General features: G+C 43.3%; 44 protein-coding genes, 1 tRNA gene and 3 pseudogenes. 23 read left to right on the top strand and 25 right to left on the bottom strand.

Annotation, left to right across the window (positions count from 1 at the left end):
- Positions 1–475: 475 nt before the first annotated feature.
- From H6G32_RS21035 to H6G32_RS21015, 5 genes are all read left to right on the top strand, one after another.
- Positions 476–802: a hypothetical protein gene (locus tag H6G32_RS21035; protein WP_190461770.1), complete on the top strand. Its 327-nt coding sequence runs from the start codon at positions 476–478 to the stop codon at positions 800–802.
- A 988-nt stretch (positions 803–1790) separates the two neighbouring features.
- On the top strand, positions 1791–3323 hold the full coding sequence (gene psbB / locus H6G32_RS21030) for a photosystem II chlorophyll-binding protein CP47 (protein WP_190461768.1): 1533 nt from the start codon (positions 1791–1793) through the stop codon (positions 3321–3323).
- A 141-nt stretch (positions 3324–3464) separates the two neighbouring features.
- Positions 3465–3569 (top strand): photosystem II reaction center protein T, encoded by a 105-nt coding sequence (locus H6G32_RS21025; RefSeq protein WP_071604841.1) that lies wholly within the window; start codon positions 3465–3467, stop codon positions 3567–3569.
- Between the two features lie 303 nt (positions 3570–3872).
- Positions 3873–4949, top strand: coding sequence for a 30S ribosomal protein S1 (locus H6G32_RS21020; RefSeq protein WP_190461766.1), 1077 nt, complete (start codon positions 3873–3875; stop codon positions 4947–4949).
- A gap of 363 nt (positions 4950–5312) precedes the next feature.
- Positions 5313–6047, top strand: coding sequence for an HAD family hydrolase (locus H6G32_RS21015; RefSeq protein ID WP_190461764.1), 735 nt, complete (start codon positions 5313–5315; stop codon positions 6045–6047).
- A 30-nt stretch (positions 6048–6077) separates the two neighbouring features.
- Here H6G32_RS21015 and H6G32_RS21010 read toward each other — a convergent pair whose 3' ends face one another.
- Positions 6078–7757, bottom strand: coding sequence for an ArnT family glycosyltransferase (locus H6G32_RS21010; protein ID WP_190461761.1), 1680 nt, complete (start codon positions 7755–7757; stop codon positions 6078–6080).
- A gap of 445 nt (positions 7758–8202) precedes the next feature.
- On the opposite strand from H6G32_RS21010, the gene cysC reads away from it, so the two are divergent.
- Positions 8203–8769, top strand: coding sequence for an adenylyl-sulfate kinase (cysC, locus tag H6G32_RS21005; protein ID WP_375539812.1), 567 nt, complete (start codon positions 8203–8205; stop codon positions 8767–8769).
- A 42-nt stretch (positions 8770–8811) separates the two neighbouring features.
- A complete protein-coding gene (locus tag H6G32_RS21000) occupies positions 8812–9654 on the top strand; it encodes a linear amide C-N hydrolase (protein WP_190461778.1) in 843 nt (280 codons plus the stop codon).
- Positions 9655–10224: 570 nt separating this feature from the next.
- Here the strand turns inward: H6G32_RS21000 and H6G32_RS20995 are convergent.
- From H6G32_RS20995 to hisF, 3 genes are all read right to left on the bottom strand, one after another.
- Positions 10225–10297, bottom strand: a tRNA-Ala gene (locus tag H6G32_RS20995).
- Between the two features lie 109 nt (positions 10298–10406).
- The gene (locus H6G32_RS20990; RefSeq protein WP_190461758.1) at positions 10407–10598 is read right to left on the bottom strand and encodes a hypothetical protein; all 192 of its coding nucleotides are present in this window, start codon (positions 10596–10598) and stop codon (positions 10407–10409) included.
- A 99-nt stretch (positions 10599–10697) separates the two neighbouring features.
- Positions 10698–11471, bottom strand: coding sequence for an imidazole glycerol phosphate synthase subunit HisF (hisF, locus tag H6G32_RS20985; protein WP_190461756.1), 774 nt, complete (start codon positions 11469–11471; stop codon positions 10698–10700).
- Between the two features lie 196 nt (positions 11472–11667).
- Between hisF and ruvB the strand changes: the two genes are divergently transcribed.
- Entirely contained in the window at positions 11668–12768 is a 1101-nt protein-coding gene (gene ruvB, locus H6G32_RS20980; protein ID WP_190461754.1) for a Holliday junction branch migration DNA helicase RuvB, read from the top strand.
- 215 nt (positions 12769–12983) lie between these two features.
- Positions 12984–13790, top strand: a complete 807-nt coding sequence (locus tag H6G32_RS20975; RefSeq protein WP_190461753.1) for a tetratricopeptide repeat protein — start codon at positions 12984–12986, stop codon at positions 13788–13790.
- A 223-nt stretch (positions 13791–14013) separates the two neighbouring features.
- Here H6G32_RS20975 and H6G32_RS20970 read toward each other — a convergent pair whose 3' ends face one another.
- Positions 14014–14802, bottom strand: a complete 789-nt coding sequence (locus tag H6G32_RS20970) for a TIGR01548 family HAD-type hydrolase (RefSeq protein WP_190461751.1) — start codon at positions 14800–14802, stop codon at positions 14014–14016.
- Positions 14803–15038: 236 nt separating this feature from the next.
- Here H6G32_RS20970 and H6G32_RS20965 point away from each other — a divergent pair, with 236 nt between their 5' ends.
- Positions 15039–15338, top strand: a complete 300-nt coding sequence (locus H6G32_RS20965; protein WP_190461749.1) for a 30S ribosomal protein PSRP-3 — start codon at positions 15039–15041, stop codon at positions 15336–15338.
- Between the two features lie 11 nt (positions 15339–15349).
- Here H6G32_RS20965 and H6G32_RS20960 read toward each other — a convergent pair.
- The 6 genes and pseudogenes from H6G32_RS20960 to H6G32_RS20935 form a co-directional block, all read right to left on the bottom strand.
- Positions 15350–15712: pseudogene (locus H6G32_RS20960) on the bottom strand (WD40 repeat domain-containing protein); the annotation flags it as partial.
- Positions 15713–16020: 308 nt separating this feature from the next.
- Positions 16021–18135, bottom strand: a complete 2115-nt coding sequence (locus H6G32_RS20955; protein ID WP_190461747.1) for an SPFH domain-containing protein — start codon at positions 18133–18135, stop codon at positions 16021–16023.
- A 456-nt stretch (positions 18136–18591) separates the two neighbouring features.
- Positions 18592–19005 (bottom strand): ATP synthase F1 subunit epsilon, encoded by a 414-nt coding sequence (gene atpC, locus H6G32_RS20950; protein ID WP_190461745.1) that lies wholly within the window; start codon positions 19003–19005, stop codon positions 18592–18594.
- A gap of 100 nt (positions 19006–19105) precedes the next feature.
- Positions 19106–20554 carry a F0F1 ATP synthase subunit beta gene (gene atpD / locus H6G32_RS20945; RefSeq protein WP_190461743.1) on the bottom strand — a complete coding sequence of 483 codons (1449 nt, stop codon included), beginning with the start codon at positions 20552–20554 and terminating at the stop codon, positions 19106–19108.
- A gap of 250 nt (positions 20555–20804) precedes the next feature.
- Entirely contained in the window at positions 20805–20921 is a 117-nt protein-coding gene (locus H6G32_RS27470) for a PEP-CTERM sorting domain-containing protein (protein ID WP_375539811.1), read from the bottom strand.
- Between the two features lie 135 nt (positions 20922–21056).
- On the bottom strand, positions 21057–21452 hold the full coding sequence (locus H6G32_RS20935; RefSeq protein WP_190461741.1) for a hypothetical protein: 396 nt from the start codon (positions 21450–21452) through the stop codon (positions 21057–21059).
- A 518-nt stretch (positions 21453–21970) separates the two neighbouring features.
- Between H6G32_RS20935 and H6G32_RS20930 the strand changes: the two genes are divergently transcribed.
- Positions 21971–22795, top strand: a complete 825-nt coding sequence (locus tag H6G32_RS20930; RefSeq protein WP_190461739.1) for a SirB1 family protein — start codon at positions 21971–21973, stop codon at positions 22793–22795.
- Positions 22796–22810: 15 nt separating this feature from the next.
- Here the strand turns inward: H6G32_RS20930 and H6G32_RS20925 are convergent, their stop codons facing one another.
- Both H6G32_RS20925 and H6G32_RS20920 read right to left on the bottom strand, forming a co-directional pair.
- Entirely contained in the window at positions 22811–23257 is a 447-nt protein-coding gene (locus tag H6G32_RS20925; RefSeq protein WP_190461736.1) for an SRPBCC family protein, read from the bottom strand.
- Positions 23258–23359: 102 nt separating this feature from the next.
- On the bottom strand, positions 23360–24856 hold the full coding sequence (locus tag H6G32_RS20920) for a GTP-binding protein (protein ID WP_190461734.1): 1497 nt from the start codon (positions 24854–24856) through the stop codon (positions 23360–23362).
- A 260-nt stretch (positions 24857–25116) separates the two neighbouring features.
- Between H6G32_RS20920 and H6G32_RS20915 the strand changes: the two genes are divergently transcribed.
- From H6G32_RS20915 to H6G32_RS20900, 4 genes are all read left to right on the top strand, one after another.
- Complete coding sequence (locus H6G32_RS20915; protein ID WP_190461732.1) at positions 25117–25380, top strand: hypothetical protein; 264 nt, start codon at positions 25117–25119, stop codon at positions 25378–25380.
- Positions 25381–25606: 226 nt separating this feature from the next.
- Complete coding sequence (locus H6G32_RS20910; protein WP_190461730.1) at positions 25607–26428, top strand: class I SAM-dependent methyltransferase; 822 nt, start codon at positions 25607–25609, stop codon at positions 26426–26428.
- Between the two features lie 250 nt (positions 26429–26678).
- The gene (locus H6G32_RS20905; protein WP_190461728.1) at positions 26679–27803 is read left to right on the top strand and encodes a hypothetical protein; all 1125 of its coding nucleotides are present in this window, start codon (positions 26679–26681) and stop codon (positions 27801–27803) included.
- Positions 27796–29925 (top strand): ATP-binding protein, encoded by a 2130-nt coding sequence (locus H6G32_RS20900; protein WP_190461726.1) that lies wholly within the window; start codon positions 27796–27798, stop codon positions 29923–29925. Before H6G32_RS20905 ends, H6G32_RS20900 begins: the two co-directional genes overlap by 8 nt.
- A gap of 105 nt (positions 29926–30030) precedes the next feature.
- Here the strand turns inward: H6G32_RS20900 and H6G32_RS20895 are convergent, their stop codons facing one another.
- Together H6G32_RS20895 and H6G32_RS20890 are read right to left on the bottom strand one after the other, a co-directional pair.
- Positions 30031–30918, bottom strand: coding sequence for a DNA adenine methylase (locus H6G32_RS20895; RefSeq protein ID WP_190461724.1), 888 nt, complete (start codon positions 30916–30918; stop codon positions 30031–30033).
- Positions 30918–31127 (bottom strand): hypothetical protein, encoded by a 210-nt coding sequence (locus H6G32_RS20890; RefSeq protein WP_190461722.1) that lies wholly within the window; start codon positions 31125–31127, stop codon positions 30918–30920. The genes H6G32_RS20895 and H6G32_RS20890 overlap by 1 nt, the downstream gene beginning before the upstream one ends.
- Positions 31128–31440: 313 nt before the next feature.
- Here H6G32_RS20890 and tpiA point away from each other — a divergent pair, with 313 nt between their 5' ends.
- Entirely contained in the window at positions 31441–32166 is a 726-nt protein-coding gene (gene tpiA / locus H6G32_RS20885; RefSeq protein WP_190461720.1) for a triose-phosphate isomerase, read from the top strand.
- Positions 32167–32285: 119 nt separating this feature from the next.
- Positions 32286–33134, top strand: a complete 849-nt coding sequence (folP, locus tag H6G32_RS20880) for a dihydropteroate synthase (protein ID WP_190461718.1) — start codon at positions 32286–32288, stop codon at positions 33132–33134.
- A gap of 8 nt (positions 33135–33142) precedes the next feature.
- Here folP and H6G32_RS20875 read toward each other — a convergent pair whose 3' ends face one another.
- Positions 33143–33985, bottom strand: coding sequence for an SPFH domain-containing protein (locus H6G32_RS20875; protein ID WP_190461716.1), 843 nt, complete (start codon positions 33983–33985; stop codon positions 33143–33145).
- 287 nt (positions 33986–34272) lie between these two features.
- Here H6G32_RS20875 and H6G32_RS20870 point away from each other — a divergent pair, with 287 nt between their 5' ends.
- Positions 34273–34476: a hypothetical protein gene (locus tag H6G32_RS20870; protein ID WP_190461714.1), complete on the top strand. Its 204-nt coding sequence runs from the start codon at positions 34273–34275 to the stop codon at positions 34474–34476.
- Positions 34477–35352: 876 nt separating this feature from the next.
- Here H6G32_RS20870 and H6G32_RS20865 read toward each other — a convergent pair.
- From H6G32_RS20865 to fabI, 5 genes and pseudogenes are all read right to left on the bottom strand, one after another.
- Positions 35353–36804, bottom strand: a complete 1452-nt coding sequence (locus tag H6G32_RS20865) for a polysaccharide biosynthesis/export family protein (RefSeq protein WP_190461774.1) — start codon at positions 36802–36804, stop codon at positions 35353–35355.
- 675 nt (positions 36805–37479) lie between these two features.
- Positions 37480–38463 (bottom strand): ABC transporter ATP-binding protein, encoded by a 984-nt coding sequence (locus H6G32_RS20860; protein WP_190461712.1) that lies wholly within the window; start codon positions 38461–38463, stop codon positions 37480–37482.
- A 121-nt stretch (positions 38464–38584) separates the two neighbouring features.
- Positions 38585–38779: pseudogene (locus tag H6G32_RS26870) on the bottom strand (RNA-guided endonuclease IscB); the annotation flags it as partial.
- 67 nt (positions 38780–38846) lie between these two features.
- A complete protein-coding gene (gene hisB, locus H6G32_RS20855) occupies positions 38847–39464 on the bottom strand; it encodes an imidazoleglycerol-phosphate dehydratase HisB (protein ID WP_190461772.1) in 618 nt (205 codons plus the stop codon).
- Positions 39465–39593: 129 nt separating this feature from the next.
- The gene (gene fabI, locus H6G32_RS20850) at positions 39594–40370 is read right to left on the bottom strand and encodes an enoyl-ACP reductase FabI (protein ID WP_190461710.1); all 777 of its coding nucleotides are present in this window, start codon (positions 40368–40370) and stop codon (positions 39594–39596) included.
- 379 nt (positions 40371–40749) lie between these two features.
- Between fabI and ntcA the strand changes: the two genes are divergently transcribed.
- The 3 genes from ntcA to ruvX all read left to right on the top strand — a co-directional run bounded on the left by ntcA (position 40750) and on the right by ruvX (position 43986).
- Positions 40750–41421: a global nitrogen regulator NtcA gene (ntcA, locus tag H6G32_RS20845; RefSeq protein WP_010998529.1), complete on the top strand. Its 672-nt coding sequence runs from the start codon at positions 40750–40752 to the stop codon at positions 41419–41421.
- A gap of 576 nt (positions 41422–41997) precedes the next feature.
- Positions 41998–43488 carry a DUF3084 domain-containing protein gene (locus tag H6G32_RS20840; RefSeq protein WP_190461708.1) on the top strand — a complete coding sequence of 497 codons (1491 nt, stop codon included), beginning with the start codon at positions 41998–42000 and terminating at the stop codon, positions 43486–43488.
- 51 nt (positions 43489–43539) lie between these two features.
- Positions 43540–43986, top strand: a complete 447-nt coding sequence (gene ruvX / locus H6G32_RS20835; RefSeq protein ID WP_190461706.1) for a Holliday junction resolvase RuvX — start codon at positions 43540–43542, stop codon at positions 43984–43986.
- Between the two features lies 1 nt (position 43987).
- On the opposite strand, the gene H6G32_RS20830 is transcribed toward ruvX, so the two are convergent.
- From H6G32_RS20830 to H6G32_RS20820, 3 genes are all read right to left on the bottom strand, one after another.
- Complete coding sequence (locus H6G32_RS20830; protein ID WP_190461704.1) at positions 43988–44251, bottom strand: DUF3146 family protein; 264 nt, start codon at positions 44249–44251, stop codon at positions 43988–43990.
- 397 nt (positions 44252–44648) lie between these two features.
- Positions 44649–45290 carry a hypothetical protein gene (locus tag H6G32_RS20825; protein ID WP_190461702.1) on the bottom strand — a complete coding sequence of 214 codons (642 nt, stop codon included), beginning with the start codon at positions 45288–45290 and terminating at the stop codon, positions 44649–44651.
- Positions 45291–45593: 303 nt separating this feature from the next.
- The gene (locus H6G32_RS20820) at positions 45594–46313 is read right to left on the bottom strand and encodes a class I SAM-dependent methyltransferase (RefSeq protein WP_190461700.1); all 720 of its coding nucleotides are present in this window, start codon (positions 46311–46313) and stop codon (positions 45594–45596) included.
- Positions 46314–46641: 328 nt separating this feature from the next.
- On the opposite strand from H6G32_RS20820, the gene modB reads away from it, so the two are divergent.
- Positions 46642–48468: a molybdate ABC transporter permease subunit gene (modB, locus tag H6G32_RS20815; RefSeq protein WP_190461697.1), complete on the top strand. Its 1827-nt coding sequence runs from the start codon at positions 46642–46644 to the stop codon at positions 48466–48468.
- Between the two features lie 67 nt (positions 48469–48535).
- A pseudogene (locus H6G32_RS20810) lies at positions 48536–49135 on the top strand (MFS transporter); the annotation flags it as partial.
- Between the two features lie 33 nt (positions 49136–49168).
- Here the strand turns inward: H6G32_RS20810 and H6G32_RS20805 are convergent.
- The coding region (locus H6G32_RS20805; RefSeq protein ID WP_190453510.1) for a zinc ribbon domain-containing protein at positions 49169–49643 on the bottom strand (475 nt) is incomplete at its 5' end.

Here is a 49643-nt window from a genome sequence, read left to right as displayed (position 1 = left end):
AACATTCTCTCATTTAAAATGGATGTTTGAATGGTTTATCCGACACACTACCTTTGATTTTCCCACCCTTCAGATGTACGGAGCTTTTTCAAAAATCAAATATTAGTCCTATATGATTACGGTTACTAAACTTTACAATTAAGTTTATTTAAGATAGGGGAGTGCAATAAACTGCGGATAATTTAGCCAGCTTGATGACAAAAATATAGAGTTTGGACTAAGTTGATTAAACAAAAGTTTTTATTTAATTAAAATTTACAACATTGGCTAAATTTGTCGTAAATTCATAGTTATCAGGCAATAGGTTTGTCAGCCTTGCATAGTAGCTAAAGAAGTATAAAGCAGGGGTTTTGCCTGCTGCTTGGGTGAGCAACTAAATAGCTTTACTTACGCATCTCGTTTTTATACATCAGCGACTAAGATGACTGCCATGTTCTGAACCGCAAATTGAGAGTCTAAAAGTGAGACCAAGACAGTGAAGTATTTCTTTCTATCTGAGGGATGGGCAATTGGCAGAGTCTGGGCATCTGATGGACTATGGCAAATAACCGCATGGCGACGCCAACCAGATATTCAGCAACTGAATATTTGCCTAATGGAAGACAAAGAATTGCTATGGCTTTATCGAGTTGAAGATGCAATTGTCACCGTAGAAGTCAAGCCAATCACACCAGTAAATACTAGTGACGCCATTGGCCAAGTAGTACTCAAGCGTTTGATGAGTGCCGAGCAGGTAATAGAACGCCTAGGTGCAGCTGAGGCAAAGTGTCAGTTGCAAAATATCCAACTGATGGTTCATTGACATTTTCCCACCCACCAGCTTGGCTAGGGTGGGGATTCCAAACAGCACTCTTTCGGCGACTTAAGGGAGAAGGGGAGAACTAGAATTGATTGATCTGCCCCATACCTCAAACTTATGATTAAAAATAAGAAAATAATCAAAAAATTTAACCTGTGACGGAGATTGGTGGGCAAATTCCGGCGACAGGCTACTTAGTTGCAACTATTTACAGGATTACTCAGTAAGCGTAAAGCTCAGACACGAAGAGTGCTGAAAGATAAGCAACTCATGCGACTTTAGTCGCCTAATTCTCGGTGAATGTGATAATATTAGGGTTAGAATAAGTCTAAAATCTAAGTATAACTAAACAACGTAAAAACTTAACTAAATTGGTTGAGTGCGTAGTCATACCTAACGGTGTAGCAGTTTAGGAAAGCTAAATTTTGACAAGACTTAAAATCTAAAAAAAATAATTGAGTACAGTAGGGATACGGTCATTCACGCTTTAGGAGAATTGACCTCTACTCCGGTTGGAGTAATCCAGCAGGAGCAAGTTAGCTCGTTGATTAAAGAATCGAGGGTGTCTTTAGACCTGAGAGTGTCAAACACTTGCAAACAGTGCCATCAATAGTTACACTTTTTAAAACATTCTCATTTTTGCTTGGTGATTGCGTAGACGCCCAACAGGCGATTTCCTGAAAGTTAGCACCTCCTATAGTCCAAACGTCTTCATTATGAACCCGCTAGGACTAAATATTGGCCATGGGCACTCGGCCCGCCAAAGGCGATCGCCACTTCACAGGGTAAAGCTATGTAAAGCGGATAACCATTGCCAAACTACCCACAGTGTCTGACTTATTAAGAAAGACTAAGCTGTGGTAAAACTCAGGCTCTTGGCAATAACAAAAACTCAGAAAGTTCTCTAAGCGGTGGATTCCGCCCTTGGTGAACCTAGGTAAGAAAATTGCTTTGTAAACATAAATTCATTCATCGAGGAGGAGCGTAGTCAATGGGACTACCCTGGTACCGAGTACATACAGTCGTTCTGAACGATCCAGGTCGGCTGATTTCTGTACACTTGATGCACACTGCTTTGGTGGCAGGCTGGGCCGGTTCGATGGCACTATACGAACTGGCTATCTACAACCCCAGTGATCCAGTTCTCAACCCAATGTGGCGTCAAGGGATGTTCGTTTTGCCCTTCATGTCACGTTTAGGCGTCACCGAATCTTGGGGTGGTTGGAGCGTCACTGGCGCAGCAGCTACTGATCCTGGTTTCTGGTCATTTGAAGGCGTTGCAGCAGCTCACATTGTTCTCTCTGGTCTGTTATTCCTAGCTGCCGTTTGGCACTGGGTTTACTGGGATTTGGAAATCTTTAGAGACCCCCGTACCGGTGAACCTGCCCTAGACTTGCCAAAAATGTTTGGCATTCACCTGTTCTTATCCGGTCTTCTCTGTTTTGGCTTTGGTGCTTTTCACCTAACCGGACTATTTGGTCCGGGAATGTGGGTTTCTGACGCCTATGGTGTAGGTGGCAGCATCCAGCCAGTAGCTCCAGAGTGGGGGCCAGCTGGGTTTAACCCATTTAACCCTGGTGGCGTCGTGGCTCACCACATTGCCGCTGGTGTTGTTGGCATTATCGCTGGTTTATTCCACCTCACAGTTCGTCCCCCCGAACGGCTCTACAAAGCCCTGCGGATGGGGAACATTGAAACAGTACTTTCTAGCAGTATTGCTGCGGTTTTCTTCGCCGCTTTTATCGTAGCTGGTACTATGTGGTACGGTAACGCTACCACCCCAATTGAACTGTTTGGGCCTACCCGTTATCAATGGGATCAGGGCTACTTCCGTCAGGAAATTGAGCGCCGCGTCCAAACTAGCGTTGCTCAAGGTGCTACCCTTGAACAAGCTTGGGCGCAAATCCCCGAAAAACTTGCTTTCTTTGATTATGTAGGTAATAGCCCCGCTAAAGGCGGTCTATTCCGCACAGGTGCTATGGACAAGGGCGATGGCATTGCTCAGTCTTGGCAAGGCCACGCGGTCTTCAAAGATTCTGAAGGAAGGGAGTTGACCGTACGTCGTCTGCCCAACTTCTTTGAAACCTTCCCAGTAATTCTGACCGACAAAGATGGAGTTATCCGCGCTGATATTCCTTTCCGTCGAGCAGAATCCAAGTATAGCTTTGAACAGTCTGGTGTTACTGTCAGCTTCTACGGTGGTAATCTGAATGGCAAGACCTTTACAGAGCCAGCTGACGTCAAGAAATATGCTCGTAAGGCTCAAGGCGGTGAAATCTTTGAATTTGACCGGGAAACCTTGAACTCTGATGGTGTATTCCGCACCAGTCCTAGAGGTTGGTTTACCTTTGGACACGCTGTATTTGCTCTGCTATTCTTCTTTGGTCACCTCTGGCATGGCTCTCGGACAATCTACCGAGATGTGTTTGCTGGTGTTGAGGCGGATCTAGAAGAACAAGTTGAGTGGGGTCTGTTCCAGAAAGTGGGTGACAAGTCAACCCGCCGCCGGAAGGAAGCTCTCTAACTTTTAGGTAATGGGTAATGGGTGATAGGTAATGGGTAATAGTTTTTACCAATTACCAATTACCAATTACCAATTACCAATTACCAATCCCCAAGCTTGGTACACTAAATATAGCTGGCTAGATAAATAGGAACTTATAATATGGAAAGCGTTGCATACATCTTGATTTTGACCTTGGCAATAGGTGTTCTCTTTTTTGCGATCGCATTTCGCGAACCCCCTCGCTTTGAGAAAAAAGATAAGTAGGTCAACACCAGACTGGTAAGGAAAAATAAACCTTCTATCCGTTGTTACTGAGCATGGTAGCAACGGATATTCGCGTTTGTGTATTTTTTAAGATCCTCCAATATTGCCTTTTAGCCATCACCTATTAATAATTTTTTGATTTATGATATAATTTTCTATCTGGAAGTTAATATGTGATAATACTAGCTTTTCTGCGCTACGATAAAAACGGATGTAAGTGTAGACTACTATATGAAGCGCTTGCAAATACATCGAGAGTTGTGGCAAAACCTTTACGGAGACTAGAACCAGGAACGAATCAGCATGGTCAATCAGAACTTAACCGCTACAGAAATTGGATTTACTCACGAAGATTTCGCTGCTCTACTTGACAAATACGATTATCACTTTAGCCCTGGCGATATTGTGCCAGGAACTGTCTTCAGTATAGAGCCGCGCGGCGCTCTGATTGACATTGGTGCTAAAACAGCAGCATATATACCCATACAAGAAATGTCTATTAACCGGGTGGATAGCCCGGAAGAAGTCTTACAATCAAACGAAACACGGGAATTTTTCATTCTCACCGATGAAAACGAAGATGGTCAGCTAACCCTCTCGATTCGTCGGATTGAATATATGCGGGCTTGGGAGCGAGTACGGCAGTTGCAAGCAGAAGATGCTACTGTCCGTTCTGGCGTGTTTGCGACTAATCGTGGTGGAGCTTTGGTGCGAATTGAGGGACTCCGCGGCTTTATCCCCGGTTCTCACATCAGTACTCGCAAACCGAAAGAAGAATTGGTAGGTGAAGAACTACCATTGAAATTCCTAGAAGTAGATGAAGAACGTAACCGCCTAGTTCTCTCCCACCGTCGGGCCCTGGTTGAGCGCAAGATGAACCGCTTGGAAGTTGGCGAGGTAGTGATTGGTACTGTTCGCGGTATCAAGCCTTATGGTGCCTTCATCGATATCGGTGGCGTCAGCGGACTATTACACATCTCGGAAATTTCCCACGAGCATATTGATACACCCCATAGCGTGTTCAATGTCAATGATGAAGTCAAAGTCATGATCATTGACTTGGATGCAGAAAGGGGTCGGATTTCTCTGTCTACTAAACAGCTAGAACCCGAACCCGGTGATATGATTAAGAACCGTGATTTGGTTTATGATAAGGCTGAAGAAATGGCAGCTAAGTATCGGGAACAGCTGCTAGCCAAACAGCAGGGTGCTACTGCTGCGCCGGCTGCACCGGTAGAAGCTGTGGAAGCTTTAGCTGAGGAAGATATCCCCTCAGCAATGGAACTTGAAGAAGAGATTCCAGCAGCAACGGAAACTGAAGAAGAGATTCCAGCAGCAACGGAAACTGAAGAAGAGATTCCAGCAGCTATTGAAGAGTAATAGATTTATAGTTGCAGGTAACTGCAACTAACAGCATTACAGCATTATATCAAGAGGGATTTTCCCTCTTTTTTTATGGAGAATAGTTTTTAGGGATTTTGAATTTTGAATTGATTTATATCACATTGGCATAGGCTGTTTCAAATCGATGAACTAAGTAGGTTGGCGTAAATAATTCAAGGTTGGTAGTGAGGGCTTTAGCCCTACGAAAGATGGCTGAAGCCCTCACGACGAGGAAATTTCAATAGTTTTTACTTTGCTTAACATACTTTAATTTCTTTTCGCCTACTTACTTAGTCTAATCATGAGTATTCCCAATCCAAAATCTAAAATCTAAAATTGATCTTTGTGGGGTGAAATATTTTGGCAACTATTAAATGTAGAAACAGCACGTTTTCTAATATCCAGGCGATTTTGTTTGATAAAAATGGGACTTTAGAAGACTCAGAAGTTTATTTGCGATCGCTTGGACAAAGAGGTGCTAGGATGATCGATGCCCAAATTCCCGGAATTGGGGAACCGTTGTTAATGGCTTTTGGGATAAATAGCGATCGCCTAGATCCAGCCGGTTTAATCTCCGTAGCCAGTCGCAGAGAAACAGAAATAGCAGCAGCGGCATATATAGCCGAAACTGGTAGAGGCTGGTTTGAGTCCTTAAAAATCGCCCGTCAAGCTTTAGCAGAAGCGGAACAATTCATTGGTAAAACTCCCTCACCGCTGTTTGTGGGTAGTTTAGAAGTGTTGAAGTCTCTCTCAGCAGCAGGGTTAAAACTCGGCATTCTTTCAGCAGCCACAACTCAAGAAGTGGAGAAATTTGTTGCCAATCACCAGTTAAGCGATTACATCCAACTAGAAATGGGAGTAGATGAGGGGCCAAGTAAACCAGATCCAATACTCTTTTTACAAGCTTGCCAAGCCTTGGAAGTGGAACCGGGGACTACATTAATGGTAGGTGATTCTGTCGGTGATATGCAAATGGCGCGTCATGCTCAAGCCGCCGGCTGCATTGGTATCACTTGGGTGGGTAAGTCAGATCATGTCCGAGGTGCGGATGTGGTAATTAACCAACTTGATGAAATTCAGATTGTGGAAGATTGATTGATCGCAGCTTTCAATTGAGCATTCTTTTCAAATCCCGTAAGATCGGGGATAAGGCTTGAGGAGTGTCTTAGCTTGATAGACATAAATGTTGTTGATCACTACCCCACCCCGGCGAATCGGGATTGTTTCGATTTCATTTAGGCTACTAAAGTAAGTTCGATAGTTAGCCATCAAGTCTTTTCTCAGATTAAAGGGGGCCGTAGTGATGTACAGCGCATCTTCTCCCAGCCATTGATCAGCTTTTGACCAAAAAGCAAAACCACGTTGATCTTTAACACCCTGATCATTGCCAATATCAAAGCAAGTAATCGGTATCTGCGCTATGGATTTTAGGGACATGGCAATTGGCCCACCTATGTAATAGCGATTGGTGAAGATAAAGCTAGCTTTTTTTAAAGCCGCAGTGAGAACAGGAGATTGAGCAAAGCCGCGCCGCAGTTGTTGAATATCAATTAGTTCTGTAGAGGGGTCGTCTTTGGGAGGTAAAAACCCTCCCATTAGGGCGTATTGTCCAGGCTTTTGGATGATTCCGGTTGTTACTTGCAGCAAGAGAATAAGTAATATGCTGCTAACCATAATTGCCGAACCTAAAAGCCATCGCCGCACCCATCGCCGGGACATCTGCTCCCAAATGATAGCTTGTTGCCCTAATAGCAAAGTTATCCCCCAAAATCCTGGCATTGTCCAAGCTGGCAATATTTGCCGATATCCTCCCATAAGTGTAAACCCTAAAATTAGGGGGAGAGATACCCATAAAATTAATAGCTTGGTAGTGTCTAAATCTCCGCTTTTGGTGAGTGATTTCTGCGAAAAAAGTTGCTTTATTTGAGTTATTAGCGATCGCCAACGGCGGGGCGTAGCCCATCGCATACTCACCCACCAAAGGGGAAAGCCGATGGTTGGGAACATATAAGCTATTCCCAGTAAACAGGTGAGTGCGACACTTAGCAAATTGTAGCCGCTCTTGGGTACTGCTCGCTCTGACTGAAACCGAAATGATACCCAATCGTGTTGTATATTCCAAAACAACATTGGGGAAATAGTGAGGATAAATAAGCCTAGTCCTAGCCATGCCCAAGGGGAGTTAAGAGCAGCACGATGGCGTGGACTCGTTAAACAAAAACCGATTAAACCAAAGCCGAGAATAAACCCGTGATATTTGCTCAAACAGGCTAATCCCACCAAAATACTCAGGATGGCTAATCGGTAAGTGGGTTGGTATAAAAAACTGTGTTTTTGATTCTCTGGTTGTGGTAAAAATTCATCGACGGCACAATATAAACTAGCTGACCAAAAAAGTATCAATGGACTGTCTGGTAAGCTGAGGATGCCAAAGCCAATTTGAAAAATGGGACAAATAGTGGCGATCGCTAATGTCAAAAGCGCAGCTTTAGCAGAAAATAGTCTTAAGCTAGTTAAATACAACAGTATCAAGCTGCCCGTGTGACAAATCAGCGCCCCTAAGCGAATCGTAAATTGGGATACTTCCCCAGTCAACCACGGGCCAAAACCAGTTGTCAGCGCCACTAGCACTGGATGATCAAAATAACTCCAGTCTAGATGCAGGCTGTAAATATAGTAATAAGCTTCATCAAAGGTAGGGTAAAAGCAGAAAGCAATCACGGCTCGAAACAGCAGCCCCCCAACCAGCAATAAAAGCACTGACTGATTAGTTTTCTCAGCCAACCATTTCTGAGCTATTTGCATTTATTCAATTTCCTACCCAATATGTAGCTTCCAGCTTGATTAGACTAGCACCAGACCCTCACCAGTTCCCCTAGTCTTCAAGACCGGAAGTAGAAATCTTACCTCATCTTGCTCCGCAACGCTACCGCGCTGGCGCAGCCTCACCTCTGGCGATACGAGACGCTATAGCTTAGGACTTACTTTCCTTTATAAATTTACCCTCTTTTCCGGCTTTTTCGATGCGTCTGTTTACCCATCCTACACGTAGTGTGCGTTCCCTAACGCACAATCTTTTTCGATGCGTCTGTTTACCCATCCTACACGTAGTGTGCGTTCCCTAACGCACAATTTATAGGACTTTCAATGAATAAAACCAATGAACATATTTACCATTTTTTGTCAATGCGTAAGTCCTAAAATCTTATCTCCAGAGGCTCCAGACACAGAGAGGAAGATTGCAGATAAACTGAGTAAAAAAGAGGGCATAAGGAGATTAAAAAACTTGAATCATTCAGGTGTGACACTGTGGTTTACAGGGTTGAGTGGAGCAGGCAAAACTACCATCGCTTTAGGCGTGATGACTGTTCTCCAAAGCAGAAATTGTCGGGTTGAAATGCTAGATGGTGATATAGTGCGCACCCATTTATCAAAAGGCTTAGGTTTTAGCAAAGAAGACAGAGATACTAATATTCGCAGACTGGGTTTTGTGGCAGGCTTGCTAAGTCGAAATGGTATCATTGCCATAGTAGCTGCTATCAGTCCCTATCGGCAAATTCGCCAAGAAATTCGCCAGAATACAACTAACTTTTTTGAAGTCTATGTTAAATCACCTTTGGCAATCTGCGAAGCTCGTGATGTTAAAGGTTTGTATGCTAAAGCTAGAGCAGGCAAAATTCAAAATTTCACAGGAATTGACGACCCCTATGAAGCACCACTTAATCCTGAAATTGTCTGCTTTACAGACTTAGAAACAGTTACAGAAAGTGTGAGCAAAGTAATTGTCAAGCTAGAACACAAGGGATATATTTGCTAATTGTCCGATACCTGCTATTAGACAACTTATATTTACTAATGCATTAGCGTTATAACTAGCGGGTTTGAACCCGATGCCGGTACGTGCGACGGTATAAACGAGAAAGGTTTGGTAGCTAGCCTTCTGTATCTCGTGGAATCTGAGTACCCGCCGACATCGAAGGTTGAGAAACATCCGCTTCTGTGCGTTTCAGCTTGGGCGCAATACGTGCTCGACAACTATGCAACGGTTGCAGAAGCCGTGAACTCACTCAGCGAGGAGCCGTTTTATGTTGTGGCGGTAACCACGCCAGACGGCCACCCCGGCACCGTGCACCTGGCAGTTTCGTACCCTACAGGTGATTCCGCTATCTTTGAATATATCGGCGGTGAGCTGAAGATTCATCATGATCGCAATTATCAGGTCATGACCAACTCGCCGACCTACGATCAGCAACTCGCCCTCAACGCTTATTGGCAGCAGATTGGTGGTCTCATCATGCTTCCTGGCACTAATCGCGCGGCAGATCGGTTTGTACGAGCCTCGTTCTACATCAATGCCATTCCTGACAATCCAGATAGCACCGAAGAAGCCATAGCCAACGCCTTTTCAGTGATTCGCAACGTATCGGTGCCTCGCGGAATCTCAGTACCAGGCGGCGAACCCAACATCTCATCTACGCTCTGGCGAACTGTGTCTGATCACAAGAACAAGTGCTACTACTTCGAGTCAACGATCAGCCCGAACGTGTTCTGGGTAGATATAGCTGACATCGACTTCGCTGAGGGAAGATCGACGAAGAAACTCACACTAACCAACGGAACAGTCTTCGCCGGGAACGTGGCAGCGCAGTTCGAGCCGGCAGAACCCTTCAAGTTCCTGGAGGCTGATGGGGCGACAACATAGCCTTAAAATCTTATAGGGCAAAGAGTGTAGCGTTTTGTGGTAAAAAAAGATAGGTCTACTTATGTCAACAAGACCTATCCCTCTTTTGACACTTTCCGGATTAAGCAAGTAATAAATAAACCTTTTTATCCTGAACGATAAAAGGGTTTAAATCCATTCAGGGCATCAATAAGAGTATCCGCAAGAGTCTCCGCCGAGGTAGGGGTGAAATAAGCATCCATTGCGAAACTTACGCTAAGGACTTGATGACCTGTTTTCAACATCCTTTCCACCTACCAGAAACCTGTACCAATTGAAGCCTCTGAAATTTAGGAGCCTCAAACCACTGCTGTGCCGTACAAAAAAGCTGTGCCAAATAGCTTTAGAGATTATACCGTTCCCAATGATAAACTGATGCTGCGGGGGCGATGTGCACTCGGACTACCGCAGGTAATCGCACAATCCATACCCTTGAGAATTAGCAGAATACTCTCTGTATCAGGCTTTCATCGCTTCTAGCAGCGTGACTGCGGCTTTTTGTAACGGCAGAGTTAAACTCCCGCTAACAATCCTTAATTGTCATTTTATAAATGGAGCTAAGCGGATTCGAACCGCTGACCCCCTCAATGCCATTGAGGTGCGCTACCAACTGCGCTATAACCCCTTACAGTTCAATAATACTTTAATATTTACTTAATTAGTGCTAGTTTGTCAAGTCATTATTAATTAAATCTGAACTATATTTTTTTTGCTCCTGGGCAGCGAGTACTCACTTAGGAGACTTGCAACAAATAGGTCATACAATGCCCCATGAGGAAATATACTACTAACATCGCCGCAGCTGCCAGAGCAACCAATGTACCAGCCAACATCAAAGAAAATTCTTTATGCTGGTAGGCTTTTTCCATCAGGTGCAACGACCAGGCCACTAGTGCCACATCAAAAACTAAAATAGGAATCAACATATTTCTTAATATTACTTAATACTTGTGAACTTATATTAACACTCTTTTGGAAAACTGTGTCTAACCTGAGATATATGTAGGAGGTTGACACATCTTCGCTCAGAAGGGCAATCTTACTGGTACAGAGCGATCGCGCAAATGGTTTTTAATCTGCGCTACGCTTAATTGCCCATAATGTAACAAGGATGCGAGTAATGCCGCTTCTGCTTTGCCTTCTGTCAAAGCAGCATGAATATGTTCACAATTACCTGCACCACCAGAAGCAATAACAGGAATTTCTACAGATTCTGCGATCGCCTTTGTTAACTCCAGGTCATAACCTGCTTGAGTACCATCAGCATCCATACTTGTAACTAACAGTTCTCCAGCCCCCCGCTTTTCTACTTCCTGCGCCCACAGTAAGGCATCAATGCCAGTATTTTTTCTACCCCCGCGCACATACACATCCCAACCAGGGTTACTAGGATCAACTCTTCGTCTAGCATCAATTGCAATCACTATACACTGATTACCAAAGCGATCGCTTGCCTGATTAATCAAGTCTGGTTCGCGCACTGCCGCAGAATTAATACTAACCTTGTCTGCACCGGCTCGTAACAAACCTTTAACATTTTCTAAGGATTGGATACCACCACCCACAGTTAAGGGAATGAAGACCTGTTCTGCGGTGCGGTACACCACATCAATAATCGTGTCTCGGTCTTCATGAGTCGCCGTAATATCCAGAAACACTAACTCATCAGCACCGGCTTCGTTATAGACCTTAGCCAGTTCTACCGGATCGCCTGCATCTTTCAGGTTGACAAAGTTAACTCCTTTGACAACCCTGCCCGCCTTGACATCCAAGCACGGTAAGATTCTTTTAGATAACATAATAAATTTTGCACTCCCGGTAATTGTCTAGAATTTAAATTCTAAATTGCCTTGCGTGTTTCCAGCCGAAAATTTTCTCATCCTTGCTTATTCTCCTGATTACGGCGTAAATGGGGGACTGGAGACTGGGGAAGAATTTTCCAAACCCCAATCCCTAATCCCCAAAACCCAAAACCCAAACCCCAATAGCTGAGTTATGGCGATCATCTCCTCGAAAAAACAGCCTCCAGATCCCGACAGACAACCAAAACAGCGTCGAGAGTCGGTGACAGCACCCCCCCAGCAAAATATGCTGCAACCCGAAGCCGCTATTGATGAACAAGGTAAGCAGGAAGATAGTATTCGTCCCCAGCGATTTGCTGATTATATTGGCCAAAAAGACTTAAAGGACGTGCTGGATATTGCCATCAAAGCGGCTAAGTCTAGGGGTCAAGTGCTGGATCATTTATTGTTGTATGGCCCACCGGGGTTGGGTAAAACCACAATGGCGATGATTTTAGCCTCGGAGATGGGGGTCAACTATAAAATTACCAGTGCGCCAGCCCTAGAACGTCCACGGGATATAGTCGGGCTATTGGTAAACCTCAAACCTGGAGATATTTTATTTGTTGATGAAATTCATCGCCTCTCGCGCATGACTGAAGAAATTCTCTATCCAGCGATGGAGGATTATCGCTTAGATATTACTGTGGGCAAGGGTTCTAGCGCTCGCATTAGAAGTATACCCTTGGTACAATTTACCCTAGTGGGGGCAACAACTCGTGCAGGTGCCCTGACTTCACCACTACGCGATCGCTTCGGCTTAATTCAAAAACTGCGATTTTATGAAGTTGATGAACTCAGCCAGATTGTACTGCGAACCGCTCAATTTCTCCAAACCCCCGTTAGGGAAGATGGTGCCGCCGAAATTGCCCGACGTGCTAGAGGCACACCACGTATTGCTAATCGCCTACTAAAGCGAGTCCGTGATTATGCAGAGGTAAAAAAATTAGGAGAAATTACAGAAACTGTTGCCGCCGAAGCACTGCATCTATTTCAAGTAGATCCCTGCGGTTTAGATTGGACAGACCGCCGGATGCTAAGTGTGATTATTGAACAATTTAATGGTGGCCCAGTCGGGTTAGAAACAATCGCCGCCGCCACAGGTGAAGATACCCAAACAATTGAAGAAGTATATGAACCTTACCTCATGCAGATTGGCTATTTAAGCCGGACTCACCGTGGTAGGTTGGCAACAACCGCTGCATATAAGCATTTGGGATTCAAGCCGCCTAATCAACAGTTGTCTTTGCTGTGAAGGACTGGGTAATCGGTAATCGGTAATCGGTAATCGGTAATCGGTAATCGGTAATCGGTAATCGGTAATCGGTAATCGGTAATTGGTAATCGGTAATCGGTAATCGGTAATCGGTAATTGGTAATCGGTAATCGGTAATCGGTTTTTTCTAATCACCAATCACCAATCACCAATGCCCTATGATTAATTTTGGATTGCACACCACAAAGAGCTAAATGATTAAATTAATTGGTATTTTTCTCAGTCTGTTACTTGTGTTTGGCTGGGGTACACCAGTTATGGCACAATCCCAACCACCAAATATTACTCAAGAGCAGTTACAACAAGGGGATGAGTTGGCAACTCGAGCTTTTGTAGCCACGAATAAAGGTGATTTTGCGACGGCCGAACGCTATTGGACAGAGATTATAGATTCGTTTCCCACTAATGCCGGGGCGTGGAGTAATCGGGGAAATTCCCGCGTTAGTCAGAATAAATTGCAAGCAGCACTGACAGATTACAACAAAGCTATAGAACTAGCCCCCAATGTAACAGACCCTTATTTAAACCGTGGTACGGCGTTAGAGGGTTTAGGAAAATGGGTTGATGCGATCGCCGATTATAATCGTGTTTTAGAACTAGATCCCAATGATGCAATGGCTTATAATAATCGCGGCAATGCCAAAGCAGGTTTAGGGAAATGGCTTGATGCGATCGCCGACTACAAAAAAGCAACGGAAATCGCCCCAAATTTTGCTTTTGCCCGTGCCAACTATGCCCTTGCCTTGTATGAAACTAGTCAAATAGACCAAGCTATCCGCGAGATGCGGAATATCGTCCGCAGATATCCCAAGTTTGCCGATATGCGTGCCGCCTTGACAGCAGCCTACTGGGTAGCTGGACAAAAAGGCGAAGCCGAAAGCAACTGGGTAGCCGCCTATGGACTTGATAGCCGCTATAAAGATATGGACTGGGTGACAAATATCCGCCGTTGGCCTCCCAGCATGGTGGCAGCTTTGGATAAGTTCTTGAAACTCCAGTAGAGGCATTTATATTCCTAATATGGCGCTGTGCGCCTGTTTCTCCGGGGCTTTCAAACTCCCGTCTGTTTCTTGTAAAAAGGCGGGAGTTTTTGGTCCATCAAATACTTTCATAGTTATTTGCTATTTGTAGAACTGAGGCCTTAACCGAAACAGGAGAGTCTAAGTAATAATTTTTAGTAACAACTATTACAAGTTATTGCCCAGAAAATATTAATGGGGCGTTTCAGCTTTCCAGTGCCTGAATTTGTCGAGGAGTCAATTCCTGGACGTTGCTAAAAACCACCGCTGCTCCAGCTGCGATTAGTGACGATTCATAGGCATCACGACGGGCCGCTGTTTCCTGGACGTGGGGTGGTAAAATTCCTATTCCAATCCAAGTACGAGAATCATCCAAAGCCCGCGCTTTTTCTACGGTGTACATATCTGCTACCGTATCCCCCACATACAATATAGTTCGTCTGTTGTCAAGTCCATTTTCTAACTGGCGAATGGTGGTGAAAAGTCCAGTGGGGTCAGGTTTACCCGGTGCATCTTCCATTGCAATCAATAATGGAGACTGCAAGCCCAGGCGTTTTTCTAAAACATAAGTAGCAGAAGCACGAGTAGCACCACTAAAAAATCCCCAGGAAATCCCAGCTTGGGTAAGTTGATCTAAATAGCTAGGCTGTAGCAGTAAAGGTTCATTACAGATATACCCTGTCCAATTTTCAGGGTCTGTGCCTCGGTAACGGGATTGAAAAAAAGCCACAATTGTTTTGTAGTCCAGTTGTAGTTGTTCGCGGGTCTGCCCTTGAGTTTGAAAGTAGCGGTAAATGAATTCTTGGGAGGCTTCCCAATCGTTATTCCAGATGCCTTCAGATTTCAACTGGTCAATATCTAGTGATGTTGGGCGATAGGCTTGGGCGGTAAAATGCTCTACAGTATCAGCGAGCGCTCGGCGATAGGAGCCACCGACATCGCGCACAACCCCGTCAATATCGAAAACAACGATAGCTCTTGTTGGTTGAGTCATGGATTAGTTAAATTTAAGATTGTTTATTTTTGTTTTTTTGGCTGTAGACTGTCAACTATTGACCAATTCCCAATGACTATCTCGTCATCTCGTGAGGTATTGGGTTAAAATAGGCGTTGGCATAGCCCAACCCAGGCATCGCCAAGCGTGTATGGAAAAGGCGAATTTGTCGTCATCCCCGCTGGTGCCGATCGCAAAATTAGTAAGTAAAACCCGGATATTTCCCGGAGGTGTAATTGACCAAGTTCATTTTAAAAATTCTTTGGTTAGACGAAAACGTCGCCCTAGCAGTCGATCAAGTTGTCGGCAAAGGCACCAGTCCTTTGACTAAGTACTTTTTCTGGCCCAGAAATGATGCCTGGGAAGAGCTAAAAAAAGAGCTAGAGTCAAAACACTGGATTACTGACCTTGATCGCGTCGAGTTGCTCAACAAAGCAACAGAAGTGATTAACTACTGGCAAGAGGAAGGCAGAAACCGTCCCATGGTAGAAGCACAATCCAAATTCCCAGAAGTTGCCTTTACAGGTAGCGCTTGATTCTTGTCTAATTAACTCCCCTGCTGTTCCACAAGTTGCCATAGTTTCATGGTCTTGTCCCTGCTGCCACTTGCAATCAATTGTGCAACAGGGCTAACAGCAACGGCAGTAGTAATTTCTTCGGCTCTGCTGACCCTCCAGAGTTTAACTGTCTTATCCCAACTTGCACTGATCAGCGTTTCACCATCAGCAGTCAAAGCCAACGCCACAACCGACGAAGAATGGACTAAAAGTGTGCCAATTAGCTGACCAGTGTTGATGTTCCAGAATTTAATTGTGTTATCGTCGCTACCCGTGGCCAAAATTTTTCCGTCGGGACTAAAAGCGACTGTCAAAACCGCCCATGGGTGACCTGAAAGGGTGCTTAATAACGTTCTTGTATCAGCACAATTTTCTACCAAAGTTACAGGGTGGGCTTTTTGTCCCACCCCACAAAAAATAATTTGTCTGCAAATGTCAGTTGTTTGCTTATAGGACTTACGCAAAAATGATGTGAAACCCTTGATTTTCTGTAAGGGCAATTCGTGAATTGCCCCTACATTTATTACTTGATGGGTAAGTTTTACAACTATAGCAGTAGACAAAGCCGTTAGGACAAGCCGGCGGTAGACACCTTCAACAAGCGTACATTGTGAACTGATTGTTGTCCTAAGCTTCCTGTCCGTTGCTATAACAGAAGATGTTACTTATCTGTCGGTAATTCCAGAACTATAGGCGGATTACCATTTTGTGCGATCGCTTGTGTTTTACTAACTACAGGTTGTGTGTGCAAAGGCGTGGGTGTGCCTTCACCTGGCTTACCAGTTTGATTTTGATTCCACAAAATCATCGACAGCAGCCCATCCACCAAACCGTTAGTGCTGCCGTTGCTGCCACCAACAAGGATATCGGGAATTAGGCGGACATGACCATCACCAATAATTTGCATCAACTGCATTGCTGTGTAACCTTGTGAACCCAAAGCTTCCACACCAGCACGATAGGTTTCGGCTTTAGCGTTACCTGTGGCTCGAATACCTTCAGCTTCGGCAATTGCCCGCATTTTTGTTGATTCTGCCTCACCATTGGCCTGCTTAATTTGCGCTTGGGCTTTCAAGTCAGCAATCTGCACACTCTGCTCAGATTTCACCATTTCTTGCTGAATATTAGCCAAGGCTGTCTCCCGGACAAGTTGCTGACGTTGGGTTTGCGCCATCTGCTGGACTTCATAAGTTTTGCGTTCTTCTTCCGCAATTTTCCGGTCTGTCTGTGTTTGCATTAGCGTTGCTGGCGGCTGAATATCACCGATGAGGGTGTCAATCGCTTGCACGTCATAAGCCCGCAGTGCTGTTTTAATATAATCAGCCGCTTCTGCTTGTCGTTCACTCCGGGCAGTGAGGAAGTCTAATACAGTATAGTCTTGAGCAGAGTTGCGGAAATAGTTGCCGATGGTAGGTTCTAGTACATGGTCTACCAAATTTTGCATCACACCAACGCGGGAAATTACCTTTGGGGCATCTAAAGCACCGACATGGATAATTTGCGCTACTTCCAAATCAAAAGCAAACCCATCACGCGATCGCACCGTTAGGGATGCTAGTTTAGCATCATAGCTGTGGCGTTCGGTGCGACCTGACCAGTTTAAAACGATGTTGGTCGTTGGCACCAATTCAATCTTCATAATCCGAGAATTAATCGGATGCTTACCAGGATACAGAGGTTCCACCCACACACCCTTATGTCCCTGATTCACCAAGTTACCGTGGGTGAAAGCTGCACCGCTGACATCTTGATTCGCTTTACCAACGAAGGAAATCACCACCCCCACATACCCAATCGGAATTTCTGTCATCGGCACTTGTTCAACCTGAACAAACCAAGGATTTAAGTTCCAAGAACCAGAAAGTAAAGTCTGCTCTTGCAAACCCCGTCTTCCACCACCGTTAATAAATTTCTGACCATTCTGAAAGTTATCGTGTCCGTTAATGATGGGGCCTGCCAGTTCACCAGCGGTAATGGGCAAACCATCCAGGGTGGTGACGATACCCACTTTATCAGATGCCAGGTTGTACACCCGCAAATGTTCTGGATTCATCCCCTGAGTAGAGGCATTTGACGCAATGATGATTTTAAACAGAGCAGTGTTGATGCGGTATGTACCTGCTGTGAGAAAACCCATTTGCCGACCTTTTTCCCCACCGTGGGTGAGGAATTTCCGGGCATCTTGGAAATTGTCACAATCAACTATTTTACCCAGTATCCGCTCCGGTGGGTTGGATGCGCCATCTGCTGCCACAATTAAGGCGATTTCACCTTGGGGGACAACAACTACCGACTCTTTTCGCACCGAATACTGCCAAGGCCAATAACCCCAGTGCCAACCAGGCGCTAGAGTATCTGCCTGCAAGCCTGCTTCACCGTCGAGGGCAATCAACCGTCCGGCAGGCAGTCCACGCCCGGAAAGGGTAAACTTTCTCACCACAATGCCGACTTCACGTTCACTGATGACCACCAGTCCGCCAAAGAATAGGGGGATAAAGATGACGAAACCACCTACTAACACAATAGGAATCAGCGTAAACGGCTCGATTCCCATTGCTTGATATTGAGTCTGGCTGGTTGCTAACTGGGTAGTGGGGGGTTCAATTTGAGCCGGTTGGACTGATGAGGCTGAAACTTGTTTTGCAGCAGGTATTTTTACAGTGGCAAGTGCCGAATTAATACCGCCGGCTAGCGCTAATGTCGCTACCACAGAGGCTGCCAAACGAGCTACTTTATTTTGTTTACTCTTACCAAGGGAAGATGAAAAACTTTTCATAATATGTGCCCTTCAGGGCAACTAAATTATTCAAGTTATCACTTCACAAGGGTCAAGCTAGTTTTCTTAAACTTGGTGTAATTTTTATCAGCATTCAGCCCAATGGCAATAGGGCTAAAGCTACCTGTCACACTCAATATAAGATTGTGGGGTGCGTCAGATATCGAAAATCTATTGATAGTTACCGAATTATCGAGTCTGACGCACCCTACAAAGCCATGCCAGTTGCGTAAGTCCTGGGCAAGATAAGCAACAAAGTCAACCCCTTCGGGGAATTTTGAATTTTGAATTTTGAATTGGAGCGAAGCGACTTGACACTGTTTATTAGCTTGTATAATTATCTATTGCCTTAAAGAGGACTTATTAAAAGTCTTCCCAAGGCTGATATCTTCATTAAAAAAAAGTAGGGCAAGCTATTGACTGACCCTACAAATACGATTTTTAATAAGTAATGATTTACACCAAACCGCCAGCGGCTTGAAAACGAGCGCGGGCACGTTTGTAGGCTTGGGCTGCCTGAATTTGTGCTTGACGATCGCCTGCTGCCACCTGATTTAGGCGAGTTTGTGCTGCGTTAAAAGCGGTACGGGCTTCTTCTAGGTTAATTTTGTCGCCACGTTCAGCGCTGTTTACCAGAATTGTCACTTCATCATCGTCTACTTCGGCAAAGCCACCCAAAAGTGCGATCGCTTGCCAATCTTGATTTTTGCTGGCACGGACTCGCATCACACCCGTATCTAGGGCGGTCAACAGAGGCGCGTGTCCACTGAGGATACCTACTTGACCAGTAGTGCTAGGCAAAACTACCTCTTCAGCTACGGCATCCCAAACTGTCTTATCTGGGGAAATTACACGAACGGTTAGGGGCATATTCACTAATTGCTCATTGGTGATTGGGGAAAAGGTAACTAGGAAAAAGGTAATGGGTAATGAGAAAACCGATTACCAATTACCAATTACCGATTACCGATTAACCTTTGATCTTTTCGGCTTTGGCGATCGCTTCGTTAATATCGCCCACCAAGTAGAAAGCCTGCTCTGGCAAAGCATCCAACTCACCAGACAGAATTTGCTTGAACCCTTTAATGGTGTCTTCCAACTTCACATACTTACCAGGAGAGCCGGTAAATACTTCAGCCACAAAGAACGGCTGAGACAAGAAACGCTCAACCTTCCGCGCCCGTGCCACAATCAGACGGTCTTCTTCTGACAATTCATCTAATCCAAGAATGGCGATAATGTCTTGGAGTTCTTTATAACGTTGCAGAGTTGACTGCACCGCACGGGCAGTATTGTAGTGGTCATCACCCACAATGTTGGGTTGCAACATGGTAGAGGTGGAGCCTAGGGGGTCAACCGCCGGATAAATACCCTTAGATGCCAAACCACGAGACAATACTGTTGTACCATCTAAGTGAGCAAAGGTGGTTGCAGGTGCAGGGTCAGTCAAGTCATCCGCAGGCACATACACAGCTTGAATTGAGGTAATTGAACCCTCTGTGGTCGAGGTAATCCGCTCTTGCAGTTCACCTACGTCTGTTCCCAAAGTGGGCTGGTATCCCACCGCTGAAGGCATCCGACCCAAAAGCGCCGACACTTCAGAACCCGCTTGCACGAACCGGAAGATATTGTCAATAAACAGCAGCACGTCCTGCTTACTAACATCCCGGAAGTACTCAGCTATTGTCAATCCTGAAAGACCAACCCGCATTCTTGCTCCGGGTGGCTCGTTCATCTGGCCGTAAACTAGGGCAATTTTTGAATCATTGAGGCTATCCTTGTTGATTACCCCAGATTCCATCATTTCGTTGTAAAGGTCATTGCCCTCACGGGTGCGCTCACCCACACCAGCAAAAACGGACACGCCGCCGTGCTGGGTAGCGATGTTGTTAATCAACTCCATCATGATTACGGTCTTACCAACACCAGCACCGCCGAACAGACCAATCTTACCGCCGCGTCGATAGGGAGTCAGGAGGTCAACAACTTTAATCCCGGTCTCGAACACGGAAGGTTTGGTTTCCAGTTCAGTGAATTTGGGAGCAGAGCGGTGGATGGGTAAGGAGGTCTCAGCATTCACAGGCCCCTGATTGTCTACGGGTTCGCCAAGAACGTTGAGAATGCGACCTAAGGTGGCTTTACCAACTGGTACGCTGATGGGAGCGCCAGTATCGGCAACTTCCAAACCACGCACTAAGCCATCGGTGGTGCTCATAGCAACAGCCCGCACCTGGTTGTCGCCCAGCAGTTGTTGTACTTCGACGGTAAGGTTGATTGTCTGTCCAGCTTCGTTGGTGCCTTTGATGGTCAAAGCATTGTAGATTCGCGGCAATTTCCCGCCGGGAAACTTAACGTCTACAACTGGACCAATGATTTGGGTAATGAAACCAATGTTTGTTTTTTCTGCGGTGGTGACCATGCTGCGCCTAGTGATTGAAGCTATATTTCAGAAAGGGTCTTAGAAGACATAAAATCAAGCGATGTCACCTTACACTCTACCACTGGAGGAGGACTAACGCCCTTAGCAATTCCTTAAAAAGTAGCTGGGTGATTTTTCCAAATAACTTGATTTTAAACGACTAATAGAGCCGGGCTGATTCCGACCCACAATCAAAAATGCCATGTCTGGAGTTGACACGGCAAAGGTTGAATTATATTGAATAATAGATTTATGCTTTAATTGCGGCTTGTTGTCTGCGTTTGTGAAGTGAGGTAATGCCGAAAACACCTAAGCCTAAGATACCCATGAGAGACGCAGGTTCTGGGACAGATTTGGAGGTTTGAATGTTGTCAATAATAGCTGCATTATTAAATCCTCCTGCGTTAACTACAATTTCGTCGAAGTTAATACCTGTGAACCCATAGAAATTCCCTGATATATCGGTAGTGGCAGTAAATGTTTCAACGACTACACTATTCAGTCAAGCAGTTAATGTTGATGTCCCTGGGTTGGTTACCAGTGTAAATGCTGCTTCAGTTAGAGTATTGTTAAATTTAATGGAAAATGGATTATTGATAGTAGAAGTATTGGAATCATAGTTTGTGAGGGTATTACCTGCTATTTTGGGATAAACATTATTGGGTACACTAAGGTTATAGAGATTGGTAAAAGTTACTCCCAAGCTGGAGAACTGGTTTGTGACCTGCTCGCCCTGAGCAAGAGGAAACTCATTAAAGTTGATGGTTTGAGTAGGATTATTTAATCCGGTACTGTTATTGAGAGTTCCAGCTTGTGCTGTTCCTGCTACAGCCAGAGCAACAACTGCTGCTCCTGTTGTAGCTAGTGATAATTTTGTCAATATGTTTACAATCGCCATCCTGTTATTTTCTCTTGGAAACAAATTTTTTTGGCATCGATCAATACTGCTGATACTATTACGGTCATCTAAGGCTTGGAAAGCTTTTTTCGCCTACTTCACAGAATATTTGCTGACAAAAAAGCTACTAGTATAGAAGAGTAAGGGTCAAAGCATTTACGTAAAAAGGCTTATAACTGCATCTATCAAAAGTTAGAAGCGGTGCTTATACATAAAATAATCATGAAGTTTAGTGAAAATCTTGTTTAGGCAGAAGTCGCTTAAAAAGCTTTTTATTGACTAATTCTGATATTTTGGGTGTTTTTGCTCAAAAATAGGGATGAAATCTAGCAATTATTCTTGATCCATAATAAATTCTCACTTTTTCTCTAAAATAGACGTTTCATGAACCATCTTTACATTCTCCTTTTTCTGTGATTTTTGGCGGTTCATAGTTCCAAATCCTCTCAATATCTTTAACATAAGGGTATATACAGAAAACTATTGACTTTGACCCCTGTCGCTTCATCCTATTGTTTATGAATTTCTCTTCAGCACGACAGTATTTTTACCAAGAGATTCAACGACCTGACGAGTGTATCAACTTGGCAAAGGCAGCTTTGTACATCGCTCAGGAAGAATACCCTAATCTTGACCCAGAGGAATACCTCAATGCTCTTGATACAATGGCAGTGGAATTACAGGAACGCTTGCCATCTTCGCGTTATCCGCTGCGGCTGATTCAAACTATTAACCAGTATTTATACGAAGATTTGGGTTTTAGTGGTAATGAAACAGACTATTACAACCCGCGCAACAGTTTTTTAAATGATGTAATTGAACGCCGTCAAGGAATTCCCATTACTTTGGCGCTGGTTTATCTGGAAGTTGCCCGCAGGATTGATTTCCCAATGGTTGGGGTGGGGATGCCAGGACATTTCCTAATTCGTCCAGATATTCCAGATATAGAAATTTTTGTTGATGCCTTCAATAGTGGTGAAGTAATATTTGCACAAGATTGTCAGAAAAGGCTTGAGCAAATTTATCAGCAACCGGTGACGCTACGACCAGAGTTTTTTGCCGTAGTCAGCCATCGGCAATTTTTGGCGCGGATGCTGACGAATTTGAAATATATTTACCTCAAACAACAGGATTTAAAAAGAAGTTTAGCTGTTGTTGAAAGAATTTTGCTCCTGTTTCCTGATGTAGCCATAGAATTGCGCGATCGCGGTCTTCTCTACTATCAACTACATCGCTATCCCCAAGCTATAGAAGACTTCCAAGGTTATCTAGCCAAGGTTCCTGATGCCGAGGATGCAGTAATGATTCGCCGATTGCTGGCTAAATTGGGGAAAGATGCGTGAACTACTCAAACATTTTTAATTGGATTGTTGTTCTGCAACTCGTTTGAGACGACGCAGTTGGGCTTGCATATCTTGTTTTGTCCAAGATGCAGCAAAGGTTTGGAAACCCCAACTCACAAGAGGGTTGGGAACCTTAAACTCAAAGCGGTTCAGTAGAAGTGTACCGTTTTCTACTGGTTGACATTCCCAGCGATCGCATCCTTGGAAAAATCCCTGGAATTTCCAGACGACTAAACCCGGCTGTCGTTCTACGACAACGCTGTTTAACGTGGGCTTTAGTAAAGGAATTTGAATCACAAAGCGGCTTTGACTGCCGATATCAGTACTCCAAACTCCCCCTACCGGTTCACAGCTGAGAACGGGGTTCAGCCAACGGTGCATGAGAGCTAGATCGGTAAAACAGCGCTCTACTGCCGTAGCTGGGGCATTAATTTGAATCGATTGCTCCAAAACTTGGGACATTCTACATCTTTGATGCTGTTGCTGAATTTAGATTAGCGCAAAATCAAGCATTGCCAGCAGATTGGCTAGATTGTTTCCAAAGATCAAGGCTGACTAAATATCTTAATCGCTAATCCCCGTTTTTCGTCTTTTTAGTTTTAGCTTGAGTTGCAATTCATCTTTGATGCGATTGAGAATAGAAGTCTCATCAAGGGTTGCTAAAATCCGATTAACTACAGCTTTTGGCCCATCATCTCCCCAAGTCGCACCATTGGCTAAATAAGCTTTGGTTACTTGTCCAATTCCATAAGAAGAAACACCAGCTACCCCTGCTTGAGTTAGCGCTACAGAGATATAGGGCCCCAGGGAAAGACCAGCTGTGGCTGATGCAGAGATCCCCAGTAAAGTTTTTAGTCCACTCAAGCCTAAGTTTGCTAACAGTTCACTAGCACCGATACCGCCCATGCTCAGGGCGATTTTTTGTAGCAATTTTACAGCACCGGCTTCTGTCATCGGGATGCCGTAGAGTTGGGATAAACCCAAAATTAAAGCAATATCAATAACAATACTGCTGAGTATATCTACTACAGTTACAGGATTGAGTGCGATCGCCACGGACTTCGTCATCACACCCTTCCAAATCAACTGATTAGCATTCTCTTCCCGAATCATCAGTTTCCGCTGCACTAATTGCTCATTGACGTTATCGGCAAAAAGCATCGTGTTGAGGGCCACCAAAGCTTTACCCTCACGGTGCAGAATCTCCAAAATTTTCAGCTTCAGATCATCAACTTGGGCATTACCTGAACGCAACTGTACACCCCTAGTACCATCAGGGCGACGAACTGCCGTCTTCAGCAGCGGTGAAGCAGCTGCCATGACAATTTCTTCCGGTGAAACTAACTCCCGCACTCTGTCATCCCGGATTTTGTGGTAAATTGCCATCCGGTCAGCTTCTGGATACTGGTCTACTTTATTAAACACGAGAATGATGGGTTTACCCGCTTCCCGCAATTGGGAAAGGGCCTCATGTTCTATCTTTGTCATATCACCAGTAATCACAAACAAAATTAAATCTGCCTGTTTTGCCACCTGTTGGGCTAATGTGGCGCGGGTTTCACCATCTACTTCATCTAATCCAGGTGTGTCAATTAATTCCACCTGAGATTGACCAATGGCAGGTAAGGTAACTCTAAAAGCGCGTTCAGTTTTGCCAATCACCTCTTCACTAATACTCCAATTAACTCGTTGTTCCGCACGGGTAACACCATGCAAGGGCCCTGTTTCAAACACCGATTGCCCAACTAAGGCATTGAGTAGGGAAGACTTACCACGTCCCACCATACCAAAGGCCGCAATCTGCACCACCATGCCTTCTAACTTCCCCAGCATAGTTTCTAAATCAGCGATTTCTTCTTCCAAACCGGATTTTTCCTGGGCTGTGAGGTCGAGATTGCTAACCAAATTTCGCAGCGCCGTTTTTGCTTGTTTGTAATTGAGTTCTGTCTGAATATCTTCAAAAGTGAAAATGGCGCTATCCAGTTCTTCTTCCCAGCTAAGAGAATTGGCTTCAGTGTTCGGTGAATCGCTTTTATGGGGTTCGGGCAATGTTGAAGGCATATCAATTTTGACTTTTGGATTGACCTCGTTTCTGATCCTAGTTATTTTTACCAGGACATTGGGGAGATAGAGAAAAAATCCATTGAGTAATACCGCACTTAACACTCCTAGCATGAAGTTACGATAATTGTTAGCACTCAGTACTATGATGTTGTAATATATTAAGTGAATATACTTTATTTGGTTTATAGGTAGGTGATTGCACTGCCCAGTATTACACCTCATCTCTAAGCCACGATTAAGCAAACAGGGTGAACAGCATGACCGACATAGATGAGAGCTACGACTTATATAGACCCACTACCTCGCCTGAAGCTAAGATAATAGCAAAGCGGTTTAGTACCGCCATCAATGATTTCCGCTGGAGGTCTGATTATCTTAAGTTCTGTAAAGTTTTAGGCTATGAGCCAACTGAATACACCAAAAAGGAATATAACAAATTTTTGCAGTTAGCTGAATCATTGCATTACTTCGATCCTAAATCCCTAGCTAAATTAATTGATGCTGGGGAAGGAAAGCAATAAGCAATGTCCGAAAAGTTTGACTGGGTAACTTTATTGGGCAATATTTGCATCTGAAAGCTACCTATCAGAAGCTCTACTACTTTCACTGAAAATCAACCCACAAAAAGGCGGTCACTTTTCCAATTCTTCGGAAAGGCGATCCGCTTTTTTTCAATACCCTGAAAATGGGATTAACTCAGAGATTACCCCAATTGCTCAGTTAAGCAACCATCAGTGAGAATATATCATGAAAGAATTAGAACAACTAAAAAACTTATTTCCTCAAGAGTTAGAACAGAGAAAAAACTGGTATTCAAATGTAGCAGAAGCCTATAACAAATTCAGACCACGCTATCCAAAAAAACTCATTAATCGTGCTGTGGAAGTATCCCAAATTCCTGCTGAAGCCGCCATTCTTGAGTTAGGCTGTGGCCCTGGTATTGCAACTGTACCCTTTGCCAAATTAGGCTTTTCTATTCTCTGTCTAGAACCCAGCAAAGAAGCTTGTAATTTTGCCAGACAAAATTGTGCAGCATATCCAAAAGTAGAGATTCAGCAAACCACATTTGAAGAATGGGAATTAGAGACTGAGAGATTTAACGCAGTTTTAGCAGCGACTTCCTTTCATTGGATAAATCCTGATGTTGGTTGTGCAAAAGCTGCTGATACTTTACAAAGTAATGGTTCATTGATTTTGCTGTGGAATATGACACCTCAACCTAATTATGAGGTATACCAAGATTTACATGAGGTTTATAAAATTAATGCTCCCTCATTAGCGCGATATGAAGATACAAAAACCCAAGAAGAGATAGTCAAAGCTTTAGGAAAAACAGCCATTGAATCAGGAAGATTTAAAGATATATATTCTGAGCAAATTCCCTGTCAAGCCACCTATAGCGCTGATAATTATTTGCTGCTTTTAAGCACTCTCACACCGTATTTAAAGCTAGATACACCAACTAGGGATGCTTTATTTGCAGCTTTGCGGGAAAAGATAGAACAAAACTACGGGGGAAGTATTCAGATAAACTACATCTCTGCTTTTCAGGTTGCTAAAAAAGTTTAGGTGAATTTGTCTTTGTTTCGCGCAAAGTCGCAAAGAATAAGGATTTTGGTGGTTAGTGTTACCAGTGCTATCGCTGCTGCTTGATTGGAGGATAAAAGCACCAGTAGATAAAAATGAGAGACTTGTAGCAATTGACTAAGTGTGAAATGTTGAGACAAGTATTATTTTTATCTGCCTGTAGAAGCAAATTTATCCTCAAATACAAATACATTTATACTATAATCTGACCAGTATCAACCCAGCATCAACGATGATTACACCCGAAACCTTGAATGAGATACGGAGGAAGCTTGAAGAAAGATCCACGACAGATAAACGGGTAATAGAAGAACTACGCAGTGAAATTCGACCATTGAGAAGTGAAGTGCGGCGAATTAACCCTAGAAGCACTACATCTATTTCTCTTGTTGCCGCTGACGGTGGAAACAATAAGGTTAATTTTGATCCATACTTCTTTCAATTGGTTAGGGTGGTAGATTCTTACGGGAGGGAATTGTTACTAGATTTAGCTTCTCCCACGACTAATACTGATCAATTGTCAAGCAGTCATCTAGACAAAGATGGTACTTCTAAATCAGCTTTAGGTCTAATGATGAAAGATTTGGGAGTAAGAACTCTTTGGGAACTTAGCCCAATGATACCTAAGCCTGATGAAGAAAATCCTAAACCTTCATGGGTTGAAGTGTATCGTGATTTGGCAGAATGGGCTGCTTTGTATGAGATGCTTGTTAAACAGGAAGGTTTTAATACAGATACTTTAATTGTTCGTGATGGACTTCTACGAAGCAAAATTTTTACCCAAAAACTCTTCACAGTTCTTTTAAGCAAAATTGATGATGCTATCAAAGAAATTTATCGTCGTACTAAAAGGCGTGTTTATCTAGTTGGATTTTCTAAAAAAAGCAAGGTACTTGCGCGATATAGATTAGCATTTGCACTAGAAGGAATATTAACTCAAGGTTATCCCTGCTATGTAGAAATATTGCCAGATATACAGAAAAAAGCCTATATTTGGGAAGAGTATGCTACAGGAAGTGAGGCTGAAAAGTTTGTAGGTGGGCGTTTGTTTATGGTGAGATTTGGTAGTCGTATAAATGACCCAATCTGGCCAATTGATATTTTTCTACCTCAGCTTGAGCAAGCTTCCCAAGTTATGGGGTATTTATTGGCAGATGCTAATGATGGTTTTCCTGTTCCCTTTTATCCTAGATGCTTGCAGAAAGCTCATGAACAAGCTGCTCTAGTGGGTTTTGATATGGAAGTGATGGAAGATATGATCGTCGGGGCTGTTCGTAAATCATTTATTCCTCAAGAACAAGATGTTGTGGATCGAGTTATGCTTCAATCTGATGTGAGTATGCTGCGATATGAATAAAACACCATTATTTCCTAAAGAAAATATATCAGGTATCTTTCGGGGCTTCAGTGAAGGAGGACTTGAATTTCATGCAGATATTGTATTGCCATACCGCAATGATTTTCAAAGTATTCCTATGCATGGACAATTTCTTCTGGTACAACTGGCTAGTGAAGATGAGGCAGTTTTAGGAAGAATTACATCTTTCTTCTCAGACGGAAAACTTACTAGAGAACATGGGGAAGATTTCAGTTTGCGCGCGATGGGGGAAGACCGAGAAATTCCAGAAGACCTGCGTGAACAATATGTAAAATATCGAGTTAATATCCGCGTTCTCGGAGTAATACGGCACTCGAATGGAAAGTTTGTGTTTGTAGCATCCCACCGTCGGCTTCCTCATGTTGGTAGTAAGGTCGCTTTTCCAAGTAATGAAATTCTTAGAGAAATAGCAGGACATAACACTCAAGGAGCAGACCTTGGTTTTTTTGCACTAGGAGAATTTGTTTATGCCGGTAGTGATTCACGGCTTAAGGTTGAAGAGTGGATGCAGGTTAAATCTCCAGATATCATTACCCATTTTCCAGTGGATAATCTAGCCTCCCGAAGGTCTTTTGTTTTTGCACGAGCAGGCTATGGAAAGTCTAACTTAATCAAGCTGTTGTTCAGCGAACTATATAAAACAACACCGACTAAAAAGAAACGAGATCAAGATGTCCCAGTTGGAACTCTAATCTTTGACCCAGAAGGAGAATATTTCTGGCCAGATGATAATGGAAGACCAGGTTTTACTGATGTCCCTCATTTACAAGATAAACTTGTAATTTTCACTCGTCGTCAGGCTCCAAGCGCCTTCTATGGTTCCTTTGTTGCAGGTGGTGTTAAGCTCGATATTCGCCGCTTACCTCCTGCAAGTATTATTGGTGTTGCATTATCACCAGAGCGGCAGGAACAACAAAACGTTCGGAAGCTTAGAGGATTATCCCGTGAAAATTGGATAAAACTTGTTGATTTGGCGTACAAAGATGGCTATAGCGCAGACATAAACCAAGTGAAGAGGTTGCTAAGTATAAGCAATGAATCTGAAGCAGAAGCTGGAGCCGCTTTAAGCAACATAGTTTATATTGTTAGAACCTTGCATGATCCTAACAGTCGGCTTATGGATTTCTTGTTCAAAAGCTTAAAGGAAGGCAAGCTCTGTATTGTGGATATTTCACAGATGCGTGGAGAACAAGGACTAACTTTGTCAAGCTTGATTCTGCAAGAAATATTTAATCACAACCAGGATAAGTTTACTGAAAAAGATGCCAAAACTATTCCTACTATTGCAGTCTTAGAGGAAGCACAAAGTGTACTAAGTAAAGGAACTGGCTCAAGTGATGGGCCTTTTGTGGATTGGTTCAAAGAAGGACGTAAATATGATTTAGGTGCTGTAATGATTACTCAGCAACCTGGTAGTATTCCTGTCGAATTACTTAGCCAAGGTGATAATTGGTTTGTTTTCCACTTACTTTCTGCTTCTGATTTAAAGAGTTTACAAAGAGCCAATTCCCATTTTAGTGATGATTTACTTGGTGGTCTTTTGAACGAGCCGTTACCTGGTCAAGGAGTAATGTGGAGTAGTGTGAGTGCTAATCCTTATCCCGTTTCCTTTCGTGCGCTCTCATTTGAGCGGATATATCAACAACCGCTAGATCCCCAATATGACAAGGAATCTGTTAAGACTTTTGCTACTGAACTCAAGGCAGAGTTGAACGGACAACTGCGTAATACACCTGATGTAGATGCTCAAGATTTAGAAGAAACTGGTGAAAATTTAGAGGAAGAAGTAGACAATTCTGTATTACCAGAAAAAGGTGATTTTTATGTAGACAGTATCAATTCCGCCATCCAAAAGCTTCAACAACATAGTGAATTTAAGCAGAAAGTTATTAATGGTAAAGGTTTACCTTGGGGAGTTCTAATGGGCTTTACTAAAGAATTTCTTCCAGATTCCTTACATGATGATACGTCCACAATAAACACTTGCATAAAACGAACACTCATTGAAACTTTGGGTGAAGAAGGAAAGTTTTGGAAGTCCGAAAAAGGGCCGAAAAGAGGAGGAGGTGGGACTACTTGGGTAATTCGTATAACTGAATAGATTCAATCTAAAAGATAAGATAGATCCAATTCAGGTTATTTAAAAAAACTTGAATACAAAAATGCTCCTTTGAATTGGATCTATTGATAACTCAGCAAACTTATTTCATATAAAATAGTGTTCCTTAGCACTGTAATTTTTAATAGGAAAATTTGCTATAAGTAATTCTGCACCTCGTCTAGATTTTTGTCCACTAACATTAGTCATACCATAAGCCTTTTCCCACTCTAATTTATCATCAGCCCAATCATATAGTTCTCTAATTTCTGGACAATTATCAATTGTCATTAACCAATCACATTTATGGCTGCAATCTTTCAATACTTTTGCTAAACGTCGATGGTCGAATGTTTTATGTAAATCTCCATTCTTTCCGTACAATCCTGAAGATTTAGCTGACAAATAAGGTGGATCTAAAAAAATAAGTATATCTTCACCAGGCTCTCTAATAACTTCCTCATAATCTAAATGAGTAAGACGGACATCTTGTAGAATATTTGTTAAACTTCGTAGAGTCTTAATACTAGATAATGTAAAACGCTCACAATAAGCGGCCTGAGTCATTCCTCCAGATTCAGTAGAACCACCAGATGTACTACGATTTAAAATAAAAAATTTAGCTGCTTTGTTTAGTCGATTATCTGTAGGTAATTTGTTAAGCTTCAATATAAACTTTTTCCGAAATATTTGCCATGCTTTACAGTTTGCTTGTTCACCTCTGTATTCTTCTCTAAGCGACTCAGCTAAATCGGCAAGTCTATTTACATCAAATTTTACTTCTTCCCAAAAATCAATTACCGAAGTATTTAGATCGTTTCCCCAATATTTTTCAGCCAGAGAATTTTCCACAGCGTAAAGAAGTATATTGCCTCCTCCTAAAAAAGGATCTCTAAATTCCTTACAGGGGCGCAAAAAATCAGATAAACGGGGAATATCCTTCTGTTTTCCTCCGGGGTAACGAAGAGGTGATTTATAAATACGTTTAAACTTCATTAATCTCCTACAAATATCTCCTCAGCAAGATTTAACACTTCTTCCCATCTATCATCTAATGGTAAAGGAGTATAACCAAACCTGTTAATTATCAAAACATTAAATTGACGTAATACACAAAAGGGCAAGTTTCCAAATCCTGCCTTGCATAAACCGTCTAGAAATGCATAATCTTGATTGTTTACATCATTATGGATTATATTTTCCATGATTTTTAGATTTATCTTTTGACCAATTATTAGTAATTTTATAGAGTTTAATATACAATCTTATACTAATCTTCTCTAGAAGGTGTCGTTTTGTCAAGGATTTGACCTCTTTCCCCAGTTGCGTACTAAAATTTTCGCTCTTCTCCGCGCCTTTGCGCCTAACGCACTTCGTGCTTCGCTTCGCTGGTGCGCGAGACAAAAATCTTGATATCCCCCCGGAGCAGCCTTTAACCTCTTGGTGGACAAGGAGAGTCATAAAAAGTAGTAGAGTGAAGAATGCATCTAGTAGCGTTAGGACTCGACTAAATCACCTGTGCGGAAAATCGTTATTGCCGGTAACTGGAAAATGTTCAAAACCCAGGCAGAATCCGAAGATTTCCTACGCGGATTTCTGCCCCACTTAGAGGATACGCCCTCAGAGCGAGAAGTAGTACTGTGTCCTCCCTTCACTGACCTAAGCGTAATATCAAAATATTTACATGGTAGCCGTATCCAATTAGGGGCGCAAAACGTCCACTGGGAAGAAAATGGAGCCTACACAGGTGAAATCGCCGCTCCCATGCTGACAGAAGTTGGCGTTCGTTTTGTGATTGTCGGTCATAGCGAACGCCGGCAATTTTTTGGAGAAACAGACGCCACCGTTAATCTACGGCTGAAAGCTGCTCAAAAGCATGGACTGACGCCGATTCTCTGTGTTGGCGAAACTAAACAACAGCGAGATGCGGGGGAGACGGAAAAACTGATTTTCGCCCAATTAGAAAAAGACTTAATAGACGTTGATCAGTATAACTTGGTCATTGCTTACGAACCAATTTGGGCGATTGGCACCGGTGACACCTGTGAATCAAAAGAAGCGAATCGGGTAATTGGCCTAATTCGCAGTCAGTTGAGTAATCCCAATGTATCGATTCAATACGGTGGCTCAGTCAAGCCAAATAATATTGATGAGATTATGGCTCAACCAGAAATTGATGGTGCGCTAGTGGGAGGAGCAAGTCTAGAAGCTGATAGTTTTGCCAGAATTGTGAATTATCACTAAAAAACGATTTATAACCTTTTATCCAGTCCCCCTCCCCGCCAACGAGGAGGGGCCAGGGGTGAGGTGCTTCAAGTTATCAGCAACGCCAACCCCCAGTCACAAGTGTCAATCACGAATTTATGTCAACCAACTTAATTATTCGAGGACGCGGTTTCAAGTGGGGACAACGGACGTATTTGATGGGCATTTTAAATGTCACCCCTGATAGCTTTAGCGATGGCGGTGATTTTAACACTACCTCTGCGGCTGTAGCACAGGCTCAAGGGATGGTAGCTGCTGGCGCTGACATTATTGATCTCGGTGGTCAATCAACTCGGCCAGGGGCGAAAGAAATCACCCTTCAAGAAGAACTTGACCGAGTGCTGTCGGTATTGCATTTACTACGACCAGAGATTTGTGTCCCGATTTCTGTAGATACAACCAGGGCATCTGTAGCCAAGGCATCTATAGAAGCTGGGGCGGATATGGTGAATGATATTTCTGGTGGCACATTTGACTCAGAAATGTTGCCTGTAGTAGCAAAGCTAGGTGTGCCAATTGTGTTAATGCACATCCGAGGAAAACCCCAGACAATGCAGCAACAAACTGATTATCAGGATTTGATGGGGGAGATTTATAGTTTTTTGTCTAGGCAAATTACCGCAGCCACAACTGCGGGCATTGAGCAGAAAAAAATTATCATTGATCCTGGTATTGGTTTTGCAAAGAACTATGAGCAAAATTTAGAAATTTTTCGCCGCTTGCCATTTTTGCGATCGCTCAACAGCCCTATCTTGGTAGGAGCATCCCGCAAAAGTTTCATAGGCCGAATTTTAAATCAACCAGACCCCAAAGCACGAGTCTGGGGAACAGCAGCGGCGTGTAGTGCGGCCATTTTTAATGGTGCTGATATCCTCCGAGTTCACGATGTTCAGCAAATGCGCGATGTGTCGCTGGTTGCTGATGCACTATGCCGACAACAAGGGTAGCCTAACTCTTAATTAGCGCCATTTTCAGTGTTTTTGCCATTACCCTCTTGAGTTACCGACTCTGCAATCAGTTCCTGAAACATCTCACTGGAGTTGGCTGGATCTACAAACACAATTTTGGCATTATTGCTCTCACCAAGTTTTTGGCTAGCCTCTACGTAATTTTGAGCGACGAGATACCGCAAAATATCCTTAGTTTCTGGATGGGAACGTAAAGCTTCCGCAATAATCTGTACTGAGGTTCTAGTCGATTCTGCTCTTTTAATCGCCGCTATATTCTCCCCTTCTGCTTCTGTAATTACTGCCCGTTTTTTAATCACGGCAGCTCGCTCCTCTTCCATTGACTTCCGCACACTCTCAGGGGGTGTAATTCGCTGAATATCTAAGCGGATAATTTGCACGCCCCAATCTAGCGTTGTATCATTTAACTGGTTTAAGATGGCTTTGTCCATATCAGAACGAGAGACATTGGTTTCCTCTACAGTGTTCTGGGCAATAATTTCCCGGAGTGTAGTTGTAGCTAATTGTGCCAGTGCCCCTTGGAGATCGTCTATGGCGTAAAAGCTTTTCTCAATATCGCTGATCCGCCAGAAGAGAATAGCGTCAACTTCCAAGTAGATGTTATCTTTGGTGATCACATTCTGAGGCTTGATGTCTACAAACTGCTCTCGCGTTGTATCCTCCATCACAATTTGATCGATGAAGGGAACAATGAAGTTCAGTCCAGGCTTAAGTTTGCGATGAAACCGCCCCAAGCGTTCCACTAGGGCTTCATTACCTTGATTAATCAGTTTTGCAGATCCTAATGCATAACCTATGAGCACTAAGACTATAAAAATGATTGGTTCCATAGATGCTCCTATTTAGCTTTTGGGAGAATTTAGTATAAAGGACATAGTACTAGCTTGTTCTACCTTTAAGTTTAATATTTTAAGTTTGTAATTTTTTGCACATCAGCAGCAATGTCTGATATCTTCTGTGTAGGCAGGAAAATTTGCCGGATGGCGATCGCTATTAAAGCACTTTGATCACATACTGGCAAGCAGTGTTTCTATGATCCACTTTACACAAACGACCAGTATTTATTTATGGGAGTTCTGGATTGAATCTCATACACCCAGAGATTTAACCCCCTAAAGTGTTTCAGATTATTAACGGTGCTGCGATGCTACTTGGGTTGTCCTTGCTACCATCTCAGGTGCGCGATCGCTTTGAAATCAAATCTTGTAGGCTAGGCGTCGCACTACGTGCCGCTACGCTAACGCCTGCCCAGAATATACAAGTTAAATATAGAAAAGCTTTTTGGTGGTTGATAGAGATGTTAACTCTGCTATTAATTTGAAAAGACTGGGGGTAGATGCAGTTATCAAAAATCTAGCTAATTCTCCTCAATACTACTCATTTTTATAGCTAAATCAGATTTAACCCTGTGGTGGTTGATCCACTACGAATGACTAGACTTTAAGACTTTGAGTAAGTTTGAGTAGGTTTGGTTGAGCGGTTGGGAGTTTTCCCCAGTTTGACACTCCCCGCTCTCTCATAGACGGGGATTCTTGGTTCAACGAGACCACTTAAACTAGATTCCTTGCGTTATCTAGCCCAGAGGTGGGACTCTCCCCGAGCGTTAACTTTCGGTCTGCCCGACCGTAGTTGCATGAGTGCAATTCCTGTTTAACTGAAACTTTCTTGTTTCAAAATTCTGATTCGTCTAGCTCCTATGAATCTTTTACCTACTGCTAGGAGGAAACTAGAACAATGCAGTAGAACCGCATAGATTCAGTTGTCAAGGTACAGATTGCCACTAGGCAGTTGGGTTTTTATACAGGTTGATTACCTTTCCTGTTATAAATAGCATAACATCAAACGTCACTGGGGGATAAATCCCCTACCTGGCTTTCATCCCTGGCTTAAAAGACACCAAAACCTAAAAACTTTTTGGGTTTTTAGGTTTTGATTCCAGGGTTTTCAGCCTACTTTTTTATAAAACGCCGTAGCGAAAAGATTGTTGTAGTTGGCACTATGACTGAAAGTACCATGAAGGAAATCTTGTACATCCTTAACAAGACTGCGATTAGCCCACATCAACCGCAAAGGGTATGATGTGGGAGACTTCACTAATCTATAGCAGTAGATCAGGCGATTAGGACATTCTTAAAAGCTCAAACTCAGTCATGACAAGGGTTTTACTTTTGCCTATTGCCTTCTGCTATATCTTCAATTAAAGCCCAAAAAACCTCAAGAAATTCAAGATAGTTCCTAGAGGCCCGGCTACAGTGCCGATGGTATCACCAGTCCTAGCTAAACCAGAACGATTGACTACCACAACATCATTATTGCGAAGTATAGGATTACGTTCCTCATTAATTCCTTGAGCAAAGTCCACTTTGACTGCACGTTTAGTGACAGTGCCATTAGGATTGAGGCGAATCAAATCTACAGTAGCTGTTTTAGCTCTAGAATCGTTGAATCCGCCAGCAGCTAGCAGTGCCTGATTTAACGAGCTATTCGGCTGAAGAGCTGTTACCCCTGGTGATTTGACTTCACCCACTACACCAACTTGAATTCTTGTAGGAGACAAAGTAGTAGTAGCTAATTGAGTAGCTTCTGCTGAACTAATCTCAGTTGCTAGAGGCACAACAATTGTATCTCCGTCTTGGACAACTATGTCTTGATTGATATCACCACTCTCTAATAGTTGCCACAGATTAATATCTATAGTTTGTTCTGACCCCGTTCTCGTGGGTCGCCGTAACTTGAGATTGCGAATATCAGCTTGTGATGTGATTCCCCCAGCTAGTTGAATTGTCCGCATCACCGTTGGCAGACCACTACCAGCGGCTCCCCCTGCCCCTCCATCTGTAGTGCCGGCTGTGACAAGATAGGAACCGGGACGGTTAACTTGACCAATTATTGCTACTGTGCGGGGTGTGCTTGGGCTGGCGGCAAAGTTAGCTGCAAACAAATTGCGTGCTTCTGCCACGTTGAAGCTAGTTGCAGTTGGCACAAAGATGGTGTCTCCATCCCGTAAGGTAATATCCTGGGGTATATTGCCTGTTTGCACGAGTTGTTTCAAATTGAGAGTGACGACTTGCTCAGAAGATCGTCCTATTTTGCGACGTAATTCAACTTGAGTCACATCCGCTGCTAGGGTCACCCCTTGCGCTGTCGTGAGTGCGGCTAATACAGTTGGATATTGTACCCCTGGATTGTTTCCCGCGCCGCCGCTTAAACTCAGAGTGTAAGACCCTGGACGTGTCACTTCGCCGGCAACGAAAATATTTACCGGACGAGGCGATAATAGGTTGACTGAGATTAGGGGACGTTTGAGAAAGCGAGCGTATCTTTTGGCGATTTCATCAGAAGCCTGTTCGGTTGTTAATCCGAGAATAGGTACACTGCCAATTAAAGGTAGGTTAATTGCACCGCCTGGGGGAATTTGGTATTCACCTGTATATTCGGGTACTTCAAATACATTAACACGTATGAGATCGCCACCCCCTAAAGAGTAATCTGTAACTAGTCTTGTATTTGATAATGCTGGTTGTGTAGTTGGTAATGCTGGTTGTCTCTGAGCTAGGCTGGCAGATGGCAAAGCGACATTGACAGCGGTTAATAAAGCCACACCTGCAAATGACTGGGTGAGGGATTTCCGTAAACCTATATTAATCATATTTACCTGAGACTCTGAGACTACATCTGTAAAGTACTGTCTAAACATTTGATTGTTGACTATACTTAAATATTCAAGTTCCCCGACAATCTTATTTTCCTCTAAACATTTGACTTTCCGGAGGTAACTTATTTATTAAACTTAAATTTTTAATGAACTTAGTTTAAAGTTAAACCATGTTGCATGAATACAGCAACCATCAATAAATAGCAAACTTAGCCTTAAAAAGTCCAAGAGTCAAGAGTCAAAATTAATGAGTGCCCTGGGGAAAATGCATTTGTAGCAACTGCCTGTAGAATCTGGATATTAGCAAGTCCAGGTTTATGCTAGAAATAAGGGCTTTTATCTACGGAATACCCTAATCAATTAGATACAGGATAATGATAAATACAGTTATGATAGTTATTGCCTTTTGACTATTTTTTTACAGATGAATTAGTAGCTTAAATAACATATATTTTATACAGAGCTAGGGATAAGTTAGCCAGAAAAACAGCAGTTAAATCGTTACTGATGTTTTACTACTTCTAGAAAATCTCTAAAAACGGCAAATTTTATAACAGTCCCACTTTGTAGCTTGTGCTGATTCGGTATTAAGCAGTAAAAATCACTATTGAAGATGATAACGAGTGTTTACGTTTATTTATGCCTTGCAAAGTGAATTTAGAAACAAAACTAGTCAACCGAGTTATTCTGTTTTTGAATTTGTTGGATAAAAAACTCTTCCAGCGATTGACGGGATAAGTTCATCCCCACAATTTGCCCCCCCATTAGACGGAGACTAGCAAGAAAATCATAGTAATTGTCTTGTAATGTACCTTGCCAAGAACCATCTGGGGCAAATTCTAGACTAGGTATCCATTTTTTAATAATTTCTGTGTCGCCACCTTGACCTTTGACGTGATATGTATTTTGACTGCCTAAGAGTTCATTGAGGGAGCCAGAGCAAATTAATTCCCCTTGAACGAGGATAGCAATGCGATCGCAAATTTGTTCCACTTCACTGAGAATATGGCTGTTAAAAAAGATCGTCTTGCCAGCGGCTTTGAGTGCCAATATAATTTCCCGCATTTGGTAGCGTCCTAGGGGATCAAGACCAGACATCGGTTCATCCAAAAATACCAAGTCTGGTTCGTTAATTAGAGCCTGAGCCATACCGACACGCTGTAGCATTCCTTTGGAGTAGCGACGCAGAAGCTTTTTGCGGGCATCAGCTTGGGATAAACCCACTAATTCTAGCAGTTGAGGAATGCGTTGACGTTGGACAGTCTGAGGTATTTGGAACAGCCCAGCGGCTAACTGCAAAAATTCCCAGCCAGTGAGATAGTCATACAAATAGGGATTTTCTGGCAGATAGCCAATCCGCTGCTTGACACTGCGCTCACTTAGTGGTTTACCCAACAATAATCCCCGTCCAGAAGTGGGACGGATAATTCCCAGCAATAGTTTTAAAAGCGTGGTTTTACCAGCACCGTTTGGCCCCAATAATCCAAAAGTTTCTCCTTGGTAAACTTGTAAAGAACAGCTTTTCAGAGATACGACCTTTTGATTCATCCAAAAGCCAGTGCGATAGACTTTTCGCAACTCCGAAGTTAGGACTACTGGTGGAGTATTTGTCGGATTTACTTGAAAATCAGAGGTGTCTGCAACAGAATTCATCTAAACCTCCCAGGAGACCCATACTATATCGTTACTCCGATTAGTGTCGGGAGGAATGGGAGAGAAATTACTCAACGTTTCCTGATAATTTTTCTGGATAGCAGAAACCGTTGAGTAATTTCTAAATCTTTGATTTTCCATATTCGTAGCCATCTTTTTTGTGAATGTGTTTGCAAGCATTGTAACTAATTCCTTGAACTAGACAATTCTCGGTTGAGATATTGAAACTGCCACTAGTACTGACTGCTATTCGTCCAATGTATTCACCGATTTTTTTGCCCCTAGTTACAATGGCTTTAATAATATCTCCAGTTTCGGTAAGGTTGAAATTGAAACCCAGAGGCACACGGTGGGAAGGGCGGAGGTACGAGGCGGCTTTTTTTTTAAAGAACGCCTTTGGAACTGGGAATCATCCCGGCACGACGAGAATCAATTTCTACCGCCATCCGCATTGCTCTAGCAAAGGCTTTAAACGTTGCTTCAATGATGTGATGGGAATTAATACCATCGAGTTGGCGAATGTGCAGGGTCATTTGGCTATGATTCACCACCGCTACAAAAAATTCGCGCACTAGTTGGGTGTCGTAGGTTCCCACTCGCTGGGTAGGAATTTGCAACCCGTAACTGATGTGGGGACGTCCAGAAAAGTCTAGGGAAACCTGAATTAAAGCTTCATCTAGAGGTGCGAGAAAATTACCAAAGCGGACAATACCTTTTCTGTTACCTAATGCTTGACTTAAAGCTTGTCCTAGGGTTATACCCACATCTTCGTTGGTGTGGTGGTCGTCAATTTCTAAGTCTCCTTGGGCTTGGACATCCAAGTCAATCAGACCATGGGAGGCAATTTGCTGCAACATATGATCCAAAAATGGAATACCCGTGGCTGCTTTGCAGATTCCTGTACCATCTAGGTTAATGGTAACTTGGACATCAGTTTCACCTGTGGTACGCTGAACTGAGGCAGTTCTAGCAATTGCTCTCTGAGCTAAAGCTTCACTCATTTTTTGAAAAATCTCAGCTTTTTGTGGTTCCATCGCAGCTGCCTACTTGGAAAAATTTGTAAATCTATTATCCATGTTTGTCGCCCAGGCGGGAATGCCCGCTAATTCAGCTAGGCATTCTCTTTATGGTTACATTCCCATAATTTCATATCCAGCATCTACATACAGAACTTGCCCAGTAATTCCGCTTGCCAAATCACTAGACAAGAAAGCCGCAGTATTACCCACTTCTTGCTGAGTTACAGTCCGGCGTAGGGGGGCCACTTGCTCTACATGATGAATCATATCCAAAATGCCGCCTACAGCGGAGGATGCTAAAGTGCGGATGGGCCCGGCGGATATGGCATTCACCCGAATATTTTGCGGCCCTAGTTCAGCGGCCAAGTAACGCACGCTTGCTTCTAAACCTGCTTTGGCTACGCCCATAACATTGTAGTTAGGAATCGCCCTGACACCGCCCAAATAGGTGAGGGTAATAATACTACCCCCCTCTGTCATCAGGGGTTTAGCCGCACCACTTAACTGCACCAGTGAGTAGGTGCTAATTTCTAGGGCTGTTTTGAAGCCAGAACGAGAGGTTTGGCTAAAATCTCCACTCAAATCGTCTTTGTTAGCAAAGGCCAGACAATGGATGAGGATGTCTATTCTGCCCCATTGATCGCGGATAGTCTCAAAGGTAGATTGAATCTGTTCATCGTTTTGGACATTGCAGGGAAGAAATAAGCTAGGAGTTAGGGGCTCTACCAATTCTGCAACTTTTTTCTCCATCTTGCCTCGTTCATCTGGCAAGTAGGTAACGCCTATGTTAGCTCCTGCTTTGTGCAATTGTTGGGCAATCCCCCAGGCGATGGAGTGTTTATTGGCAATACCTGTAACAAGGGCGTTTTTTCCGGACAGATTAAGCATAAAAATTGTAAATCCGATCAATCATTTAGGAGCATACTAGAATCTGAGGCGACTTTGTCTTTGTTTAGTAGAGGATTTGCAAAAATGATTATTGGTAGGGGTGTTGGCGGCAACAAAATGGCCAGTTATTCCTTAAGATATTCTCAAGATATGGGGAATTTTTTGGCAAAAATCCTTTGATCAACAGACAAATGAACTAGTTATCAACAACAAATAGCTGAAAAGAACAATAATTATGTATCATAATAAACAAATAGCTATGAAGTATTGAGTTTGAGTATAGGAAAGTACAGAAAGGTTGACGGTGTCTTCTTGATTTTTCGGGTGTATTCTTAGGTAATCAGTTTTTGTTTTTCCGGCATTGGGTAGGGGAAGGGAGATGATCGTGACACAAGATAAAGCCCTAGCAAATGTTTTTCGTCAGATGGCGACCGGAGCGTTTCCGCCGGTTGTGGAAACTTTTGAACGCAATAAAACGATCTTTTTTCCCGGCGATCCTGCCGAACGAGTTTATTTTCTTCTCAAGGGTGCTGTTAAGCTTTCCAGGGTGTACGAGGCAGGAGAAGAAATAACGGTAGCACTGCTACGGGAAAATAGTGTTTTTGGTGTGTTATCACTGCTGACGGGAAATAAGTCAGATAGGTTTTACCATGCGGTGGCTTTTACGCCTGTAGAATTGCTGTCAGCTCCTATTGAACAAGTGGAGCAAGCACTCAAGGAAAATCCAGAATTATCAATGTTAATGCTGCGGGGTCTGTCTTCGCGGATTTTACAGACAGAGATGATGATTGAAACCCTTGCTCACCGAGATATGGGTTCCAGGTTGGTGAGTTTTCTGTTAATTCTCTGTCGGGATTTTGGCGTTCCTTGTGCCGATGGCATCACAATTGATCTGAAGCTATCTCATCAGGCGATCGCTGAAGCAATTGGTTCTACTCGCGTTACTGTTACCAGGTTACTTGGGGATTTGCGTGAAAAGAAGATGATTTCGATCCACAAAAAGAAAATTACTGTGCATAAACCTGTTACCTTGAGTAGGCAATTCACTTAAAAATAACTGGGGGTATAGAGGTGGCACGGTGCAATTTTGGATTTTAGACTTTGGAGCCACTGGGTTGCGGAGGTTTCCTACCTTGTACCAAGTGGCGCGATTTTGGATTGAGAATTTATCTGCCAGAATCCAAAATTATCTGGATATAACGCCCAGCATCAAAGACATCCAGGCAAACAACACAAGGTATCCTGATTCTCCAGCACTGCATCAACGGAAACTTAACAATCCAAAATCGTCAATCCAAAATCTAAAATTGAGTGACACCGACAGTTGGAGGTAAATCTAAAAATTGAGTAATTTCAGCTTTTGCCAATCTTTACTCCCCTTGGGAAGAACCTGTCCAAAATTGGCGGTTCCAACGCTTGTTGGCGGCTTAGATAATCTCGTTTTCACACAGGATCTTGGGTGATGCCGCGCTGCGCACCGAGTTTACCCATCTAACGAGTAGATTTTGGCTCAGGAACCGCCAATGAAAGGATAACTTTAATGAAACCCCACAAACAATGGTTGAAAGTAGTAGGCTGTATCTGGAAGCATTATGCCGACCGCACACTACGTGAACGGTAGCTGAAGATGGCCACCGGGTACATCCTCATTGCAGCAATTTTAATTCTGGGAGGTGTGATTGCCACTGTGGGCGATCGCATTGGCACACGAGTTGGCAAAGCACGCCTCTCACTATTCAACCTGCGTCCTAAAAACACGGCTGTACTGATAACTATTTTTACTGGCGGTTTGATTTCGGCCTCAACTCTAGCGATTTTGTTTACTGCTGATGAAGGTTTGCGCAAGGGAGTCTTTGAGTTAGAAGATATTCAAAAAGATTTGAGGCACAAGCGGGAACAGCTAAAAACAGCAGAAACCCAAAAAAGCCAGGTAGAGACTGAACTAAACCAAGCTAGGAAAGAACAAACTCAAGCACAGCAAGATTTACAGAAAATTAATCAGTCGTTGCAGGCGGCAAATGCCAAGCAGCAAGCAACTGAAGCCCAACTCAAACGCACCATTGGCCGACAGGCTCAAACCCAAGCTCAACTACAACGCACCCAAAGCCATTTGGGTCAAGTGGTAATTCGCTATCAACAAGCGATCGCCGAACTGCAAAGCGTTTACGATCAGCGAAAGGCATTACAGGCGGCAGTTGAACAACTGAAGGCAGAACGCCAAAGACTGTACGCCGAAGCTAAAAAAGCGATTGACGAAGCCAAAACAGCTATTGAAAAACGCGATCGCGAACTTACCAACCGTCAAGCAGCTATTGAACAGCGCGATCGCAAAATTGCCCAATTAGATCAAGTGATTCAAAATCGCAATCTAGAAATTACAGAGCGAGAGCAAGTCATTGCTAAACGGGAATCTCGCCTCAAAGAATTAGAAAAACAACAAGAATCTCTAGAACAGGAAGTGGCAAGGCTAGAAAAATATTACCAGTCTTACCGTGACCTGCGTCTAGGCAAGCTGGCTATAATTCGCGGTCAAGTTCTAGCTGCTGCTGTTGTTCGCGTTGAACAAGCGAACGCTGCCCGTCAAGCGGTGATCAAGCTTTTACAGGAAGCTGACCGGAATGCCAATCTTGAATTAACTGAACCTGGCGCAAATCCGTCAAAGGTAGAGATCCTGCATATTACCCAGGATAGAGTTGAGCAATTAATCAAGCAGATTGATGATGGTCGAGAATACGTGGTGCGAATTTTCTCTGCGGGGAATTATGTCAGGGGAGAAAAGCAAATTGAATTTTTTGCCGATACAGCACGAAATCAACGGGTCTTTTCGGTAGGCGAAATACTGGCAACAACTACGGCTGATCCCAAAACCATGACATCTTATCAGCTGCGGCAGCGACTGGATCTGCTGATTTCTGCTTCGCAATTTCGCGCCCGAAATGCCGGAATTGTCGAAAATGTGCAAATAGAAGGTACTTTCCTGCGCTTTGTCGCCCAACTGAGGTTGTATGATCAGCCATTGGAGATTAAAGCGATCGCCGCAGAGGACACTTTTACCGCCGGGCCGCTGAGAGTCAAATTAGTGGCAATCATCAACGGACAAATTATTTTTAGCACTTAAAAAATCAACTAATTGCATTTTCAATTTTCAATTTTTAATTTTTAATTTTTTATGACTTACCGTGAATTTTCGCCGACGCAACCAGTCATTTTAGGCTTTGATCCAGGTAAAGATAAGTGTGGTATAGCGGTGATGGGACTGGATCGGCAGCTATATTATCATGAGGTGGTGATTGCTGCATTGGCGATCGCCAATATTGAGACACTACGCCAAAAATTTCCCATTTCCTTATTGGTGATGGGCAACCAAACTACAGCCAAGCAGTGGAAACAGCAACTGCAACAGCAATTGGCCCAGCCGCTGAATATTATTTTAGTGGATGAGCGCTATAGCACCTTAGAAGCACGCGATCGCTATTGGCAAATGTACCCCCCCAAAGGACTAAAAAAGCTATTACCAAAGGGTTTGCGGCAGCCACCAAGACCCATAGATGATATTGTTGCCATTCTCTTGATCGAAAGATACTTAAATCGTCTCACTGAATCAGTTAACAACTAACTTATAACTCAGCCCGAATAGTAAAAGCATAGTCTCCTCCAGGCTCTAGCTGGTAATCTTGTTGCTCCAAAAAGCGACCAAGGGGTTCTTTAATTAATGCACGACCTTGGGAAGGGTGAACTGCAAGTTCTCCCCGGCGGAAATGCCACTGGAAATGCCACTCAAAATTACCAGCGCTCACTTCACCCTCAAGAAAGCCGTGTTGCCAAGATTGGCGGGTAATTCTGACATGGGCAATGGTTTCTGGCAGACGCTTGGCACTCACTATGCTGTATGTCAAGTATGGGATAAAAGCTAACTAACTAGTACATCACGGCGGAAATAAAGCTACCATTCAAAATAGACCAAAAGCCTACATCATAAGAATTTTAAATTTTAAATTCCCCATAAACCTAGCCTCTCGTAGAGAAGCGGCACTATTATCAAAAAAGTAATTCCTGATGTCTTTGACCAAGGAATAAAGGGTTTGCCGTTTAACCCTGTGGTGGTTGATCCACTACGAATGACTAGACTTTAAGACTTTGAGTAAGTTTGAGTAGGTTTGGTTGAGCGGTGAACGTGTTTTAAGTCAGGGATTCAGGAACCAAGAATCTCCGCGTCTTTAGACCGGAGAGTCCCAATTAACAAAGATAGCTTATAGTTAACCACACAACAACTGACCTTCAAGTTTCTCGAATCCAGAGTGCTAATCCTCCCCCACGACCACGAGCGGCAATGAAATTTTCAGTCACCAAAAAGAAGGCAAAGAAAGGCAGTTTAGCTATAGGCTGGTTATAGAAATCCTCTCCCTGAACTTTACCAGAGCGAATTGGCCCATTGTAAACAACAAGACCAAACAGACTGAAGAGCATCTGAGTAAAGTCAAAGGCCAGTAAATTTTTCTTGCCCAAATATTGAGCAGGCCCGGTGAGTTTCAACAACAACGAACCTAATTGCACCTGATTACCAATTTCGCCTTTGCCTGAATCCTTTTCTAAGGTGGCATTAAAGGATTCTAAAGCAGCACTAAAGGAAATATATACTGGAACAAATTTGGGCAGATAGAATCCCTGACCCAAGATAATTCCCCCGCGTTTTCTGACTTTACGAGTGCCAGTGGCAAAGCAAAGCCGCCATTTTCCCACAAGAGACTCAAATGCATAATTCAGCCGTTGCTGCTTGGCAACTTTTTCTGCTTGTAGCAATGCATTAACCAATAAGGAGGGAGTAGGAAGTTCACCCCCTTCTCCTCTATACGCAGTCGCAGCCTGGAAGAGTAAGCTGGCAAAATCAGGTGTAGTTGTAGATGTCAAATTAGCTGTCATCGGGCACTCTTAATTGAACTCTTTTTGCTTTTGGCTTAGTATTAATAAATTGTAATACCAATTCTATGTGAGGTGGCGCCAAATGAATCTCGTAGAGACCTCACATATAACTTCTCTACAGTTAGGAATCAAGCGCATCTTCATAAAGAAACGGTATAACGTTCATCTCATTTGATGGTGTGAAAGAGTCCATTTTCCGATGAAATTCCTGAGCATCGGAGTAATTAGCAGTCTGTCTGGGTTCACTAATGGTAGTAAGTAATAGCTCAAAAGTTTGTATGAGCTTGCTGCTATGATTTTGTTTCAAAACCGCACTTTATACAAATCGAATAATTCTCCTGATTGCCGTTTAACTATCTTAGCATCCCCAGCTTTAATCGTTTTTTCCCACTCAGTTACAGGCTCTAGAAACACCTCAGCACCTAAATAAGTTTCCAGAACTGCCCAATCTTCTGCTAAAGGTTGTTCTGGGTTGAGGATGTCAAACACAAAATGTCCACCTGGTTTTAACACCCGTTTGACTTCCACCAAAACAGCACTCCAATATTCAAGTGGAAAATAGCAGCTAAATCCCGTGGCAATTACTAGGTCAAACTGATTTGAGAGGTAGTTTAAGTGATGAGATGACCCCAATTCAACACCTTTGAAAAGTTTTGAGTTCAACTGCGAACCACGGGAATTGAGAGTATCTCGTGCCAGATTACTGATTTCTTGTCCATAAAAAAATGCTTGCCAATCTCGCCAAGGATAGATTAAAAAGCTGACACCGCAGCCAATATCCAAACAGTGTTGGTTCTTCTGAGGTTGGGCAATTTCCCAGAAAGGGGAAACAATTTTATCAGTTAATATGCCAGTCATCCATTCGCGATAAATTGGCATTGATTGCACTTCTATTGGTAGTTCAAAGGTTTGATTTTGATATTGTTGATTGAAGCGATATGCTACTTGTGCTAATCTCTCTTGCCATTTATCTGATTGGTTAGTATTTGTTGTAGAAGGGGTTGTAATCGGCTTTTTAGACATTAGGTTTTTACTACTTCTTAGATTTGTTTTATGCAGGGGAGAATGCAACTACACTAGTGTTCCCCTACCTCTGGGTCAATCAGAAGGCGATGTTGTAGATAACACATCGTGATAGCATTTTTGATATTGTGATGCACATCTTGATCTTCTTTTTCAAAACTCATCGCCCCTGACCTTCTCCTCTTTCCTCCTAATTTTATGTCATTGCCTTCCTTTAATTGTTGATCGTGATAGTTTCCATCTTCTGACACTCTCTCGGAAACTTAATAAAATTACAGCCGATCCCTGACAGTGGGCGCTCCGCACCTCAATTTTCGTTCAAAAAACTATGCCACTTGATTTATCGCCTCTCTGGATATCACTCAAAACCTCATTACTTGCCACAGTGATCACCTTCTTTTTGGGACTTGCTGCTGCGTACTGGATGCTGGGATATGATGGCAAAGCAAAATCTTTCATTGAGGGCATTTTTGTAGCACCTTTGATTTTGCCCCCTACGGTTGTTGGGTTCTTATTGCTGCTATTTTTTGGCAAAAATGGCCCAGTGGGAAAACTCATGGAGCGTTTTGACTTCACTGTTGTCTTTACTTGGTACGGTGCGGCGATCGCAGCTACAGTGGTTTCTTTCCCATTAATGTATAAAACTGCACTGGGAGCTTTAGCACAAATAGATACTAATCTTCTACGGGTAGGGAGAACCTTGGGCGCTAATGAATCAACAATCTTTTGGCGCATCAGTTTACCCTTAGCACTTCCTGGCATCGTAGCCGCCACGACTTTAGCTTTTGCCCGCGCTTTAGGTGAATTCGGTGCGACGTTGATGCTTGCTGGTAACATTCCCGGACAAACCCAGACGATGCCAATGGCAATTTATTTTGCTGTGGAAGCCGGTGCAATGGAGGAAGCTTGGTTTTGGGCGATCGCCATCATGATAATTTCTCTATCGGGAATTATTGCGGTCAACTTCTGGCAAGAACTGAGGGAGAAAGGTAGACGAAGAGATGGGGTGACAAGAGAAGAAGCAAGACAAAGCAGACAAATAGGACAAGAAAGAGAATCCTCTTCCTTAGCTGCACAGTCCTTCAACGCTGGACTATATGTAGACATCGAAAAACGATTGCCAAGTTTTCATCTTCAAATATCCTTCAATACTAATGAGCAACCATTGGGATTGTTGGGAGGTTCTGGTGCGGGTAAGAGTATGATTTTACGCTGTATTGCCGGGATTGAAACGCCAACCAAGGGACGTATAGTCTTAAATGACAGGGTGTTATTTGACTCGGAAAAAGGCATTAATCTGCCCAGTCGCGATCGCCACATTGGTTTTTTAGTGCAGAACTACGCCCTTTTCCCACACATGACCGTGGCGCAAAATATCGCCTTCGGTTTACCCAAGGGACTATCTACCGCGAGTATTCGGGTGCAGGTAGAAGAGCAACTATTAGCCATGCAGTTACAGGGATTAGGCGATCGCTATCCCCATCAACTTTCTGGGGGTCAACAACAACGGATAGCCTTAGCAAGAGCATTAGCCAGTCAACCGGAAGCATTACTTTTAGATGAGCCGTTTTCCGCACTCGATACCCACTTGCGTAGTCAATTAGAACAGCAAATGGCAAAAACATTAGCTAACTACCAGGGTGTGACTCTCTTTGTTACCCATAATATGGAAGAAGCTTATCGCCTTTGCCCTAATCTATTGGTATTAGAGCGTGGTGAAACAGCACACCATGGCTCTAAATATGAAATTTTCCAGCGTCCCGCTACTGTGGGTGTTGCCCAAATCACTGGATGCAAGAACTTCTCCCATGCTGTTATCCAGTCATTGCAACAGGTAGAAGCAACCGATTGGGATTGTACGCTCCAAATCCTCGAACCAATCAATAGCAAATTATCCTACATCGGCATTCGCGCCCATCAGATACTCTTTACCAAAGACCCCAACCAAGAAAATACCTTTAAGTGCTGGGTAGTACGCACAAGCGAAACGCCCCACCGCATGACGTTATTTTTAAAACTACATTCCGCTGCCAATAATTCTCAGGACTACCATCTGCAAGCAGAAGTATTCAAGGAAAAATGGATAACTATGAAAGACCAACCTTTTCCTTGGTACGTGCGTTTAGATCCCCTGTGCTTAATTTTGATGGAGTGAACATCAACGGTTTTTTTGTATTACCCCATGCTTCAATATTAAGGCAGCAATTTACACATCATGGGGAATGGCACAGAAAACAGCCGCTTTGAAATTTGTAATTTTACTTGGTTTTGTTAGCCTCTGTGCTGACGCGACTTATGAAGGAGCGCGTAGCATTACGGGCGCTTATCTCCAAGTTTTGGGAGCTAGCGGCACTGTGGTGGGTCTAGTAGCTGGTTTTGGGGAATTAATTGGTTACGGCTTGCGCCTAGCTATTGGTTATCTCAGCGACCAGACAGGTAAATACTGGGGAATTACAACTTTAGGTTACATTTTGAACACCGCCGTTGTACCACTTTTAGCCTTCACAGGCAGATGGGAAGCTGCCGCCGGGCTAATGATGGCTGAACGCACAGGAAAAGCAATTCGTACACCCCCACGTGATGCCCTACTTTCTCACGGTGTAAGTCAAATCGGCAGAGGTTTTGGTTTTGGTCTACATGAGGCAATGGATCAAACAGGAGCAGTCCTGGGGCCTTTGGCTGTAGCGGCAATGGTTTATTTTCAAGGAGAATACCGCAATAGCTTCACAATTTTGATTGTGCCTGCCGTTCTGGGATTGATAGTGTTATTGTTTTTACAACGTATTTATCCAAACCCCAGTGATTTTGAAGAAGAAACCGAGTTGACCTCTCCCCGGTCTAAAGACACGGGGATTCTAAACTGATACTACGTGGTAGGCTGAAGCCGTACCACTTCGCTTTTTAGTTTTGGTTTCCCAGATACGAAATCTGGTAGCAAGGGTCAAAACTTGCCTACAGACCTTGACTAGGACGAGTCCTAATTGTGTCTCTACCTTGCGAAGTATATTCGCTGCACCATTTAAATCAGCGTTAATAAATAGTCCTTTTCCTGTGCGGAACATACCGCGTTTTACTCGTTTTCCACTTGGTTTCCACCCTTCAGGTTTTGCGCCGAAAGTAGGTAGAAAATCACCATCTAAAAAACTAGTTTTACTGGTATAGGATTCTTCAGTTTCTACAAATTTGATGCCGTGGTACTCGCATAACTGTTTAACTCGTTTTTTGAGTTTGGCGGTTGGTATCTGCACAAATGATTGCGTTGTTCTACCTAACTGCGCTTCTTGTCTTTGTCCCTGATTCCACCCAAATACCACTACACCAATTTGATGT

The organism is Cylindrospermum sp. FACHB-282 (genome assembly GCF_014697195.1).
Classification (GTDB): domain Bacteria; phylum Cyanobacteriota; class Cyanobacteriia; order Cyanobacteriales; family Nostocaceae; genus Cylindrospermum.
This window is presented reverse-complemented; position numbering and strand designations above follow the sequence as displayed.

Excerpts from the sequence above, each read along its gene's own strand:
- H6G32_RS21025 (WP_071604841.1), top strand. The coding sequence starts at position 3,465 with ATGGAAAGCGTTGCATACATCTTGATTTTGACCTTGGCAATAGGTGTT.
- ruvX (WP_190461706.1), top strand. The coding sequence starts at position 43,540 with ATGACTTACCGTGAATTTTCGCCGACGCAACCAGTCATTTTAGGCTTT.
- atpC (WP_190461745.1), bottom strand. The coding sequence starts at position 19,005 with ATGCCCCTAACCGTTCGTGTAATTTCCCCAGATAAGACAGTTTGGGAT.
- H6G32_RS21010 (WP_190461761.1), bottom strand. The coding sequence starts at position 7,757 with ATGCAAATAGCTCAGAAATGGTTGGCTGAGAAAACTAATCAGTCAGTG.
- H6G32_RS20920 (WP_190461734.1), bottom strand. The coding sequence starts at position 24,856 with ATGCCTTCAACATTGCCCGAACCCCATAAAAGCGATTCACCGAACACT.
- H6G32_RS20905 (WP_190461728.1), top strand. The coding sequence starts at position 26,679 with ATGATTACACCCGAAACCTTGAATGAGATACGGAGGAAGCTTGAAGAA.
- H6G32_RS20900 (WP_190461726.1), top strand. The coding sequence starts at position 27,796 with ATGAATAAAACACCATTATTTCCTAAAGAAAATATATCAGGTATCTTT.
- H6G32_RS20915 (WP_190461732.1), top strand. The coding sequence starts at position 25,117 with ATGACCGACATAGATGAGAGCTACGACTTATATAGACCCACTACCTCG.
- H6G32_RS20925 (WP_190461736.1), bottom strand. The coding sequence starts at position 23,257 with ATGTCCCAAGTTTTGGAGCAATCGATTCAAATTAATGCCCCAGCTACG.
- H6G32_RS20990 (WP_190461758.1), bottom strand. The coding sequence starts at position 10,598 with ATGTTGATTCCTATTTTAGTTTTTGATGTGGCACTAGTGGCCTGGTCG.
- H6G32_RS20910 (WP_190461730.1), top strand. The coding sequence starts at position 25,607 with ATGAAAGAATTAGAACAACTAAAAAACTTATTTCCTCAAGAGTTAGAA.
- H6G32_RS20825 (WP_190461702.1), bottom strand. The coding sequence starts at position 45,290 with ATGACAGCTAATTTGACATCTACAACTACACCTGATTTTGCCAGCTTA.
- H6G32_RS20930 (WP_190461739.1), top strand. The coding sequence starts at position 21,971 with ATGAATTTCTCTTCAGCACGACAGTATTTTTACCAAGAGATTCAACGA.
- H6G32_RS20860 (WP_190461712.1), bottom strand. The coding sequence starts at position 38,463 with ATGAATTCTGTTGCAGACACCTCTGATTTTCAAGTAAATCCGACAAAT.
- H6G32_RS20970 (WP_190461751.1), bottom strand. The coding sequence starts at position 14,802 with ATGACTCAACCAACAAGAGCTATCGTTGTTTTCGATATTGACGGGGTT.
- H6G32_RS20890 (WP_190461722.1), bottom strand. The coding sequence starts at position 31,127 with ATGGAAAATATAATCCATAATGATGTAAACAATCAAGATTATGCATTT.
- H6G32_RS20895 (WP_190461724.1), bottom strand. The coding sequence starts at position 30,918 with ATGAAGTTTAAACGTATTTATAAATCACCTCTTCGTTACCCCGGAGGA.
- psbB (WP_190461768.1), top strand. The coding sequence starts at position 1,791 with ATGGGACTACCCTGGTACCGAGTACATACAGTCGTTCTGAACGATCCA.
- H6G32_RS20865 (WP_190461774.1), bottom strand. The coding sequence starts at position 36,804 with ATGATTAATATAGGTTTACGGAAATCCCTCACCCAGTCATTTGCAGGT.
- H6G32_RS20820 (WP_190461700.1), bottom strand. The coding sequence starts at position 46,313 with ATGTCTAAAAAGCCGATTACAACCCCTTCTACAACAAATACTAACCAA.
- hisF (WP_190461756.1), bottom strand. The coding sequence starts at position 11,471 with ATGTTATCTAAAAGAATCTTACCGTGCTTGGATGTCAAGGCGGGCAGG.
- atpD (WP_190461743.1), bottom strand. The coding sequence starts at position 20,554 with ATGGTCACCACCGCAGAAAAAACAAACATTGGTTTCATTACCCAAATC.
- H6G32_RS20840 (WP_190461708.1), top strand. The coding sequence starts at position 41,998 with ATGGCCACCGGGTACATCCTCATTGCAGCAATTTTAATTCTGGGAGGT.
- ntcA (WP_010998529.1), top strand. The coding sequence starts at position 40,750 with ATGATCGTGACACAAGATAAAGCCCTAGCAAATGTTTTTCGTCAGATG.
- H6G32_RS20955 (WP_190461747.1), bottom strand. The coding sequence starts at position 18,135 with ATGAAAAGTTTTTCATCTTCCCTTGGTAAGAGTAAACAAAATAAAGTA.
- H6G32_RS21020 (WP_190461766.1), top strand. The coding sequence starts at position 3,873 with ATGGTCAATCAGAACTTAACCGCTACAGAAATTGGATTTACTCACGAA.
- fabI (WP_190461710.1), bottom strand. The coding sequence starts at position 40,370 with ATGCTTAATCTGTCCGGAAAAAACGCCCTTGTTACAGGTATTGCCAAT.
- folP (WP_190461718.1), top strand. The coding sequence starts at position 32,286 with ATGTCAACCAACTTAATTATTCGAGGACGCGGTTTCAAGTGGGGACAA.
- H6G32_RS20875 (WP_190461716.1), bottom strand. The coding sequence starts at position 33,985 with ATGGAACCAATCATTTTTATAGTCTTAGTGCTCATAGGTTATGCATTA.
- H6G32_RS20935 (WP_190461741.1), bottom strand. The coding sequence starts at position 21,452 with ATGGCGATTGTAAACATATTGACAAAATTATCACTAGCTACAACAGGA.
- H6G32_RS20975 (WP_190461753.1), top strand. The coding sequence starts at position 12,984 with ATGATTAAATTAATTGGTATTTTTCTCAGTCTGTTACTTGTGTTTGGC.
- hisB (WP_190461772.1), bottom strand. The coding sequence starts at position 39,464 with ATGAGTGAAGCTTTAGCTCAGAGAGCAATTGCTAGAACTGCCTCAGTT.
- ruvB (WP_190461754.1), top strand. The coding sequence starts at position 11,668 with ATGGCGATCATCTCCTCGAAAAAACAGCCTCCAGATCCCGACAGACAA.
- modB (WP_190461697.1), top strand. The coding sequence starts at position 46,642 with ATGCCACTTGATTTATCGCCTCTCTGGATATCACTCAAAACCTCATTA.